Below are 57671 nucleotides of genomic sequence, written 5' to 3' on the forward strand. Positions count from 1 at the left end.
GCCGCACGCCGAGAATGGCCCGCCTCGACAAACCGCACAACACGTTCACGCAAATCGAGCGAATAGGGCTTGGGCATAGCAAATCACCTCCACAAGGAAGTGAATCACAAACCTTACATCAGCGGAATCCTTCGCGATTCAATCTGATGGTCCGACGCTCTAAGCCTGCGTGAGCGGGTATTGCTCCCTCAGCGTCTTCAGCACCAGTTCGCCGGGCATCGGCGCGCCGAACATGAAGCTCTGGACATACTCGCAGCCCATCTGGCGCAGCTCCAGCGCGTCGCTCTCGTCGGAGATGCCTTCGGCGACGACCGACAGGCCAAGCTCGTGGGCCATGTTGACCATGGACTTGAGCAGCACCGCACGTTTCGGCGTTGCGTCGTCGACGAAGCTCTTGTCGATCTTGATCGTGTCGAAGGGGAAGCGCGTCAGGTAGGAGAGCGATGAATAGCCGGTGCCGAAATCGTCGAGCGACAGTCCGATGCCGAGTTGCTTGAGCTTGGTCAGCACATGCGCGGTCTGCTCGGGATTGTCCATCACCAGCGATTCGGTGAGTTCGAGCCGGAAGCAGCGCGGCTTCAAGTTGGCCCGCGCAATGACGGAGCGCACGTCGCTGACCAGGTCGCGGCGGATGAGCTGCCGGCTGGAGAGGTTGACCGAAACCGACAGCGGCGCGTCGCCGATCTGCTTCTGCCAGGCGGCCAGATCCTCGGCCGCCTGCTGCATGGCGAACAGGCCGAGCTGCACGATCAGGCCGCAATTCTCAGCCACCGGGATGAAGTCTCCCGGCGGGATCATGCCGCGCCGCGGATGATCCCATCTGAGCAGCGCCTCGAAGCCGGCGACGCTGCCATCCTCCAGCCGCACGATCGGCTGGTAGGCGAGCGTGAATTCGCGCCGCTCGATGGCGCGGCGAAGGTCGGATTCGAACTGCAGCCTGTCGGTGCCGACGGTGCGGAAGGCCGGCCGGAACGGCTCGATCCTGTCGCCGCCGAAACGCTTGGCCTGATGCATGGCAAGCTCGGCGTCCTTGACCATGTCCTCCGACGAGGTTTGCGCCGTCGTCCAGGTGATCAGGCCGATCGAGGCAGTGAGCACGATCTCGCGCTTGGCAAAGGTGATCGGATTGTTGATCGCATGCTTGATGGCATCGGCCATGGCGGCGATGCGGGCCGGATCCTGTTCCGACAGCAGCATCAGCGCGAACTGGTCGCCGGCAAAGCGCGACAGCGAATCCTTGGGCTTCAAGAGCCGGTGCAGCCGGCGCGCGATGGTCAGCAGGATGGTGTCGCCGGCCGAAATGCCGAGCCCGTCATTGACCTGCTTGAAACGGTCGATGTCGATGACGAAGACGGTCGGGCGCACCTTGTCCTCGGTGCGGGCGATCGAGATGATCGCCTCCAGCCGGTTCATGAACAGCTCGCGGTTAGGCAGGCCGGTCAGGTTGTCGTGCACGGCGTCGTGCAGCAGCCTTTCCTCGGATTTCTTCTGCTCGGTCACGTCGACCATGGTGCCGACACAGCGGATCACCTCGCCATCCGACCCGATTACGGGGCGGGCGCGCAGCGCGAACCAATGATAATGCCCGTCGGCGCCGCGCAGGCGGAAATTCTGGGCCACGCGGCCGCGGCGGTGCTCCAGCACCACGTCCAGCGTTGTGCGGAAGGTGTCGCGGTCGTCGGCATGCAGCACCGGCAGCCAGTTGCGGGCGGCGCCCGAAAGGCTGTTAGGGGCAAGGCCGAGCTGCAGGCTGATGTCGGGCTTGGTCACCACGCGGTCGCGCAGCACGTCCCAGTCCCAAACGATGTCGCCCGAGCCGGCGACTGCAAGCGCCTGGCGCTCGAGGTCGGAAAACAGGCCCTGGTGCAGCGCGCCGCCGGCAAAAGCGTGCTGCATAACGGTGAAGCCGATCAACAGGATGATCAGGATCAGACCGCCGCCGAGCGCCGGCTGGGCGATGTCGTTGTCCAGCATGCCGGTGATCGCCATCCACGAGCCGCATAGCCAGAGCAGCACCATCACCCAGCTCGGCACCAGCATGATCGCGCGGTCATAGCCGCGAATTCCGAGGAAGATGATGAGGCCGAGGCCGGTGAGCGCGGTGGCGGCAAACGAGATGCGGGCGATGCCGGCGGCGACCGCCGGATCGACGATGGCCACGCCGGCAATCAGCAGCAGCCCGAGGATCCAGACCAGCGCGCCATAGCTGAAATGGCCGTGCCATCGGTTGAGGTTGAGATAGGCGAACAGGAACACCACGAAGGTACCCGCCAGCGCCACCTCGGTACCGGCCCGCCACATCTGCTCGTTGCCGGGCGAGATTTCGATGACCTTGTTGAGGAAGCCGAAATCGACGCAGATATAGGCGAGCACCGCCCAGGCAAGCGCGGCGGTGGCCGGGAACATCGAGGTTCCCTTGACGACGAACAGGATGGTCAGGAACAGCGCCAAGAGGCCGGCGATGCCGATGACGATGCCGCGGAACAGCGTGTAGGAATTGACCGAGTCCTTGTAGGATTCCGGGTCCCACAGATAGACCTGCGGCAGCTTGGGTGAGGCGAGCTCGGCGATGAAGGTGACGACCGTTCCGGGGTTGAGCGTCACTCGGAACACATCGGCGTCGGGGCTGGTCTGGCGGTCGAGCGCGAAGCCTTCGCTGGGCGTGATCGCCGCGATGCGCGTCGAGCCGAGATCGGGCCAGAAAATACCGGAATTCACCAGGCGGAAATGCGGCGCGACGATCAGCCTATCGAGCTGCTGGTCGGTGGTGTTGGCGAGCGCGAACACCGCCCAGTCGCCGGTCGAGCGCGCGTCATTGGCCTCAACCTCGATGCGCCGCACGATGCCGTCGGGGCCGGGCGCGGTCGAGACCTGGAAATTCTCGCCCTGGTTCCGGTAGATCTCGACTGCGCCCGAAAGGTCGAGCGCCTTGTCGTCGCGGGCAATCTTGATCGGCTCGACGGCCAATGCCGGCGCAACCGCTGAAAGCGTGACGAAGAGCGCCAGGATGAGGGCGAACAGCGACGCGATTCGCGAAAAAGTCGTCACATATCAGCCCTTCGTTCCATCACCCGGCGGATCGTCCGCGATCCGGGCGTAGAGGTAGTGATCCTGCCAGATGCCGTTGATCCGGAGATAGGATCTGAGAAGTCCTTCGCGCCGGAATCCGGCTTTTTCAAGCACGCGGATCGACCGTGCGTTGTCGGGAATACAGGCAGCCTCGATCCGGTGCAACCGCAGCGTATCGAAGGCAAAACGCGACACCACCTTGACCGCGTCGGTCATCAGTCCACGGCCGCCGAAGCGCTCGCCGATCCAGTAGCCGATGTGGCCGCTTTGCGCGACACCGTGGCGGATGTTGCCAAGCGTGATGCCGCCGGCGAGCTTGCCGCTCGACTTCTCGAAGATGAAGAAGGCAATGGCCGTGCCTTGCGCATAGTCCTCGCGGTAGCGCCCGATGCGCAGCCGCCAGGCGGTGCGGTCGAGCTCGTCAGGCTGCCAACGCGGCTCCCATGGCTCCAGAAAGGCGCGGCTTTCGCCGCGCAGCGTCGACCATTCGCGGTAATCGTTGGTCAAAGGCACGCGCAACGTGACTTTTTCGCCCTTCAGTGCCGGCAGGTCGCGGCGAAAGAAAGGAAGCGCGAACACGACTTTGGAACGAAGGTTAGACGGCGAGCCTGCGAGCCGTCGTCTGCGGGCCCGCAAGCGATTCGAGGATCGCCTCGTAGGGCGCCAGCGTCCCCACGGGGCCGACCGCCGTCAGCGTCGGCTTGGTCGAGAACAGCCGCGAGGAGAGATCGGTCAGCCGCTCGACCGTCAGCGCCGCCAGCCGCTCCATCAACTCCTCCTTGGCGATCGGCCGCCCGAACAGCAGCAACTGCCTGGCGATCTGCGAGGCGCGGCTTGCCGGGCTTTCGGCCGACATGATGAGGCCGGCCCGATATTGCGCGCGTGCGCGGTCGAGCTCATCCTGCTGGATGCTTTCCCCGGCCTTCTGCAATTCGTCGATGATGACCGGCACCAGCTTGGCGATATCACTCTGTCCGGTCGCCGCATGCACACCGAAAATGCCGGTGTCGGAAAAGCCCCAGTGGAAGGCATAGACCGAATAGCACAGGCCGCGCTTCTCGCGCACTTCCTGGAACAGCCTCGACGACATGCCGCCGCCGAGGATCATCGACAGCACCTGCGAGGCGTAGAAGTCGCGCACATGGTAGGCGCGGCCCTCGAAGCCGAGCACGATCTGCGCATCCATCAGGTCGCGGTCCTCGCGGAAGTCGCCGCCGACATACTGCGCATATTGCGGGATGTTGCTGGTGGCCTTGGCGCGGAAGCCGCCAAGCTGTCTTTCCACCTCGCGCACGAAATTGTCGTGCTTGATGTCGCCGGCGGCCACGATCACCATGCGCTCGGCGCCATATTGCCGTTCGATGAAATCGTGCAGCTGCCTGGAGGTGAAGGATTTGACCGTCTCCGGCGTGCCGAGGATCGAGCGGCCGATGGTCTGGTGGCGGAAGGCGGTTTCGGTGAAACGGTCGAAGACGATGTCGTCGGGTGTGTCGTGCGCGGCGCCGATCTCCTGCAGGATCACATGCTGCTCGCGCTCCAGTTCCTCCGGATCGAACTCCGATTCCTGCAGGATGTCGGCCAGGATGTCGACCGCGAGCGGCACGTCGGCGGAAAGCACCCTGGCGTAGTAGGAGGTCGTCTCGACGCTGGTGGCGGCGTTGATCTCGCCTCCGACATTCTCGATTTCCGAGGCGATCTCGAAGGCGCTGCGCCGTTTCGTTCCCTTGAAAGCCATGTGCTCGAGCAGATGGGCCATGCCGTGCTCTTCGTCGCGTTCATTGCGTGCGCCCGACTTGACCCAGGCGCCAAGGGCAACGGATTCGAGGCTTGGAAGGGTTTCGGTGGCGACCGTCAGGCCGTTCGACAGACGGCTTACCTCAACACCCATATGGCAACTACTCCCTAACGGGCCGCCCGCGTGTGGCGGCTCACGTATTCTTCCACCATTTTCAGCTCGGATGGAAGTATGGTGTACTTTTCGTCGGCTGTCATCAAGCCGGCGAGCCAGGCAGGCAGCGCTGGCGTAACGCCGCTGGCGGCCTCGACCGCAGCCGGGAATTTGGCCGGATGCGCGGTGCCGAGAACCACCATGGGCACGGCGCCCGACATATGGCCGGCCGCTACGTGCATAGCGGCGGCCGTGTGCGGATCGAGCAGATAGCTGCTCGCTTCAAGCGTCTGGCGGATGGTTGCCGCGACCTCGTCGACGCTGGCGCGGCCGGCGTCGAACTCCGCACGGATCCTCGCCATTTCGCCCGCTTCGACGGTAAAGGCGCCGGACTGCTTCAGCCCGTTCATATAGCGCCTGACCGTCGCGGCATCCCGGCCCGCCGCCTCGAACAGCAGGCGCTCGAAGTTCGAGGACACCTGGATGTCCATCGACGGCGAGGTGGTGGCGAACACGCCCTTGGTGCGGTATTCGCCGCTTGCAAACGTGCGCGCCAATATGTCGTTGTCGTTGGTGGCGATGATCAGCCGCTCGACCGGCAGTCCCATTCGCTTGGCGGCATAACCGGCGAAAATATCGCCGAAATTGCCGGTCGGCACGGTGAATGACACCGGCCGGTCGGGCGCGCCGAGCGCCAGCGCCGAAGAGAAGTAATAGACGATCTGGGCCATGATGCGGGCCCAGTTGATCGAGTTGACGCCCGACAGCGACACCCTGTCGCGGAAGCCGTGGTCGTTGAACATGTCCTTCACCAGGCCCTGGCAATCGTCGAAATTGCCTTCGATCGACAGCGCATGGACGTTCGCCGCGCTCGACGTCGTCATCTGCCGCTGCTGCACCGGCGAGACCTTGCCGTTGGGGAAAAGGATGAAGATATCGGTGCGGTCGCGGCCGGCGAAGGCGTCTATTGCCGCGCCCCCGGTGTCGCCGGAGGTGGCGCCGACGATTGTCGCGCGGTTGCCCCGTTCGACCAGCACATGGTCCATCAGCCGCGCGAGCAGCTGCATCGCCACGTCCTTGAAAGCCAGCGTCGGGCCGTGGAAGAGCTCGAGGATGAAGGTGTTTTTGCCCGTCTGCACCAGCGGGCAGACCGCATCGTGCCGGAAAGTCGCGTAGGCTTCACGCACCAGCCGTTCGAAGACGGGTGCGGCGATCTCGCCGCCGAGGAAGGGTGTCAAGACGCGGACGGCAAGGTCGGGATAGGCGAGGCCGCGCATGGCGCGAATATCGGCGGACGAGAACTGCGGCCATTCGCGCGGCAGGTAAAGCCCGCCGTCGCGCGCCAGTCCGGCCAGCACCGCGTCCGAAAATCCAAGCACGGGCGCATCCCCGCGGGTACTCACATATTGCATCGTCAAGAACCCATTGCTGCCGGCCGCGTCATCCACGGCAAATTGGTTAATTTTCCGAGCCGGCTCAGTCGCATTTTCGCCGCGGCGTTGATATACGTCACCGGCTTTGTGAGAGGGAAGTGCAGTTCATGAGGTTTTATTCGGTCAACCGCCGTGTTGTCGCGGGTCTGGCGCTCACCGGCTTTATGCTTGCCGCCGCAGGCTGCCAATCGAGCGACAATGGCATTTTGAACTTCGGCTTCAGCAAGAAGGACCCGACCGCGCCGCCACCGCCGCAGGACCCCAAGGTGCTTGCCAGCCAGTTGCGCGCCTACTGCCCGAAAGTGACGCTGCGCGACGGCACCGCCTTCTTCAATACCTATGCCAAGGGCGCCGCCGCCAAGACGAAGAAAAAGAAAGTCGATGCCGCGGCGGACGCTGAAGCCGAGGCAGCCGCAGCCGCACAGACCGGACCGAACGGTCAACCCGTCGACCCCAATCGCGATCCCGCCAAGATCATTTACCAGGCCTCGATCACCGACGTGACGCGCGACTGCACTCACGAAAACGGCCAGCTGACGATGAAGATCGCGGTGGCCGGCAAGGTCGTGCCGGGACCGCTGTTCACGCCCGGTACCGTGACGATGCCGATCCGCATCGCGGTCCAACATGGGCCTGACGTGCTCTATTCGCAGCTTCATCAGTATCAGGTGCAGGTCACCGATCCGTCTGCCGCGACGCAGTTCGTCTTCACCGACACCAACGTCGTAGTGCCGGAGCCGACCGCCCGCGACTACCAAGCCTATGCCGGCTATGACGAGAACGCGCCGGCAGCGACGGACAAGTCCAAGGCCAAGAGGAAGAAGCGCGTCGCCGCGGCGGCGACAAACTGATCTGGTTCGCCGCCAATCGCGCTTCCGCGGTTAAGCGTCCTCCGACCACTCCGACAATGCCGCAATCGTGCTGCCGAGTTCCGCCAAACGGCGGATGACGGTTTCGGCGCCCGCTTCGGTCAGCGAGTCGGCATGGCCGGGATAGCTGTGCCCCGCGCCGGTGAAGCCGATGACGCGCATGCCCGCCGTCCTGGCGCCGGTGACGCCGTGCACCGAATCCTCGATGACGAAAGTGTTCTTCGGGTTGGCGCCGAGCTGTTCGGCGGCATAGAGGAACACGTCCGGTGCCGGCTTGGTCTTCTTGCCGGGGATGTCGAGCCCCGAAAAGATGCGGCCGGCGAAGAAGGGCAGCAGGCGCACCTTTTCAAGCATGAACTCGATCCGCTCGGTGCGTGAATTGGAGCAGACGGCGCGCGGCGCGGTGACCGCCGCCACCGCCTCGCGTGCGCCGTCAATGATGCGCACGTCGCTGCGCAGCTTGCGATCGACGAGTTCCTCGGCGCGGTCGATCAGCGAGGCCTGAAAAGGAAGGTGAGATTTCTCCTCGACCCGCATCAGGATGTCCTTGAAGGTCAGTCCGGCATAGGTCTCGGCAAGCTCCTCCGGCGAAATCTCGTATCCGGCCGATGTCAGAAGCTCGGCCTCGACGCGCGCGGCGATGATTTCGGAATCGACGAGCACGCCGTCGCAATCAAAGATGACAAGGTCTGGCTGGGGCATGGCAATCCGAAGCTGGGAGGAAAATGGCCTGACTGGCCCAAGCGGCGCGGCATACACCAATGGGCCGATGTTCGCAAATCAGTGGCGCAGGCTCTCGCCCGACCTTCACCGAATGTTTACGCTGATCGGTAACCATAACGGCCAGTAAATCGTAACGCGTGCTTTGGGTGTTTTGATGTCTGCCGTGCGTCTTCTCGACGAGCTTTCCCACGCTCCCCAGCAGTCCGAATGGCTGGACACGATCCTCAAAGGCGACTGCGTCGCCGCCCTCGACAGGCTGCCCGAAAAGTCGATCGACGTTATCTTCGCCGATCCGCCTTACAACCTGCAACTCGACGGCGACCTGCATCGGCCCGACCAGTCCAAGGTGGACGCCGTCGACGACGACTGGGACCGGTTCGAGAGTTTTGAGGCCTATGACGCCTTCACCCGCGCCTGGCTGCTTGCCGCGCGACGCGTGCTGAAGCCCAATGGCACGATCTGGGTGATTGGCTCCTACCACAACATCTTCCGCGTCGGTGCCAGGATGCAGGATCTCGGCTTCTGGATCCTGAACGACGTCGTCTGGCGCAAGACCAACCCGATGCCGAATTTCCGCGGCCGCCGCTTCCAGAACGCCCATGAGACGATGATCTGGGCCTCGCGCGACCAGAAGTCCAAGGGCTACACCTTCAACTACGAAGCGCTGAAGGCCTCGAATGACGATTTGCAGATGCGCTCGGACTGGCTGTTCCCGATCTGCACCGGCGCCGAGCGCCTGAAAGACGAGAACGGCAACAAGCTGCATCCCACGCAGAAGCCGGAAGCGCTGCTGGCCCGCATCATGATGGCCTCGACCAAGCCGGGCGATGTCGTGCTCGATCCCTTCTTCGGCTCGGGCACCACGGGTGCGGTCGCCAAGCGCCTCGGCCGTCACTTCGTCGGCATCGAGCGCGAGCAATCCTACATCGATGCCGCCAATGAGCGCATCGCCGCCGTGCGCCCGCTGGATGAGGCCGACCTCACCGTGCTGTCCGGCAAGCGCGCCGAGCCGCGCGTCGCCTTCATAAGCCTGATCGACACCGGCCTGGTGGCGCCGGGCGCCACACTTTACGACGCCAAGAAGCGCTGGGCGGCCAAGGTGCGCGCCGACGGCACGCTGGCCATCGGCGACAGCGCCGGCTCGATCCACAAGATCGGCGCCGAGGTGCAGGGTTTGGACGCCTGCAACGGCTGGACCTTCTGGCACTATGAGCGCAGCGGCGGCCTCACCCCGATCGACGAATTGCGCCGCATCGCCCGCCTCGGAATGGAGCGGGCAGGCGGCTGATCCGCTTGAATCGAAAGCTCAACCGATTGCCGCAAGTGATTCAGTTCAGGCCGCAATCCCGAGCCGTTCAAGATCCGCTTGAAGCGCCTTGGCATCGGTGAACAGCACCGCCTGCCAGCCGGCGGCCTTGGCGCCGTCGACATTCTTCTGGCTGTCGTCGATGAAGAGTGTGGCGGCCGGCTCCAGGTCGAAGGATGCGACGTGACGGTCGTAGATGGCTTGGTCCGGCTTGATCAGGCCGATCTCGCCCGAGACCGTGACGCCGCGCGGCCGATTGAGAAAGTCGAAGCGCCGGCGGGCTTCGGCGAATGTGTCGGCGGCGAAATTGGTCAGCATGGTCACATCGCGGCCCCTGTCGATAAGGCCGACCATGATGGCGACGCTGTCATCATAGGCATGCGGCACCATCTCGTGCCAGCAGCGGCGGAAGTTGCGGATGTTCTCGGCATGATCGGGGTGTTCGGCGATCAGCAGCGCCTCGGCGTCTTGCCAGGTGCGGCCGCGATCCTGCTCGATGTTCCAGGCGCTGGTGCAGACATTGTCGAAGAACCATTTCCGCTCCTCGGCATCCGGGATCAGCCGGCTGAACGGAAGGTCCGGATCGTAGTGGATCAGCACCTTGCCGATATCGAACACGATGTGGCGGATGTCAGTCATTGCGGTCCTTTCAACGCGGGCGCAGCGGGGCTTGCTTTTTGGTTGCGCCCGGTATCGCTGCCTCGATTACCTTTTTCATGACGGTGGGCAGCGCTTCCCCGGGAATTTCGTGGGCTAGCGACCAGAAATGCCCGTTGGGCGCATCACCCCTGATGTGGGCATGGAAGACGTCGAGTTCGAGCGCGAAATGGGTGAAGACATGGCCGATCCGCCCGGCGCGCCGCCAGTCGGCCGAAATGGGCGCTGCGTCCGCCGTCGTAGCGCCGTCGGCCCGCGCCGTCCACGCCGTGGTCGGCACCTCGGTCATGCCGCCGAGCAGCCCCTTGTCCGGCCGTTTGCGCAGCAGGATGGCGCCGTCATCGCGCTGGGCGACAAAGGCAGCACCGCGCCTGAGCGGCTTGTCGCCCTTGGGCAGGCGGACTGGAAAGCGCTCCGGATCGCCTGACAGGATCGCGCTGCAATCCTCGCGCAGCGGGCACAGCATGCAGCGCGGCCGCCGCGGCGTGCAGATCGTTGCGCCGAGATCCATCATCGCCTGGGCGAAATCGCCGGGCCTTGCACCTGGCACGAGCTTCTCGACCAGCGCTCGGATTTCCGGCTTGGCCTCGCTGAGCGGCGTCTCCACCGAATAGAGCCGCGAGATGACACGCTCGACATTGCCGTCGACGACGGCGGCAGGCCGGTCGAAGGCGATCGCCGCGATGGCGGCCGCCGTGTAGGCGCCGATGCCCGGCAATTCCTTCAATCCCGCCTCGGTGTCGGGAAAGCGGCCGCCCCGCTGCGCCACGAGATCGGCGCAGGCTTTGAGATTGCGTGCCCTCGAGTAATAGCCGAGCCCGGCCCAGGCCTTCATGACGTCCTCGGCCGGCGCTGCCGCCAGCGCCTCGACGGTCGGCCATTTCTCGACAAACGTCCGGAAATAGGCTTTCACCGCCTCGACCGTGGTCTGCTGCAGCATGACCTCGGAGAGCCAGACGCGATAAGGGTCGGGTTTTGTCCCACGCGAGAACGCACTCGGCGTCACGCGCCAGGGCAGGTTGCGGTGATGCGCGTCGTACCAGGCAAGCAGGCGGACGGCGATGCTGCTATCTCCGGATACGCACTTCTCGGCTGCGGCCTTGCGGGTCTGGTCTTGCGGTGCCATTGATCGGGTGAGTTAGGATCGGAGAACGCACATGGCAGGGAAAAGGCCCTTCGGCAATCCCGTTCCGGTGAGCGATCTCGCGACCGAGATCCTCGATCCTGTCCTGAAGAAGCGCGCCGGCATCTCGATCGGACTGGTGCAGTCCTGGGAAGAGATCGCCGGGCCGCGCCTGGCCAGCCACTCGCGCCCGGAAAAGATCCAGTGGCCGCGCCGCCTGCATGAGGACGATCCGTTCGAGCCGGCGGTGCTGATCATTGCCTGCGAAGGCATGGCGGCGCTGCATCTTCAGCATGAGGCGGGCGAGGTCATCAACCGCGTCAACGCCTTCCTGGGTTTCAACGCCATAGGCCGCATCAAGATCCTGCAGAAGCCGGTCCTTTCGGCGAAAGCGCGGCCGAAACCACAACCGAGGCCGCTCAGCGAGGCCGAGAAATCGAAGCTGGCGCGAACGGTCGGCAAGATCGAGGATGATGGCTTGCGCGCTTCGCTCGAGCGGCTCGGCGCGACCATCCTCGGACAAAAAAAGCCCTGAGCATGTCTCCCGAAAGTTCCGGCGGTTTCGGGAAAAGTCGTGGAGCGCGCTGCAAAATTGTCGTCAATATCGCATATTCGTGATCGCGCCCGAAAAATTTGGCGATTGGATTGGGGATGCCGATGCCTTAATTCGCGCCAACTCTCGCCTTTTCTAGCCCTTGCATTGCAAAATCCAACCGATATCAGGTGATTCGCATGAACCGCTCTTTGTCTCGCAGAAACCTTCTGACCACGCTGGCCGCCGTTCCGGCAGTGGCGCTGCTTGCCGCGTGCAGCGACTCGGGTGAAGAGGCAAAGGCGGCCGATGTGAAGCCCGCCAATCCGTCGACGCCAGCCAAGCCTGCCACGCCCGCGGCCGCTCAGGTGCCGGAAGCGCAGGGCACCGTCGACATGGCGGAACTGCTCAAGCCCGGCGCTTTGCCCGACAAGCAGCTCGGCAAGGACGACGCCAAGGTCACCATCGTCGAATATGCCTCGATGACCTGCCCGCATTGCGCGCATTTCAACGACACAACCTTCCCTGAGCTGAAGTCGAAATACATCGACACGGGCAAGGTGCGCTATATCCTGCGCGAATTCCCCTTCGACCCGAGCGCCGAGGCCGGCTTCATGCTGGCGCGCTGCGCCAAGGACAACTATTTCGCCATGGTGGACGTGTTGTTCAAGCAGCAGCCGAGCTGGGTCGGCGTCAGCAACACCAAGGAAGCGCTGCTGCAGATTTCCAAGCTCGCCGGTTTTACACAGGAGTCATTTGAGGCCTGCTTGACGGACCAGAAGCTTCTGGACGATGTGAGAGCAGTCCAGAAACGCGGAGCGGACGAGTTCAAGGTCGACTCGACGCCGACCTTCTTCATCAACGGAAAGACCTACAAAGGGGCGATGTCGATTGAGGAAATGTCGGCCATCATCGACCCTCTGCTCTGACGTCCAGGCCGCGCCGAAGCTGCTTGGCTTCGGCATATTGGTCTTTGCGGAGCGGCGCGAATGAAGTTTTCGCGCCTTCGCCTCCTCGGTTTCAAGTCCTTCGTCGAGCCCGGCGAGTTCGTCATCGAACGCGGGCTGACCGGCATTGTCGGGCCGAACGGCTGCGGCAAGTCCAACCTTGTCGAGGCGCTGCGCTGGGTGATGGGCGAAAGCTCCTACAAGAACATGCGCGCGTCCGGCATGGACGACGTGATCTTTTCCGGCTCCGGCGCGCGGCCGGCGCGCAACACCGCCGAAGTCACGCTCTTCCTCGACAATTCGGACCGCACGGCACCCGCCGCCTTCAACGACGCCGATGAATTGCAGGTGTCGCGCCGCATCGAGCGCGAGGCGGGCTCGCTCTATCGCATCAACGGCAAGGAAGCGCGCGCCAAGGACGTGCAGCTGCTCTTCGCCGACCAGTCGACCGGCGCTCGCTCGCCCTCCATGGTCGGCCAGGGCCGCATCGGCGAGCTGATCCAGGCAAAGCCCCAGGCGCGCCGGGCGCTGCTCGAAGAAGCCGCCGGTATCTCCGGCTTGCACACGCGCCGGCACGAGGCGGAGCTTCGGCTGAAGGCGGCCGAACAAAACCTCGAACGGCTTGACGATGTCGTCGGCGAGTTGGAAAGCCAGATCGACAGCCTGAAGCGCCAGGCGCGCCAGGCCTCGCGCTTCAAGAACCTGTCGGCCGACATCCGCAAGGCCGAGGCGACGCTTCTGCATCTGCGCTGGACGCTGGCCAAAACCCAGGAAGGCGAAGCGCGTTCGGCGCTTGCCGTTGCCACCACGCTGGTCGGTGACCGCGCCGCAGCCCAGATGGCCGCTGCGAGGGAGCAGGGCATCGCCGCTCACCGCCTGCCCGATCTGCGCGACGCGGAAGCGGCCGCGGCGGCGGCCTTTCAGCGCCTGTCGATCGCCAAGACGCAGATCGAAGAAGAGGCCGGCCGCATCCGCTCGCGCCAGGCGGAGCTGGAGCGGCGCCTGCAACAGCTCGATGCAGACATCGCCCGCGAGGAGCGGATGGTGCGCGACAATGCCGACATTCTCGAGCGTCTCCGCGCCGAGGAAGCCGAGCTCAATTCGGACAATGCAGGTGCTGCCGAGCGCGAAGCCACCACCCGCGCCGCCTTCGAGCAGGCCGGCGCGACGCTCTCGCAGAGCGAAGCCAGGCTTGCCGCGCTGACGGCCGAACGCGCCGAGGCGGCCGCCTCGCGCCACCAGATCGAGCGCACTTTGCGTGAGACCGCCGAGCGCCGCGACCGCTTCGCTCGCCAGCTTGCCGAGGTCGATCGCGAGCTCTCCGATATTGTCACGCGCATTTCCGGCCTGCCCGATCCCGCCGAGAAGCGGCTGCTGGTCGAGGACGCGCTTGCCCGGCTGGAAGAGAGCGAGTTAGGCGCCATCGCCGCCGAGCAGGCGGTCGCCGAAGCGCGCGCCGCCGAAAGTGCTGCCCGTCCGCCTCTGCAGGATGCCAAGGCCGAATTGCAGCGCATCGAGACGGAAGCGCGCACGCTGGCCAAGATACTCAACGCCGCGAGCGGCGATCTCTTTCCTTCGGTGCTGGAGCAGATCAGCGTCGAGCGCGGCTACGAGACGGCACTTGGCGCCGCGCTCGGCGAGGACCTCGACGTGCCGCTCGACCGCAGCGCCCCGGTGCATTGGGGCGAGAGCGCGGTTCAACCGGGTGACGCGGCACTGCCCGAAGGCGTGAGGAGCCTGGCGCGTGTGGTCCGCGCGCCGGCACAGCTTGCCCGCCGCCTGGCGCAGATCGGCATCGTCGACGCCGCCGATGGCCGTCGCCTTCAGGCGCAGCTCGCGCCCGGCCAGCGGCTGGTCAGCCGCGACGGCGCGCTCTGGCGCTGGGACGGCTTGACGGCCAGCGCCGATGCGCCAACCGCTGCCGCGCAGCGGTTGGCGCAGAAGAACCGCCTGGCGGAGCTCGATGCCGAGGCCGTGCAGGCGACCCGCGTCGTGCGCGAGGCCGAGGAGGCGCTGGCGCGCGCCGAGCAGGCGATGCGCCAGGCGAGCGAGGCCGAGCGCAACGCGCGTCAGGCCGGCCGCGATGCCCAGCACGCACTGGACGCCGCCCGTAACGCGCTGGCCGAGGCCGAGAAGGCCGGCGGCGAGCTGGCGAGCCGCCGTGCTGCCTTGGATGACGCCCGCGCGCGCATCGTCGACAGCCATGAAGAGACGCAAGCCGCTTTCCTCGAAGCCGAGGAGATGCTCAGGGACGCGCCCGATCTCGGCGACCTGCAGCTCCAGCTCGAGCAGGCCTCCGCCAGTGTAGCTCGCGACCGCGCCACGCTTGCCGATACGCGCGCCGTGCATGACGGCCTACGGCGCGAGGCCGAAGCGCGCATGCGCCGGCTCGACGCGATCGGCACCGAGCGCAAGAACTGGCTGGAGCGGGCCGAAAACGCCTCGACGCAGATCGCCGCGCTTGGCGAGCGCAAGGCTGAGGCCGAAGCTGAGCGCGAGCGGCTGGCCGACGCGCCCGACGAGATCGACGCCAAGCGCCGTGCGCTGTTGAGTCAGCTTTCCGAGGCCGAGGCGCTGCGCCAGGCCGCCGGCGATCGCCTGCAGGAAGCGGAGACCAAGCAAGCCGAGCTCGACAAGGCGGCGACCGCGGCGATCCAGTCGCTTGCCGAAGCGCGCGAGACCCGCGTCCGCGCCGAGGAGCGGCTGACCGCGGCCGACGAACGCCGCGCCGAGGTCGAGGCTCGCATCCAGGAAGCGTTGAACACGCCGCCGCATCTCGTCATCAAGCATACCGGGCTAGAGACCGACGACCCGATGCCGGACATGGCCGAGGTCGAGCGCCAGCTCGACCGGCTGAAGATCGAGCGCGAGCGGCTAGGGGCCGTCAATCTGCGCGCCGAGGAAGAACAGCGGGAGCTGTCGGACCGCCTGGAAATCATCGTTTCCGAGCGCGAGGACATCATCGAGGCGATCAGAAAACTGCGCCAGGCGATCCAGAGCCTCAACCGCGAGGGCCGCGAACGCCTGCTGTCGGCCTTTGAGGTGGTCAACGGCCACTTTCAGCGCCTGTTCTCGCATCTTTTCGGCGGCGGCACGGCCGAATTGCAGCTGATCGAGTCCGAAGATCCGCTGGAAGCCGGCCTCGAAATCCTCGCACGCCCGCCGGGCAAGAAGCCGCAGACCATGACGCTGCTCTCCGGCGGCGAGCAGGCGCTCACCGCCATGTCGCTGATTTTTGCCGTCTTCCTTACCAATCCGGCGCCGATCTGCGTGCTCGACGAGGTCGACGCCCCGCTCGACGACCACAATGTCGAGCGCTTCTGCAATCTGATGGACGAGATGTCGAAGACCACCGACACGCGCTTCGTCATCATCACCCACAACCCGATCACCATGGCGCGCATGGACCGGCTGTTCGGCGTCACCATGGCCGAGCAGGGCGTCAGCCAGCTGGTCTCGGTCGACCTGCAGGCGGCTGAGGCGATGCGCGAGGCGAGTTGAGGGCGGCTTGGCGTCCGGAACCGACTGAGTTACCTCTCCGGTGCCGTGGCTGGCGCCGTGTAACGCCGGCGCACGGCCTCCAGCACGCGCTTGCGGCTGTCCTCGGGCGATAGACGCCTGTCCTTCTCGGCCTCTGCCGTCTCGCGGGCGAGTTCCTTGTCCCTGATCTGTTGGCGGAACCATTTGGAATAGTCGCCGGCGCGCAGGTGATATTCCCAGGTCTTGTCGTCGATGCCTTCTGCCATTTGGGCGAAAATAATCAGGTTGTGGGCTCTGAGGTTCATCGCCTTTTCCGGCCCCGTGAAATAGAAACTGCCGGCCTCGTCGAGCTCGCCTTCGGCATATTTGCGGCTGTGCCGCTTCAGCGATTGGTGGGGTTCGATCGCCTTGACCGTGAACGGCTTCTTGCCGTCCTGCGGCCGCCACAGCAGAACCCGGTCACCCTTCGGCGAAGGAATGCTCTTGGGCGCCTCCAGCCCGGCCTCCTTGCAGAAGGTCTTGATCACGCTCTTCGCCTTCGGACCGAGCGCGATGACCGCCGTCACCAGGCGCAGGACCCCGGTCGAAATCGCTTCCGGATGCACGGTGATCAGCACCGTGCCCGGCAGCTCGAGCGACAGCACCGCGCGCGTGTCCTCGCGGCGCCGGGGCAGAAGGTGATGCGCCTCGTCGATGATCAGCCAATGCGGCCTTGCCGTGCGGTAGCGGACGCTGCCGAGGCCTGGCAGCAATTCGGCAAAGAAGTCGGGCCGCTCGTCGACCTTCAGCGCCAGCCCGTTGACCACGATATTGGTGCTAGGCTTTTCGATCAGCTCCAGCAATTGCTCCTTGCTGGGTGTAGTCGAGCCATCACCTAGCGGAACGGCGCCCTCCAGTCCGTCATAGTCGCCCTCGGGATCGAAAATGCAGAACTGCAATCCCTGTTCGGCAAGCCGCTCGGTGAGCGCTGTGGCCAATGTCGACTTGCCGATACCGGAGCTTCCGGCGATCAGAACGGTCTCGACGGGCGACAGATAGACCTTCTTGCCGTTGGCAGTTCCCAGCAGGACGCCGCGCAAGCGCTTGCGAGCTATCAGATGATCCTGCTTTATCAGCTTGCCGATCAGTTCTTCGACACCCTTGCCGCGCGCCTCCCTCGTGACGAGGTCGGCGGTTTCCTTCACGGCGGGCAATGCGTTGGCGACGGCGATGCTGCAACCCGAAGCCCTGAGGAAGGCGTGGTCGTTCTCGGCATCGCCGATGCCCACCACATTATGCGGCGACAATCTGAGGTCCTTGAGCGCAGCCGCCAGTCCGGTGGCCTTGTTGATGCCTGAGGGCAGGATCATCACCGCGCCCTTGTTAAAGATGATCTCCAGCTCAAGGCCGAGCTCCTTGATGACGTCGAGCACGGTGGCCTGGTGCGGCTCCCAGGTGGCAACGATCGAGCGGCCGACCGAGAGCGGCTTGACGCCGCGCTTCTTCAGTCTGTCGACGAAATCGGCGGAAGGCGAGGGCGAGATTGTTTGCTCTTCTTCGCTCGCCGGCGTGTAGATCAGCGCGCCGTTTTCGGCCACCACCTTGTCGAATAGCCCGACCTCCGGAAACACCTCTTTGAGATCGGGCAGTTCGCGGCCGGTGACCAGGATGAGCTTGCGGCCGGACTTCTTCAGCTTCTTCAGCGCCGACAGCGTGCTGGCGGTGACCAGTCCGTCATGCGCCAGCGTGCCGTCGTAGTCGGTGGCCAGTGCCATGAAATACATCGGGTGATCCTCTCCGCTGCCGGTCGCTCGGTCCGTCTGGAACAAACAACGTCTGTCGGCGGAAAAGGTTTAGGCCGGCGCTTTCGCCTGCCTGGCGAGAAACCTGGCGTGGAGAAATGCAACTCATCGGAAAGAGAGAAAGGTTGGCTGGTTCTGGAAAGGCGGGGCGTTTCTGGTCTTTAGGTCTGTTTGGGGTCGGCGCGTTGCTCCTGTGCCCTCTTGCAGATCTCATCCAATTTTTTTCGGACCCGGTCGTTATCGAACAACAGCTTGGCGCGTGAGAATCCTCTGCTACGAAGCTCCCATTCGATGGCAAGCCATCCTTCATAGTCGCCAGATAACGCAAGTTTCCCGGCTTCGCGCCACATAAGCACGTCACGCTCTCGGGACACACCCTTTCTCCGTGCTTTTGCGCGAAGCATATAGGAGGTCGGGCCGATATTGTCGAGGGACCTGCCCCACAGCTCGCCGCGACCAGAGCACGGACTTCCACTTCATATTGAGAGAGCGTGATGTCGAGCTGACGCAAATATCGGTCAGTTCATTGCCGGGCGCTCGACATCCCGGCGTGCGTTCTTGCCCCATAACTCACGGACGAATTTGATCGTCTCGCCAATCGTCCGGATTTCGATGATTTGCAACGATGGAACCCGTGCGCACCGTCTCCGCTCATGGACTGCTCCTGCGAGGCCGGTGGGTTTTGGAGGTGGCAAGGGATCGAAAGCCGCGTTGAGACCACTGAAGAGAATCCGCGCTGAAATCGCCGCGCCACCCAATTCCCGCGAGAGATATATTGTTACATTTTGAGACACTTTTTTTAAATTTTGTGATTTGCTCCATACCGCTAACCTGGGCTCTTTTGGCCGCGAGCCATTCGGGCTTCAGGCATGTTGGGCAGAAAGGGTGGGGGTGTGAAAGGTCGCCAAGAATGGCCGATACGAATACCATTGTCTTGAGCGGTGACTACGGCTACCGCCAATATAAAGCATCCGGTCTCCCCGCCGACACCACTATCGATGCCAGCAAAGCCTCGTGGATTGTCGCCAATCAGGGAAGCTCCACCAACCTCTATCCCTTCGCGGTCGTCAACCCCGGCGACAACCTCGTGGCGTCGGGCGGCACGATCAACGGCACGGTCTCCCAAACCGGCGCCTGGGAGGACGTTTACGTCAACTCCGCCGCAGTCCGCGTGAATTCAGCCCACAACTTTGTCATCGACGACTGGACGATCACCAAGCCCTGGGATGGCATCCGTGTCGGCGGCACTGGCACCTTCCTCATCGAGGATACCTATGTCGGCTACTCACGAGACGACGCGGTCGAGGACGACGACGTCATCGGCGGCACCATCCGGGATTCGCTGTTCGACCACGTGTTTTCCGGAGTGAGCCTTGGCGACGGTGACGTCGATGGGTCTGACAACACGGTCACCATGGATGGCATGCTTCTAGGCATGGGAGAGTATCTTCGCAAAGGCGAGATGACGCACGGTTCGCCGTTCAAACTGGACAAGGGCACAGGCGCTGACGATATCGTTCCTAGCTTGCGCTTCATCGACTGCGTGGTGGCGATCACCGACGTTGACCACAACGGCTTGGAGCGGGTGCAGCGGGCCTGGGACAAGACGGTCGAGTCGCACGGCAATTACTATCTCAACCTCTCCGACACGCCACTGCCGGCGGATTATCCAATGCCGCCCGCCGGCTGGACGGTCCTTCAAGGCCAAGCGGCCCGCGATTACTGGGCCAACGCCAAGGCGGCCTGGCATGCAGCCCATGACGGGACGGACCCGCTGCCGTCATCTCCGACCGTGCCGACCGACCCGCTACCGTCATCTCCGACCCTGCCGACGGACCCGACCCACGGAACGACCGGCAACGATACATTTGTCGGCACTGCCGCGGCCGATACCTTTGATGGCCTGGCTGGCAACGACACATTGCGGGGCAAGGGTGGCAACGACGTGCTGACCGGCGGCGCGGGCCACGACACCTTTGTGTTTGACACCGCCTATGGCGCCGGCAATGTCGACACGCTGACCGACTTCGACGCGGTAAACGACGCGCTCTATCTCGACAACGCCGTCTTCACCCAACTCGGCGCCGGTTCCTCGTCCAGCCCGACGCAGGTGAACTCGTCGTATTTTGAGTTGCGAGAACACGCCACCCATAGCAACGATCACCTGCTCTACAACCGGGCCACGGGCGTCTTGTCCTATGATCCCGACGGCTCGAGATCGGCCCCGCAGGTGGAAATCGCCCACCTGGAGCCCGGAGCGGCACTGACCTATCACGACGTATTCGTCGTTTGATCGTTCATGCGATCGGACCATGGCATGGCGAGGGGCGGGCGCGCCCCCCGCCGTGCCTGGTTCCGACGGTCACCGATCAGAAAGGCGGCGGACGCCGATCAAGTTGCCATAAACGTCGGCCGCATTGATCGCCGCGGATGCGCATGCGCCGGCCTTTGCGGTCGGCGCTGCCATCACCAATTCCAAACCGATCGGGCCGATGGCGGCGACACCATTATCGGCGGCCAGCTTGCTGCGGCGGCGGCGCTATTGTTGGAAAACATGTAGCAACCAGAGTTTCACGCCGCCTCGTTCGCAGACGTCATTTTCACTGCCAGCAAACGATTGGCTGACTAGGGCAATTTCGAGGTTTGGACGATTCAATTCTCTGCTTGAGAATCAGACGCTTAGCGCCATCCTGGATTGGTGGTTCCTGGCGTCCCAGCCGAACTGGATGCCCGGTGGATAACTTCCGGTGAAAGTGAGGCTAGGCTGTCAAAAGGTCGCAAGCGATAGCGCGGCTGCTTGGCATGATATATAAACATTGTCTAAAATGATCGCTTAACCAAAAGAGACGATTTCGGGGATGCCCAGTTACACGAATAGAAGGGTGCTGTCGAAGAGCGTGGTCGAAATGGGCCTGTTCTCCGCGGTGATGAACACCCTGGTGCTAGTTCTGCCTCTCTACATGCTGCAGGTCTATGATCGGGTGTTGCCCGCCGCCAATTTGGACACGCTCACCTACCTAACATTGCTTGCGCTTTCGACGCTCTTGCTCTTCGGCGTGCTCGAAGTCGTGCGGGGTGTATACGCAAGCCGGCTCGCGGCGCGACTGGATGTCTCTTTGGGCACATCGTCTTTTCTCGCTGCAATGAGTGGCCCTCGCGCTGGCCTCGGCGATGTTCAAGCCTTGCGCGACTTGGCCACCGTGCGAGGCTTCATCGCTTCGAGAACGATTTTCTTTCTCTTCGACCTTCCTTTCGGGCCGATCTTCGTAGGCCTGCTCTATTTCATCCATCCGCTGCTCTTCCTCGTGACGGTCGTCGGGGCGGTTCTCATGGTCGCCATCGCCATGCTGAACCAGGTCGCGAGCTCGCGACCTGGCAAGGAGGCGGCGGAGAGTCTCAACGCCTCGATGAATTCAGCGCAGGCTTTCGCCCGAAGCTTCGAAACCGTTCGCGCACTTGGCATGGTGTCCAACGCGATAGAATTCTGGGGCACCCGTTTTTCCGGCTCTCTACACGCCTCGGATGGGCTCGCTCGCATCAATTCGTTTTATGGCGGTGTATCGCGCACCACTCGTTCGACACTGCAGATCGCGATATTGGGAGCCGGCGCTTATCTGGTTCTCCACAACGAGATGACCGCCGGTATGATATTTGCGTCCTCGATGATTTCGGCGCGCGCTCTGCAACCTCTTGATCAGATCATTGGGAGTTGGCGGCAGATCATCGACGCCAATCTTGCCTGGAAGAGGCTTTCGGCTCTCCGGTCCGGGCTCGACAACCAGGAAAACGTAGCATTGCCGGCTCCTGAAGGAGCGCTAAGCGTGGAGCAAATAGTCTATCATCTTCCGGGCGCGGCCGACGGCTCGCTGCCGCTGATCAAGCGCTTGACCTTTGAGGTCGCCGCCGGCGAGACAGTCGCGATCGTAGGGCCGAGCCAGGCTGGAAAATCGACTCTGGCGCGCCTCATCGTCGGTGCGATCGCGCCCCGCTCGGGGGCGATCCGGATCGACGGCGGCGATATTCGGAACTGGGACCCGGAACAACTCGGCCGCCATATTGGTTACCTGCCGCAAGATGTGGAACTCTTCCCGGGAACCATCGCGCAAAATATCGCGCGGTTCGAACCGAATGCGCCCAGCGAGAAGTTGGTTCAAGCAGCCCAGCGGGCCCAAGTGCATGAGCTCATCCTGGGTCAGAGGGATGGCTACTCGACGCTGATCGGCCCGACCGGCGTTCGCCTTTCGGGTGGCGAGCGTCAACGCATCGGGCTTGCTCGGGCCTTCTACGGCGATCCCAAGGTGCTGGTTCTCGACGAGCCCAATGCAAATCTCGATTCCAACGGCGAAGCCGCGCTCGAGCGCGCGATTAGCGGGGCGCGTTCACGAAAAACGACCGTGCTTGTCATAACCCATCGGCCCTCTCTCGCTTCCAAATGCGATCGCGTATTGATGCTACGCAATGGCCAGGTCGAGATCTACGGTTTGACCAAGGGCGTGCTCGATAGACTTGTCGAGCGACGCGCCCAAGCGGGGTGGCCCGCAGCCTCTCAGTCGCGCGAAGGAGTGGTGCCTTTCCCCTCATCTGCTCGAGGCGAGATAAAGGTCGCTAATGACTAGCCAAGCCATCGGCGCCAGGACGTATAGCTGGCAGCGCAACGTCGACACACGCACAGATCGCATCACGCTCGCGGGGTATGCAAGCGTGTCCGCTTTCTTGCTTGGCTTCGTATTCTGGGGCGCAATGGCGCCGATTGCCGGAGCAACGATCGCGCCAGGAGTGATTGCAGCAGCTGGACAGAATGTCATGATCCAGCATCTCGAAGGTGGCGTGGTCAGCAGCGTCAAAGCTCGAGAGGGTGACAGAGTCTTACGAGGGCAGGCGCTGATCGTGCTCGATCCAACGGTGGCGCAGTCGCAGCTCAACCGAGTCCTCAAACAGTGGGTCGCACAAAAGGCTGAGATCGCGCGGCTCGAGGCAGAACGGGATGGCCTGGAGAAAATCGTCCTGCCCCGCGATTTAGGCGCCTACTCAGACGCGTCCGAATTCAGTGACGTCTTTGCAGAGCAAACCAAGGAGTTCCGGGCTCGGCTAGCGCGCTATGGCGCAGATCAGGAGATCCTTAGGGAACGGGTGGCAGCCCTTCAGGAAGCTGTTGCCGGCTTGAAGGCGCAAAAGGATGCTGCGGCAAACCAGCTCGCGATCGTCAATGCCGAGACGGAACGCAAAAAGCACTTGCTCGACAAGGGACTGACAAATCGTTCCGAATACACCGACCTTCTGCGCAGCACCGCCGAGTTGGTAGGTCAGGAGGGATCGCTGGAGGCGCAAATCGCCAGCGCGGCCACCCAGATCGTGGAAGCGCGCCAGCAGATTGAAAGACTAACAACCACCCGGGTCGAGGATGCTGTCACCGAACTGAACAAAGCCCGGGTAGAGGTGGCCGACCTTGAGGAACAAATCAACGCCGCTCGATCGGTCCTGGTGCGAACGACCATTCGTGCTCCGGCGGACGGCATCATCGTCCGCTCTCTGTACAATTCCGAAGGCAGCGTCATTCGTGCTGGCGAGCCTGCGATGGAGCTTCTGCCGACGAAGGAACTTATCGTCGAGGCAAAGATCAAGCCTGAAGACATCGATTCTATCCGAGTCGGCCAAGGCGCGAACATGATGTTCACGGCCCTGAACGCACGGACAACACCAAAAGTGCCGGGAAAGGTCTTCTACATTTCGGCGGACCGGCTGACCACTCCCAGCACTGGACAGCCCTATTACACCGTGCGGCTTAAGATGGCCGACAAGCTGCCACCGCAGGTCAAGCCCGAGCAGATCTACCCAGGCATGCCGGTCGAAACCTTCATTTCAACCGGCGAGCGAACCTTTCTGAGCTATCTGACCAAGCCGCTGGTGGACTCGTTCCAGCGCGCCTTTCGGGAAAGATAGCCCGATCCTGCCTCCTGCGGCCTTCAACCTTACCCGAAGTGGAACTCTTCCGCCGGATTATGCGCAACCGGGTTCGGCCACTCACGGTTCTCGGTTTTCATGGCCAAAACGTCGCACGCTCGTAGCGCTCGAGGCGACGGGCTTTGTGATGGCTGTCTCGCCACGTGATCGAGGGCAAGGGCGATCACTTATTGGGTCTGCGGTCGCCTTCCTCCCTCCTTGCCATGGTGAGCTGGCCTCGAAAGGATAAGCGGGATGATCCCGCCCATCGCGAGAGTGTCGATCTCGAAGTACCGCGGTCCCTTGCACCCGGACGGCATCGAGATGCATCTCGACGACAGCATCTATCTCGGCGACAAGCGGGAGTACCGTCTGCGCCGTGGCGACTTCGTCGCCAAGGCGCACGGCGCGCGGCAACTTGCCTCGGGCAATGTATGGGCGCGGATCCCTGCCGAGAGCGTATGGGTCTTCGCGGCGGCAGCCCCGAAATAGTCATCGGTACCAACGCCGCTTGCTCTCGGGGCGGCCTCGTTTATCATTCGGTCTCGCACAATGACGTCACAGCCTCGCATTGCCCTGATCCATGCCACGCCCATCTCGATGGAGCCGATCAGACGGGCGTTCGAAGCGGGATGGCCTGGCGCCGAAACCGTCAATATCCTCAAGGACAGCCTGGCAGTGGACCGCGCCAAAACCGCTGACCTGACGAGCGACATGGTCCGGCGCGTCGAGGCCTTGGCCAGCTATGCCCGTTCGATCGGAAGCGATGCCGTGCTGTTCACCTGCTCGGCGTTCGGGCAAGCGATTGAACAGGCCGCGGCGAAGCTGGACGTTCCGGTTCTGAAACCGAACGAGGCCATGTTTGAGACGGCGATCCGCCGTGGCGGTCGCACCGCAATGCTCTACACTTTCCCGCCGTCGAGGGAAGGAATGGAGCAGGAGTTCCGGGACGAAGCCGCCCGTATGGGCCAAGCTGCCACCATCACGAGCTATTTCGTGCCGGGCGCGATCGAGGCGGTGCGTGCAGGAGACGTGGAAACCCACAACCGGCTGATCGCGGCTGAAGCCGCCAAGCTGAAGGATTTCGATGCGATCGTCTTGGCACAGTTCTCCATGGCGCGCGCGCGGGATGCGGTCAAAGCGGCGACGAACATCCCCGTATCGACCAGTCCGGATGCGGCCGTCGCGAAGCTGCGCGTCCTTCTTGGCGCGGACCAACCCGCCTGACCAAAAGAAGGTCCCACGGAGCGCTCGACAGCTGCTCCGGTGGCTATTTCCAGATTTCCCGGGCAAGGCGCATGAAGTTGCCGCCTATGACGTCGCGGACCGCTCCTTCCGGCTGACCGCGACGAAGCAGAACCTCGGTCAGCTCTTTCATTTGGGCTGGTGCCGAATAGGTCGTTTCTCCCGCATATTCGCTCTTCGGCCAGAAATGCGGATTGCTGGCGATGATGTCGTCGATGCCTTCGATCTCGACCGGGAAAGCATGATCGAGGCCGATGCCAACATGGCGTGGGCCAGCGAGATCGATCAGATATTCGACATGGTCGGCCAGCCGTTCGGAATCGGTGCGCGCCTCGCCAAGGAAACGACTGAGCCCGACGACGCCGACGATGCCGCCGGTGCGGGCGCAGGCCTTGATCTGCTCGTCCGTGATGTTGCGACCGTGGGCGCAGAGCGCTTTCGGATTGGAGTGCGAGAAGATGACTGGCCGGTCCGTGTACTCCATCACGTCCATGGTGGTGCGATAGCCGGTGTGGCTCACATCCACGAACATGCCGAGGCGGTTCATCTCGTCGATCACCTGCCGACCGAACGCGGTCAGACCCGGGTCTTCGTCATGGCATCCGCCGCCGGCAAGGTTGTTGCGGTTATAGGCGAAAAGCATCTGGCGCACGCCAAGGCCATGGTAGAACTCGACCATCTCAATCCGGCCGTCCAGGGCGTTCATGCCTTCGATGTCAAAGGTGACCGCCAGCTTGCCTTGCGCCTTGGCAGCGAGGATTTCGTCGGCCGACGAGACGAGCACGTAGTGGGCGGGACGCGCCAGGATCCAGTGGCGGAAGCAGCTGAGATTGGTCACCGTCATTTCCCAGGGCAGCAGATCGAACCCGACATCGATGGACAGATAGTCGACACCGGCGTCTCGCCAGATCCGCAGGTTGTTCAAGTCCGCGGCAGGATCCGGCATGAAGCCGGAATGGGCGTCCCAGACGACTTCGCTATCGAGAATGGACCGGGCTCTGGTTTGAAGGTTCATTGCCGTTCGTACCGGAATTTGCACCAGCCCCAATCTCTACCATATTGGCTAGAATGGGGAAGTTGCGTCCGGTACGCAGGGCAGGTGCAAACTGCCTGAAGCTGGATCTGCCGTCACGCGCAACGGAATCCGAATTGGCCTTCGCCAGCATCTTTCTGCCGAATGACTTCCGGCAAAAACGGGTTGCAGATAGGACCGCCGACGATCTTGTCGGCTCACGAATGGCTCAAACAAATCGAAATTCGCCCTCGCGAGCAAGGCGCCCGCAAAACGCGGACGCTCGCAGCCGGCAGCAACCTGTGTCGATCGTCCGTTACTCTTCCGTCTTGCCCTCGAAATCCAGAAGCTTGCCAACAGGCACGTACTTCTGCCCGTCGAACTGATAGAGCTGCAGTGCCTCAATCGGGAAAATATCGGAGCCGGCTTTGGTGTTCAGCTTGATCCCGTCCAGCAACAGTGGATCGTCCCACTTCTGCATGTTGAAGACGGTGTCGAGGAGCTCAGCCCGGGTCGGCTTCTTCATGTGCTCGAGCGCCTTCACAAGAGCATCGCCGGTCGCGTAGCCGACCTGTCCGATCGTGTTGGCGAAGACGAAGTTGACCTTGGCCGCGGCGATATCGTCCAGATACTGGTCGATACCCGCATCACCGGTTTTTTCCGGGCTAACGATCGGTTTCAGGAAATTCGAGGTGATGATGCCCTTGGCGTTCTCGAGCCCCACCGCCTGCAGGATCGGGTAGGCCGAGGAAAGGTTGGTGACGAGCGTCAGCGGCTTCCAGCCGCTCTCGGCCTGGAAGCGGATTGCTTCACCGCCTTGTTGCGGCGCGGCGATGATCACCAGCGTATCGGCGCCGGAAGCCTTGAGCGCTGTCAGTTGCGTTTCGACGGTCGGATCCTGCGAAGTCACCGGTTGCCGATCGACGACCTTGACGCCTGAGCCGTCGATGGCCTGGTCGAAGGCCTTCATGAAGGTTTCGCCGGTCTCGGTGTTGAGATAGAGGAGCGCGACCTTTGCCTCGGGCTTGTTGTCCTTCAGATAAGTGGCGAACGACGCCGCCTCGGTCGAGAAGGCCGGGACGAACCCTATTTCCTCGTGCGGCGCGTTCAGCTTGTGGACGCCTGAATACATGAAGACATTGGGCACTTTGCGTTGTTCGATATAGCGTCCGATGGCGACATTGTTCGGCGTGGCAGCCGTGCCGACAAGGGCGAAGACTTTGTCCTGCTCCACCATCTCGCGCACATTCGCAAGGGTTCGCTGCGGATCGAGCATGTCGTCCTTGATCACGAGCTCGATCTTGCGGGTCTTGCCGTCGGACATCTTGACGCCGCCCTGGGAATTGGCGGCCTCGACCCGGGCGCGGATGCCTTCTGCGACCGCGCCGACGACGGCGACGGGACCGGTGAGCGGACCGGTGATGCCGATCTTGACGGTGCTGTCGGTGATGCCCGGTGCCTCGTCAGCTTTCGCCGGAGCGACACCGACGGCTAGCGCAAGTATTGCCGCCGTCACAAGCATTCTTGGCATGCGTAAACATGGTCTCATAACTTCCTCCCTAATTGGCTGATTGATCCGGCTTTGCCGTTGGCGTTCGACCGCGCCGTCAAGGCAGCGGCAAGTCTCTCCAGCAGACCGGCAACCCCTCCGCGCGCCAGAAGCATGATGCCGATTAGTGCCAGCGCGTAGATGACGTTGCCGAGTGCGAGATTGATGCTGGACGTCCAGGTCGGGACGAAGGTGATGAACAGCCCGCCGATGAAGGCGCCGACAATGCTTGTCGAGCCGCCTACGATGCTCCCGATCACGATGGTGATGGAAAGTGGGGCGAGAAAGGACTGCGGGCTGATGAAGCCATTGAGGATCGCGAAGACGCCGCCGCCAAGTCCGGCGAGCGCAGAGCTGATGGCGAACGCCCACAGCTTGGTCTTGGTCAGGTTGACGCCGAGAGCCTCCGCGATCTGCGGACTGTCCCGTTGCGCCTGGAGCGCGCGGCCGACGTCGCCGAGGAGAACGAGATAGACGATGAATGCCGCGACGCAGGCGCACCCCAGCGACACCAGATAGAGCCAGAGCTCGGAGTAATCGGCCACGAACGCAGGCGGCTCCAGGGAATCGATCGCCAAGCCGGAGACTCCGCCCGTCCAACTGCCGAGCTTCAACAGAAGCTGCGGAAAGGCCGCCGCGACACCAAACGTGATGATCGCAAGTTGCAGCCCCTGCAGACGCAGGGCCGGCAGTCCGACGACGAGACCGGCCAGCGCGGTAAAAACAGCTGCCGCAGGCAGGGTCGCCAACGGGTGGACGCCATAGGTCGCGTTCAAGATGGCGGTGACGTAGGCGCCGATGCCGAACAGCGTCCCCTGGGCGAGGCAGATCTGCCCGGCAAACCCCATAAGCAGGTTGAGGCCAAGAATGGCGACCGCATAGGAGATGGCGATGCTCACCTGCTGCAACTGGAAACCTGACAAAGTGGCCGGCAGCAATGCGGCGACCAGCACAAAACCAGCGGTTGCCGCGACCGTGCGCCGAATGTCGTTGCTCATAGCTTGGTGACCTTCTGTGAGCCGAACAGACCGACCGGCTTGACCAGCAGGACGAAAAGGGTGAGCCCGATCGGGACCGCGATGCGCATGTCCGCACCCAGAAAGCCGATGTAGTTGGCGCCAAGGCTCTCGCTGACGCCCACCAGAAGGCCTCCGGCTATCGCGCCGAGCGGACTGTCCCAGCCGGCAACGGTTGCCGCGGCAAGGCCGTAGAATAGGATCGGGGTCATCATGGTCGGGCTCAAAAACAGCCGTGGCGCGACCAGCACCGCCGCGATCATTCCGATCGCCGCGGCGAAACCCCAGCCGAGCATCAGCATGCGCTCGACGTTGATGCCCACCAGAACGCTGCGAACGCGGTCGAAGGCCGCGGCACGCATGGAGAGCCCAAGCCTTGTGAAGGCGAAGAGGGAGGCGATGGCCGCGGCCAGGACAATGAGGATCAGCAAGGTACCGGCCGACGAAGCCAGCACCTGTACCTCACCGAGGCTGAAGCTGCCTTCGGGAAAAAGGCTGGGGAACGGCTTCTGCTCGGCGCCCCAGAGCCACGTCACCATCGCCTGGAAGAGCACAAACATGCCGAGCGTGACGACCACTGTCGCCTCGACTGGTGCTGCCAGGAGCGGGCGGACGAACACCCGAAACGCCAAGATTCCCAGCACAAAGGAACCGGCCAGGCCGATTGCAATCGAAAGCCACAATGGCAGGCCCCACAGGCATAGCTGCCAGGTGCAGTATGCCGAGAAAGTCGCCATTTCGCCTTGACCGAAATTGACGACGTTGGTGGCGCGAAAGATCAACACCAGTGCAAGGGCAAGAGCCGCATAGATGGCGCCGGTGGCAAGACCGCTGAGGACGATTTGCAGGAAAAGGGTCAAGCCCAGCCTCCCAACTGCAACGCCGAGGCCGTCGACCTGCGCGCCTTCGATCCGAGAGCCTTGGCCAAGGGAACCCTGGCGTTTGAGGACGGGGAAATGGCGGTTACCACCATCAGGAATGGCAGTCCGGCGGTATCGTGAATGTCGATGAAGGAGGCTGCATCGAGGCGGTCGGCCGACGCCCGCCTTGTAAGACGCGAGACCAGCACGAGGGCAATGACCAGCACGGCGTAGACTCCGCCTGGGGCAATGCCGCAAACAATGATCTGGTAAAACGTCGCCACGTTAGTCCCCAAGGTAAGATTTCTGGATATGCTCATCTGCAAGTATCGCGCCGGCTGAGCCGCCGGCCACGATATGCCCGGCCTCGATGACATAGGCGCGGTCGGCGAACTTGAGCGACAGGTCCGCGTTCTGCTCCACGACCAAGAGCGTCAAGCCATCGATGTCGCGGAGTTCCTTGAAGATCGCGAATATTTCGCGCGTGATGACGGGTGCGAGACCCAATGACGGCTCGTCGCATAGCAGCAGTTTTGGCCGCGACATGAGCGCTCGCGCAACCGCGAGCATCTGCTGCTCGCCTCCGCTCAGATTGCCGGCCAGTTGGGAGCGTCGTTCGCGCAATCGCGGAAAGCGATCGTACCACCGCTCCTTGTCCTGTCGGACCTGGCGGGCATCGGAGACGATTGTGGCGCCCAGCGTCAGATTCTCGTCGACCGTGAATTCCGTGAAAGTGCCTCTGCCCTGGGGAATCTGCGCTAAGCCGCGTTGCAGACGCCGTTCCGGCGCCATCTTTTGCAAGTCGCTTCCCATATAGGCGATCTCGCCGGCCGAGCGGATCGTGCCCGAAAGCGCGCGCAGCAAAGTGGTTTTTCCCGCGCCATTGGCGCCGAGCAGGACGACGAATTCGTTCTGCGCGATTGCGAGCGAGCAGTCAAAAAGCGCCCGTACCTTGCCGTAGGAGGCCGAGAGATTGCGGACGTCAAGCAGTCTCACGTGCTCCTCCCGAGATAGGCGCCGATGACGGCTTCATTGGTCCTGATTTCTTCGGGGCGTCCTGACGCCAGATTTCGACCGAGGTGGAACACATGGATCCGGTCGCACAGGCTCATCACCAGACCCATGTGATGCTCGATCAGGAGGATCGAGAGCCTGCGGCTGTGCCGGATCGTATTGACGAGGGTGCCGAATTCGGTGACCTCGCCATGGGTCAGTCCGCCGGCCGGCTCATCCAGCAACAGGAGCTTGGGCTCGGCCGCCAGGGCGCGTGCGATCTCCATCCGCTTTTGCAAGGGATAGGGCAGGGAGTCGGCGCGCACGCTCGATAATGCGGCCATTCCCAATTCATCCAGAATTGATTCAGCCTTGCGGCGGACCGTCTTCTCCTCGGCCCACGCACCGAAGGGATTGAGAAGGGCACGCGCGACTTTTCCACCCATCTTGTGGTGTGCGCCGAGCATGACGTTCTCCAGGACGCTCAGCGAGCCGTATACGCCGACATTTTGGAATGTCCGAGCGATCCCGAGACCGATGATGTCGCGCACCGCCGAATTGGAGATTATCCGACCCGACAGCTCTACGGTGCCGCGTTGAAGGCGTGCAAGGCAGGTGATGGCATTCAGGAAGGTGGTCTTGCCCGCGCCATTCGGGCCGATCAAGCCGCAAATCTCGCCACCGCCGACGTCGAGCGAGACATTGTCGAGCGCCTGCACGCCTCCGAAGCTGACCGATACGCCATCCGCCGCGAGCACAGGCAAATAGGCGTTGATATGTTCCTGCACAGCCACGCACTCCTCCCAGGCGTGTCAGCGGAACCGGCGCTTCCGCGTCTGTCCCACTTTAGATACCATATAGTATTTGAAGTCTGAGTCGTATGTCAACCGACTTCGCCGGTGCACCTGCACTAAGGCGAGGCGGGTTCCGGCCAGCTGCCCAGTCGGATTGACAAGGTTAGTGAGATACGCTTTGGTATTTGAAATCCGACCGGTATCCAGAAGGGGCCGGTCATGGAGAACTCAGACCGGGGAGGACGGTGTGACTTCATCCTGCCGCAAGGTGCCGCGAGCGTGTGCCCGCTATCCTATAGCCAACAACGGGTAATGCGACGTGATTGGCGTTGCCCGATCGCCGCAGGAGGCCGTTATGCTGGCGGTCGCCATTTGCGGCCTTTTGTCGTTCGCCTTGAGCGGCCTGATGCGATGGGGGCGCGTCGATCGCCGTTGGTACGATCTCTTGATCCCGCTCGGCTTCTTCCTGTCCTACTGGTTGACCTACAATCGCCTTCCGTCCTTCCCTCCGGTCGGCGCCGTCAACAAGGTGTTCTACCTGGCGGCGGTTGGATCGATCCTGGGCGTGGCGACGGAATGGACAGGCAGCCGCAGGCTCGGACAGTTGCTGTTGGCGGCAATGCCGGTCGCCTCAGCAGCTTACATCGGCGATACGATTGCCCTGGCGCAGCCTCTCGACCTGGTTGTCGCCGCTCTGGCCGGAGCGGCAGCGCTATATGCACTTCATCGGGAAGCTGACTATCCCGATGAGGGATCAGGCCTGCGCCCTGCGATCATGCTCGCGGTTGCCAGCGCAGGCTTTGCTCCCATTGCCTTCATGGGGGCTTCATCATCCAGCCTGCAACTGTCTCTTGGCGTCGCCTTTGGCATCGCCGGCATCGTGGTTGGGCACCTGTCCCGGCCGAATTACCGCTTCGGATGGGCATCCTTGCTCGGCGGAGCGGCGGGCATGATGGCTGTGGCGCAGACCGTCGCGCTGATCACCCGCAAGATCGACCTTCTCGCCCTTGCGGTGCTCCTGCTGCTTTTCCTGGTCCCTTCGGCCTGCCGCGTGATCCTCGATCGTCTCGATCAGAAAACCCCTGCACTCGCCACGTTCGTCTTCGCAGGGTTCTGCCTGGTGCCGGCCGTCGCGGCCGTCGCAGTCATGCTGGCACGGGAGGGGTTCAGCCTTCCGCTGTGAATTCGCTTTCGTGCATCAACAAAGGAGGATGGAATGAACTACAGACCGAAACTAGCTTTGCTAGCTGCACTCGCAACGGCGCCAATCGGGCCGGCAACCGCACAGCCGATCACGTTCGACATCGATCCGGTTCATTCCGGCATCGTGTTCTTCATCAATCATCTCGGCTTCTCCAACGTCATCGGCGTTGCAAAGGAGTTCTCCGGGGAATTCACCTTCGACAAGGACGCGCCTGAGGCCAGCAAGCTGCAGGCCAAGGTCAAGGTGTCCAGCATCTCCACCAACAATGCCCAGCGCGACAGCGACATCCAGGGCGCCGACTGGTTCAATGCCACCGAGTTTCCGGAGATCACCTTCGTCGGCACCAAATTCACCAAGTCGAGCGACAAGCAGGGCACCATCACGGGCGATCTCACCATCGCCGGTGTGACCAAGCCGGTGACGCTCGACGTGACCTTCAACGGCCAGGGCAAGAACCCGTGGGACGGCAGTCTTGAGGCCGGCTTCAGCGCGACTGCCAAGTTGAAGCGCAGCGACTTCGGCATGACGGCCAATCTTCCCCTGATCGGGGACGAGGTCACGCTGCGCATCGAAACGGAGGGGCGCGGCCGCAGCTGACGGCGGCTTCGCGTTGTCCTGAGCGCGCCGGACGTCCTCGCGGATGTCCGGCGGTGCTGACTGATAGGCTGCGCGTGGCAATCGTGCAGCAACATTCGCCCATGTAGCGGCAACGAGAGACCATGGCGCGCCGACGATCGGCGCGCCATGGTCTGGCTCGGCTCTCGGGAGGTGGCTGCGCGCTTAAGCGATCGACGAGCGATCGTCGGCTTCGAGGTCTTGCCACGAGCCACGCTCGTAGAGCCACCTGGCCGTATTCTTGATGCCGCCAAACGGAAAGACATGCAGCTGCGCGATTGCCGACTCCGGCTTTGCCCGCAGATGGTGCTCGATCGGGCCGACGAAGCTCTCCGGCGAGTGACTGGTGGCAAGGGCGGCAAGCGAGGCGCTGCGCTTTTTCAAGAAATTCAGCGAATTGCCGACGCCGCACAAGGCGGCGTATTTTAGCAAGGTCGTGATCTTGGCAGGACCGGCCACGCCAAGATGGATCGGCAGGTCCACCCCGGAAACCGCCAGGCCGTCCGCCCAGGCGATGAACTTGTCCGCGTCGAAGCCAAATTGGGTGACGACACGCATCTTTGCCCGGGTCCGCTCGGCCCAGGCGCTCTTCATCCGGAGCGCTGCAATCGCCGCCTCGTCGCCAAAGTCGCGACTGCCTTCCGGATGGCCGGCTACACCGACCTCGGTGATGCCGTACTTGTCAACGAAACCAGTCTCGAGCACCTCGAACGAGGAGGAAAATGAACCGGCTGGGGTAGCCACGTCGCCGCCGATGATGAGCAAGTCGCGGACACCCGATTCCTCAGCCAAAGCCTTCACCCGCGTTTCCAGCGCTTGGCGCGTGGTCAGTCGGCGAGCGGCCATATGGGGAACCGCGGTGTAGCCAAGGTCCGCGACACGACGCGCTGCCTTGACCAGGGTCGGCGTGTCCGCCAGGCCGATATCGGTGATGTAGACCCGGACCCCCGACGGGAAAAGGCCCGGCAGGTCAGGGGAGTCGATCACCTGGCTTGGCGCCATCTCGATCGAGGCGTCGATAGAGGAGGGGCGGATAGCAGCTTTTTCCATGCGCGTGGCTCCGTTGTTAGGCGAAGACGACGGTCTTGCGTCCATTGAGCAAGATCCGATCCTGAAGGTGGAAGGCGACCGCGCGGGCCAGCACGCGGCGTTCGATGTCCCGACCCTTGCGAACGAGGTCCTCGGGCGTGTCGGCATGGGTCACATGTTCGACGTCCTGGGCGATGATCGGACCCTCGTCCAAGTCTTCGGTGACGTAGTGCGCCGTTGCTCCGATCATCTTCACGCCGCGCTCATGCGCCTGGTGATAGGGCTTGGCGCCCTTGAACCCCGGCAGGAAAGAATGGTGGATGTTGATGCAGCGGCCGGAGAGATAGGCTGAGAAGTCGTCGGAAAGGATCTGCATATAGCGGGCCAGCACGATAAGCTCGGCGCCGCTATCTTCGATCACGCGCTTGATCTTCGCCTCCTGGGTGGCCTTGGTCTCATGGCTGATCGGGAAGTGGTGGAAGGGAATGGCGTCGTCGGAGGCGAGGTTGAGACCTTCTCGCGGATGGTTGGAGATGATGGCGACAACCTGCATGGGCAACTCGCCCAGTCGTTGGCGGTAAAGCAGGTCTACCAGGCAGTGGTCGAATTTCGAGACAAGCAGCAGAACCTTGCGGGGCAGGTTCTGGGGCCGCAATGTCCATTGCAGGCCGAAGCGGTTGACCTCCTCGGAAAAACGCCCGGCGAGATCATCGAGGGGCGAAGGCAAATCGAACGCTACCCTCATGAAGAACCGATCCGTCTCGGAGTCGTCGAATTGCTGGGCCGCGGTGATGTTGGCGCCATGTGCTGCCAAACGGCTCGCCACGCCGGCGACGATGCCCGGCCGGTTCTTGCATTGGAGCGTAAGCAGATAGGACTTTTCCATACCCGGTCTCCGGGTTGACGGCCGAGCTGAAGGGCAAGGCGGTTTCTCGCGTCGCAAGGCGACACCGGCAGGAGGTCCCGCCAGTCTGTTGTCGTCGGGTGCGGTTGCCGTGAGGGGAGGGCGGCCGTGATGCCGCCCTCGGTTCAGGCGTGCGGCTTAGGCGTTCTTGCGATAGCTGGTGCGTGCGTGCGCGTCGATCGGCGCCGGGTGGACGGTGGCGCGGATCTTGAACTGCACGTGGTCTTCAACCTGCACCTTGGAGGATGGCTTGGGCTCGCCCCAGACCACCACCAGTTCGGTGCCAGGCTCTGCCACTGCCGCATCCACGACCGCGATCGACATCATCGAACGGTAGTTGGCCGAGTATCCGGTATGAAGCGAACGCCCGGCCAAGCTTCCGTTTGGCGCCTCGACCCGGTCGTAGTGATAGGTCGCGTAGTGGGCGATCGGAAGGTTGATGAACTTCGCTCCGACACCTGGCTGGTACATCGAGGCCCACGCCTTGGCGACGTCGTCGCCGTTCCACTGCAGCGTCACCTTGCGGTTGGCCGTGGTCCGGCCGTCGGCGACCTGGGCCTCGAGGGCCTTGCGGCCGATGAAGTCGTGGTCGAATTTGACGATCTTTCCGTAGCCCACGTCGTAGGGCGAGAAGTAATAGTCCTCGATGTTCTCGGAAAAGAAGCTTCCGCCTAGAGACACATTGGCATCGATCTCGTCCGCGCCAAGCCACTTGCGGAAGCCCGCCGTGCTCTTGCCCGAGTAGAACGCCGGCAACGGGCGCGGAAGCCATCCGGACTCGAGCGAGTTGGTCAGGTAAGCCCGGCCGCCGACCTGAATCATGTTGTGCTTTTTGCCCGCCTCGAGCAGAGCGGCCCGAACGACCTCATGATCGGCCCAGGGCCCGACGAACTCGAAGCCTGGTTCGCCCGCCATGCCGTGGCGAAGCGCGCGGACCATCTTGCCGGCGATCGTGAAGCGGGTGCCGTGGAAGAACTTCACATCCGGCGGCTCGCCGCCGATGAGTTCCCGGATCACGTTGAACGCGCCAGGTCCCTGGATCTCGTAGCGGTAGCACAGCGGATTTCCCTTGCGGGCATAGGACGGATTGTCCCGCACGAGCTCGACGTCGTAACCGCCGGTCTCGGCATGATACTGAAGCCAGTTGATCGTCGGCGGAATGCCCACCGCCTGGAATTCGTCTTCCTCATAGCGGAACAGGATGTTGTCGCCGATGAGCTGGCCCTCGTCGTTGACCGCTACATACTGCTTCGCGGCGTTGACGGGAAAGTATTCAACGCTGTTGATCGCCGTGTCGCGGATGAGCTTCAGCGCATCCTTGCCGCGGATGTTCAGGTCGGCGAGATGGTGCGACTGGTCATAGAGCACGGCGTTGCTGCGCCAAGCGAGCTGTTCGTCGCGCCAGTTGGTGAATTCCGGCGTCACCGGCGTGCTGACGATCGGCGGGCTCTGCGATTCCCAGAGCATGGTTTGGGCGCTTCCAGCGTCAGCGATCTTCTGTTCGAGATTAGCAGCCATTTTCAATCCTCCTGTGCAGCTCCTTTCCGGCTAAGCCCTTGCAGGACATCTAACAACCCAATAGGTTCGATACAGGTGATCGAAATTTTGCATAGAGAGTAGGCGCCATGCTGTCGGAGGAACTTGCCCAGATCGACCTGAGTGCTTTGCAGGCATTGGTCATGGTCAACGACTGCCGGTCCTTTTCAGAGGCGTCGGAGCGCCTCGGCGTCAACCAGTCGACGATCAGCTATTCGATCAAGCGGCTTCGAAAGGCCTTCAACGACCCGATGTTCGTTCGCCAGGGCAACTCGATCCTGTCGACCGACAAATGCCGTCAGCTCGCCCAGGAAGCGCGCGATGTCCTCGAGCGCATGCAGGCGTTGTCCTCTCTGCAAGGTTTTGATCCCGCTACGTCCACGGGCAGCGTGACGATCTCCTGTAACCATCACGAGCGTATGTTCCTGATGCCGGCCTTCGTGCGCCAGGTCCAGCAGCAGGCGCCCCAGATCGCAGTCAACATTTTTGAATCCGCGGTGCACGGCAGGCAGCAGCTCAAGGAAAACATCTGCGATATCGTGCTTGGCCCGGTGGCGATTTTCGGCGATATCTACTACCGGCGCAAACTCTTCACCGACCGCTACGCTTGCATCATGGATTCCAGCCATCCGCTTGCGGCCGGCGAACTGACGATGGATCGCTACCGGCAGACGCGGCATATCGCCGTGACCCACAATGGCCAGTGGGAGGCGTTGTACTTCGCGGCGCTTCGGGCAATCGACGTCAGGATTACGCCGAGCGTGATCGTGCCGAGCCACGACAATCTTGAAGCATTGATCCGGGGCACGGAGCTGGTCGCGACCATTCCCTATCGCCTGGCCCGCCGGCTTTCGGACAAGTTGACGTTAAAACCTTTCCCTCTCGAGGTGCTGATCCAGATCGACATGTATTGGACCGAGCGTTCTCACTATTCGGGCCTGCATGCGTGGACGCGCCAGATCCTCGCCGACGTGGCGGCAACGATCTGAGCGGTCCGAAGCCCAGCCGAGGCTGGTGTGGTCTCTGGGATGGTAACCGCCGCGTCAGACAGTGGCGCCGAGCATGATCACGGAGATCGTCGCCGGCTGGTCGCCTGGATTGCGCCATGCGTGACGAGTGCCCTGCTGGACTACGGTGTCGCCGGCATTTAGCTCGACAGTCCTGCCGTCATCGAGTTCCAGGATCAGTCTGCCCTTGACCACCGTGACGTAGTCGACGGTCGGGGTCTGGTGCATGCCAGGGCTGTCCGGCTCCATCCGCTCGGCAATGCCAGGTGACGCCTCGATGAGTTCGGGACCAGCTACCGCGGGGTTCCATTCCGATGACATGTAGACGCTGTCGGGAGGGAAAGTAATGATCCAGAACGATGATCCGCCTGCCGGCATGACCATGGTGCCGGTCGTCTCCATGGGGTCCTTGTTGTCGATGCTCCGCAGCTCTGGCGCCTCCTCGATTTTCCACTGTGGCGACGATACGAAACCTGGCGTGTGGCGCAGGACCATTTCCCCAGGGGAGGGACCGTCACTGACGACCACTGACTTACCGGCGTTGTCCCTGCCAGTGACGACGCGCCGAACCTGCATATCAAACCTCCCAGGTAGATGTTCAAAGTCACAGTGCCGAGATGAGGCAAGCGAGCGCCCAAAAAAGCGGGAATTCCGGTCCCATCTGCTGCCAGCGCCATTTGGCGCCGTTGATCTTCACCACTGCGTAGGCTGCTCCGAGCAGCACGACGATCGCGCAACCGGTTGCTGCTTTCGAATAGACGTTGAAAATCATGCCGAGCGCGGCAAGCACCTCGAGGACGATTGTCAGGACAAGGAATGCCTTGCCAGGCTTCAGACCGGCCTTCTCAAATGTAACCGGCGCCTTTTCGAAGTTCCTGACCTTCCCGATCAGATGCGGCAGGAACCAGACTCCACATAGGATCCTCAGGCAGTCCTGAGGCTGCAACTCGAACGGCATTGTACGTCTCCTCCCCAGCAGCGTGACGGCTGCAGTCGTTGTGAGCGGGCCCGGTTTTGGCCGCCAGCCACCCTGCGAAATCGAGCGTAGGCCCGAGGGCAGCAGCGATGGTTGGTACCGGCACCGCAAATCGGGTCTTGCGTCTCCCAATCCAGATACTGTACGGTATCCACAGTCCAATCGGAATGTCAACTCGATCCGGTTTGGCGGTATTTGAGGAGGAACATCGTGACAGTGATGATGCGCGCCGCACGGTTGCATGCGGTAAACGAACCAATGCGGATCGAGGAGATCGCCAAGCCTCGAGCGTGCGGAACAGATGTCGTGGTCGAGGTCAAAGCCTGCGGTATGGTCCCGAACCTCGCCAACGTGCTGAACAACTGGGAGAACTGGTATCCTCACCAGCCGCTGCCTCCCAAGCCCGCGACGTTTGGCCTTGACCCCGCCGGCATCGTGCACGAAGTGGGCGAGCAGGTCGTTGCCTTGAAGCCCGGAGACCGTGTCTACGTCAATCCGTTGCGTTCGTGCGGTGCCTGCCACGCCTGCGCCAGCGGCAACCAGATGAAGTGCGACTACTTCACCTTCGCCGGATATTTCGGGTTCAATCGCAACAGCCTGGAAATCTACAAGCGCTATCCCGGCGGCGGCTTCGCTCAATTCATGCGCGCGCCCCAGAGCGCCATCGTCAAGATACCCGACAATATGACGTTTCCGCAGGCTGCCCGCATGGGCTATCTCGGCACGTCCTATTCGGCGCTCAAGAAGCTGGGCAACCTTGCGGGCAAGTCGCTGATCATCAACGGCGCGACCGGGACGCTGGGTGTCGGCGCCACCATGTTCGCGCTCGCCATGGGGATATCCACCATCTACGCGGTCGCGCGCGGCAAGCCATTGCTGGAAAAGCTGAAGCGCCTCGCGCCGAACCGGATCGAGATTTTTTCCAGCCTGGACGGCAAGGTCGCGGACTGGGTGCGCTCCAAGCACCACTCCGGCGCGGATCTCATGCTCGACAGCCTTGGCGCGGTGGCCGACGTCAACGCCATGAGGGACGCGATGATGGGCGTCAAACGCGGCGGCACCATCGTCAACATCGGCGGTACGGGCGCCGACATGCTGTTCAACACCAAATGGTGGATGGACAATTCGATGGTGCTCACCGGTTCGGCCTGGCTCAGCACCGCGGAGGGCATCGAGATAGCGGAGCTGGTCCGGTCTGGCGCGGTCGACCTGTCCGTGCTGGAAGCCCGCACCTATCCGCTGGACCAGATCAATGAGGCGATCAACGGCGTAGCCTCGGGCGACGGTGGCTTCACCAACTATGTGCTGGAGCCCTGAGCTGCGGTTGGAGAATGCCATGATAATCGACTGCCACGGTCACTACACCACCGAGCCCCCGGCGCATCATGCCTATCGCAAGGCCCAGGTGGCGTTTGCCGAGGGCCAGCGCGACGCAGGTCCGGTCTATCCCGCCATAAGCGACGAGACGCTTCGCGCGACCGTCGAAGAAAACCAGCTTCGTCTTCAGCAGGAGCGCGGCTCGGACGTGACAATTTTGTCGCCCCGGGCCTCGGGCATGGGTCATCATGTCGGCAGCGCTGCGCTGAATGCCGAATGGTCCCGTGTCTCCAATGATCTCATTGCGCGCATCGTGGACCTGTTCCCGCTGAACTTTGCCGGTGTCTGCCAGCTGCCGCAGTCGATGAGCGGTGACCTCGCTCCTGTGCTGGCTGAACTCGAGCGCTGTGTGGACGAGCTCGGCTTCGTCGGCTGCAATCTCAACCCCGATCCGTCCGGCGGCTTCTGGTCCGCGCCGCCAATCTATGACCGCTACTGGTATCCGCTCTTCGAGAGGATGGTCGAGCTCCAGGTGCCGGCCATGATCCATGTCTCGGGCGCGTGCTCGGACTGCCTGCACACCACCGGTGCGCACTACATCAATGCCGACACCACGGTGTTCATGCAGTTGATCCAGGGCGACCTGTTTCGCGCTTTCCCAGACCTCAAGCTAATCATTCCCCACGGCGGCGGCGCGGTTCCCTATCACTGGGGCCGCTATCGCGGGCTGGCAATCATGATGGAAAAGCCGGATCTCGCCACGCACCTGATGCGCAACGTCTATTTCGACACCTGCGTCTACCACCAGGCGGGGATCGACACGCTGTTTCGCGTGATCGGTCCGGACCACATCCTCTTCGGCTCGGAACTGCTGGGCGCGGTCAAGGCGGTTGACCCGCTGACCGGCTTCAACTTCGACGACACGCGCCGTTACATCGATGCTTTGGGCCTCGACGAAGCCGACCGCGCGGCGGTGTTCGAGGGCAATGCGCGCAAAGTCTACCCGCGGCTGGACGAGAGGCTCAAGCAACAGGGTCGCTAGCGAGGTCCGGCCGGCACGAATCTCTGGAGATATCAATGGCAAAAGTCGTGACAAACACCGAACGTACGCCGATCGAAGTGTGCGACGCACTGGGCGCGCTGGGGGTGGCAACCGTTCACGAGGCCCAGGGACGCAAGGGGCTGCTGGCCTCGCGGCTGCGTCCCATCTATGACGGCGCCAGGATCGGCGGCAATGCGCTTACCTGCGAGGTGGCGCCGGGCGACAACTGGACCATTCATGTTGCATTGGAGCAGGCGCGGCCGGGCGATGTGCTCGTCGTGACTCCGATCTCTCCATGCGAAGACGGATTTTTCGGCGACCTTCTGGCTGAATCGGCGATGGCGCTCGGCATCCGAGGCCTCGTGATCGATGCCGGCGTGCGCGATGTGGCTGCTTTGCGAGCGATGAAGTTCCCGGTCTGGTCGAAGGCGATCTTCGCTCAGGGAACGGTAAAGGAGACGCCGTGCGATTGCCAGGTTCCGATCATCTGCGCCGGTGCCCGCATCTGCCCTGGCGACGTGATCGTCGCCGATGATGATGGCGTCTGCGTGGTGCCCCGTGCCAATGCCGAGTTGGTTGCGAGAACGGCACGAGAGCGGGAGGCGGCCGAGGAAGACAAACGTCGCCTCTACGCTGCAGGCAAGCTCAGCCTGGACGTCAACTCAATGCGCGAACGGCTGCGCTTGAAGGGACTTGTCTACGAATAGGCACCCGACGTCCACGAAGGAGAATCGGTCGGCCTTCCAACGTGGCGTGGCATGGTTCGCGTCAGGACGCTGCAGTCCGCTTGCGCACGGCCTTTCCGTTCTTGTGCCTAAAAAGATGAGCCTCGTGCATCGACGTCAGCGCGACCCGCACCATTTCGCCGGGCGCCCTGTCGTCCATAAAACTCGACATGCCGCCATAGACGAGTTCGAGGACGATACCGCCGACATAGAGTGGCCGGGGTTCCGCATCCCCATACGGAAACAGCTTCTCCGACAACAGCCTGCCCAGCCCTTCCCACTGGTCCCTGAACAGGCGCAGGTGCCGATCCTCCAGCGTGTTGTCGCGGCGCGCGATGCGCAGCAGGTCGATGGCCAGCGTTCCCCAGCGCTTGTCCTTGGCGCGTTGGTTGGCCCATTCGCAAATGGATTCGATGACATCCTTCGGCTCGTCAACGCTGCGAAGCCTTTCGGTCAGTTCGACCACATCTCCGCCGGCGTTGCGCTCCAGCAGTTGCAGGAAGATGTCTTCCTTGTTCGTGAAATTGGAGTAGAAGGCCCCCTTCGAGAAGCCGGCCTCCTCTGCGATCCGCTCGATCGATGCGCCGGAATAGCCGTCTCGGGCCACCATCTCGCTGGCCGAAGCCAAAAGCTTTTCGCGCGTCAAGGCTTGGCTTTGTTCACGGGTCAGTCGCGCCATCTTTGATCATCCAATGAACGTATCGGGATACCTAGCGTATCTGAGCAAGCAACTTAGGGTCGTCGACCTCCAAGGGCAAGCGAAGGTGAGGGGTCAGTTGCGGGATTGCTTTGGTGCACGGCAGGATGGGTTCAGCCGACAGTGGTGCAAGCGGCGTCGAGGTAAGAAGCATCGAAGGCGTGCAGCGCTTGGCTCCGAAGGACCTCATCGAGCAAATGCGCGCGGATCATCAGGTCGATCGTCGTGCGCAACGCGTTTGCCGGCACGGCCAGCTTGTCCGGCCACATGCCCATGTCACGCATGTATCCTAGAGCACGATTGGCCAGGGTGGAGCTTTCCGGCGTGGTGATGCGTTGGAAGATCGGCAATGTTACGTCCTGCCGCGCCGGTTCATTGGTGATCGCATGGGCCTCAATCAGGGCGTTGATGAAGCGTATGACCACATCTCGATTGGCTTGCAGCCACGATGATCGGCCGATGACCGCGGTGAAGAGGATCTCGGGTATGAACTCATTGACCTCGCCGATCAGCTTGTAGCCTTGGTCCTCGGCCAGGAAGTTCCACGGCGCGGGCTGGGGAGCACAGTCGACTTGCCCGGCCTGCAGCGCCTCCCACCGTTTGGTATGAATACCCGCAAGCACGAATTCGTAGTCGGCGGGGTAGTGCAGTCCTTGGGAAGCCAGCACAATCTGCGTGTAGATCGCAGTACCCTCGGTGAGCGAGGACGTGCCGATCCTCTTTCCTCGAAGGTCCGCCAGGGTGGCGATTTCTGGCCGCGCCACGAGAGACATCGGCAGCCGCACTGCATTGGCCGCAACAATGCGCAGTTCTCCACCGTTCACGAAGTCCGCGACTGCTCCTTCTGGCGGCGTAATCGCAAGGTCGGCCTCACCCTCAAGGACAGCTCCCGTTGCCTTGTCGACGCTGCCGAAGCGCTTGTATTCGATGGCAATGCCGTGCTTGCCGAATAATCCCAACGCGTCTGCAAGGAAGACCGGAAGCCAATTGAACCCCTGCGCTCCGCCCGCGAGGCGAAGCTGGGCAGGCGTGGAAGGATCAGCTGTCGTGTTTTCGGCCATTGGCTCCTCCCGCCGTATTCAGCACTGGGCGTTTAAATACTATAGGTATTGGAATTCCAATCGGTATGTCAATCGGCCACGCTTTTTTCCTCGCAGCCCGGCTGACTGAGCTACCGTGAACAATTGCTCCGCGTGCTCTCGATCGCGAAAAGCGGCCAACAGGGGCTACGGCCCTTGGCACCATACCGCACATGCTATCGTGAATTCGAAGCGGTCCTAAACGGCGCCGCTTCTCTTAAGTCCAGTTCCGGACGCCAGATTCTTGCTGCCGGTCCACGCATCCAAGGCCCTAGCCGAGTGCCCTAGACGAAGACCTGATCGATTTAGCTAAATCATTGAATAAAAGATAAAAATGGTTGGCTGGGGCGCCAGGATTCGAACCTGGGAATGTCGGTACCAAAAACCGATGCCTTACCACTTGGCGACGCCCCAGCAGCCGGGCGGTGCCCGCTGCGCGCGGCCTTATAGGACGAGCCGGTCGAAAGCTCAATGCTTGGACCGCTGACATCCAAAGTAATCTTGCCGCATGTCTGCGCCGGCGGATTGCCGCCGCGTTCGGGCGTAATCTGGAGGGGAGATCGATCCGGCGACCGGAATTGCGGGCTATTCGCCCCACACGGCCAACTCGTTGCCGGCCGGGTCGGTGAAGTGGAACCGCCTGCCGCCCGGGAAGGAAAAGATCGGCCTGATGATGCTGCCTCCGGCATTCTCAACGGCCTCCAGCGTCTCCTCCAGGTTTTCGGAATAGAGCACGGGCAGCGGTCTGGCGGGCGCTTCGCCCGCATCGGCCTGGAAGCCGCCGTCGAGCCCCTCGGCAAAAGCGGAGTAAGTTGGCCCGTAATCGGTGAAAGACCAGGAAAACGCCGCGCTGTAGAAGGATTTGACGCTGTCCAGCGTGCCGCCGGTGGCCGGAAGTTCCAGATAGTCGAGTTTTCCCTCGAGTTTCATCGCGCTACTCCACTTTGTTCTTGTTGTGTTCTATCTCGCGCAACTCACACCGGCAAGTCTTTTTGACGCAGCTTTTGCTTAATCGATTGTAGTCGCGGCGCTTGCTTTGCCGGCGCTTGCCTTTCGCAATGCAGCATCTTATCGCTCGGATCGGAAGGGCGGGGACCGGGGCCTTGGCCCGGGTGTTGTCTATCTTCCAAGGGACCTGGAGGGCATGCATGACCAAGTGGGTTTACACCTTCGGCGACGGTGCCGCTGAAGGCCGAGCCGGTGATCGCAACCTGCTCGGCGGCAAGGGCGCCAACCTTGCCGAGATGTGCAGCCTCGGCCTGCCGGTGCCGCCGGGCTTCACCATCACCACTGAAGTCTGCAATGCCTATTACGCCAACGGCCGCACCTATCCGACATCGCTTGAAGCGGATGTCCTGGCGGCGCTCAACCATATCGGCAGGCTCACCGGCCGCAATTTCGGCGATCCGTCGAAGCTGCTTCTGGTCTCGGTGCGCTCCGGCGCCCGCGCTTCGATGCCAGGCATGATGGATACCGTGCTCAATCTCGGCCTCAACGACGAGACGGTGGAGGCGCTTGCCGCCGATTCCGGCGATGCCCGCTTTGCCTATGACAGTTACCGCCGCTTCATCCAGATGTATTCCGACGTCGTCATGGGCCTCGATCACGAGGTTTTCGAGGAAATTCTCGAGGACCAGAAGGCGAGCCTCGGCCATGAGCTCGACACCGAACTGACGGCCATCGAATGGCAGGGTGTGATCGCGCTCTACAAGGCCAAGGTCGAGGAGGAGCTCGGCAAGCCGTTCCCGCAGGACCCGCGCGAGCAGCTTTGGGGCGCCATCGGCGCCGTGTTTTCGAGCTGGATGAACAACCGCGCCATCACCTACCGTCGCCTGCACGACATCCCGGAAAGCTGGGGCACGGCGGTCAACGTCCAGGCCATGGTGTTCGGCAATATGGGCGACACCTCCGCCACCGGCGTTGCCTTCACCCGCAATCCCTCGACCGGCGAAAAGCAGCTCTATGGCGAATTCCTGGTCAATGCGCAGGGCGAGGACGTGGTGGCCGGCATCCGCACGCCGCAGAACATCACCGAGGCCGCGCGCATCGCTGCGGTCTCCGACAAGCCCTCGCTGCAGAAACTGATGCCGGAAGCTTTCCAGGCCTTCGTCGATATTTCCGACCGGCTGGAGAAGCATTACCGCGACATGCAGGACCTCGAATTCACCATCGAGCGCGGCAAATTGTGGATGCTGCAGACCCGCTCCGGCAAGCGCACCGCCAAGGCGGCGCTCAGGATTGCCGTCGAGATGGCCAAAGACGGGCTGATCACGAAAGAGGAGGCGGTCGCCCGCATCGATCCGGCCTCGCTCGACCAGCTCCTGCATCCGACCATCGATCCCAAGGCGGCGCGCGACGTCATCGGCGTCGGCCTGCCGGCCTCGCCGGGTGCGGCCACCGGCGAGATCGTCTTCTCCTCCGGTGAGGCCGAGGATGCCAAGGCGCAAGGCCGCAAGGTCATTCTCGTGCGCGTCGAGACCAGCCCGGAGGACATCCACGGCATGCATGCCGCCGAAGGCATCCTCACCACGCGCGGCGGCATGACCAGTCATGCCGCCGTGGTGGCGCGCGGCATGGGCAAGCCCTGTGTGTCGGGTGCCGGCTCGCTGCGAGTCGACTACAAGGCCGGCACGCTGATCTCGATGGGCCAGACCTTCCGCAAGGGTGACATCATCACCATCGACGGCGGCAACGGCCAGGTGCTGAAGGGCGCCGTCGCCATGCTGCAGCCGGAGCTGTCCGGTGACTTCGCCGCCATCATGGAATGGGCCGATGCCGCGCGCCGCATGAAGGTGCGCACCAATGCCGAGACGCCGCTCGACGCGCGCATGGCGCGCTCCTTCGGCGCCGAAGGCATTGGCCTTTGCCGCACCGAGCACATGTTCTTCGAAGGTGACCGCATTATCGCCATGCGCGAGATGATCCTGGCCGACACCGAGAAGGACAGGCGCTCGGCGCTCGACAAGCTTCTGCCGATGCAGCGTTCGGATTTCCTCGAGCTGTTCGAGATCATGGCGGGCTTGCCGGTGACGATCCGCCTGCTGGACCCGCCGTTGCACGAATTCCTGCCCAAGACCGACGCCGAGCTCGCCGAGGTCGCGACCGCCATGAATGTGCCGGCGGACAAGCTCAGGCAGCGTACCGAGGCGCTGCATGAGTTCAATCCGATGCTCGGGCATCGCGGCTGCCGTCTGGCGGTCTCCTATCCCGAGATCGCCGAGATGCAGGCACGCGCCATTTTCGAGGCGGCGGTTCAGGCCGGCCACAGGGCCGGCGCGCTGGTGGTGCCCGAAATCATGGTGCCGCTGGTCGGCCTCGTGAAGGAGCTGCAATACGTCAAGGCGCGCATCGATGCCGTCGCGCAAAGCGTCATGCAGGAGACCGGCACCAAGATCGACTACCTTACCGGCACCATGATCGAGCTGCCGCGCGCAGCCATCCGCGCCCATGTCATTGCCGAAGCGGCCGAGTTCTTCTCCTTCGGCACCAACGATCTGACCCAGACGACTTTCGGCATCTCGCGCGACGATGCGGCCTCCTTCCTTGAAACCTACCGGCAGAAAGGTATCATCGAACAGGATCCGTTCGTTTCGCTGGACATCGACGGTGTCGGCGAACTGGTGCGGATTGCGGCGGAAAAGGGCAAGGGAACACGACCCGACATCAAGCTCGGCATTTGCGGCGAGCATGGCGGCGACCCGGCCTCGATCCGCTTCTGCGAAGAGGTCGGCCTCGACTATGTGTCATGCTCGCCTTACCGTGTACCGATTGCCCGGCTGGCTGCGGCCCAGGCGGCCGTGGAGGCCGCGAAGGGAAGAGCCAAGCGCGCCTGAACGGCGCGCTCCATCTTACGATTTCGTATGGAAACTCACGCGAACGTGCGCGCGCTGGTTCTCAATCTCGACATCGTTCCTGGGCAGTTTCTGGTTCCGAATTACTCGGGGCGTGAAACAGATGTTGCAGATTTCCCCCACCTTTTTCCGATCGATCCTGATCATGCAGACCAAGTTCATAGGCGACATCGTGCTTGCCTCTGCCTTGGCGAAGAACCTTCAGCTCGAATATCCAGGTGTGAAGGTCGTGTTCCTGTGCGATGCCAGGTTTGCTGGATTTCTAACAGCGCATGGCATCGCAGCGGAGGTCGTTTCGTTCAGCCGTGCCGGCATGCGCGGCACGCCGCTCCAGCGCGGGCGCGAGCTTGTCCGGGTCGTGCGAACTTTGAGGCGGCACCGCTTCGACATGGTCATCGACATCACCGATTCCAAGACTTCGCGGCTGGTGTCCGGATTGGTCCGTGCCCCGATTCGTGTCGGCCACTATCCGACGGAGCGACCTCTGCGCTGGCTTGAGCGCCAGCCTGCCAATGTCAGGATGAAGCCGTACGGATTCGGCGAAAAACATTATCTCTTCCGCTATTTGTCGCCGCTCGAGGTGCTCGGCGTCGACCTGCGCGTCAGGGCACCGGCTATCCGCCCGCTGCCCTTCGAAACGACGCAAGCGCTCGCCTTGCTGAGCAAACATCATTTGCGGCCAAATGCCTTCGTGGCGGTGCATGCGGGGGCGAGCTTCATCGGGCGTCGCTGGCAGCCGGAGCGCTTTGCGGCCGCGATCGAACGGATATCGTCCGAAACTGGCCTGGACGCTGTGCTGATCGGCGGCCCTGATGAGCACGAGGCGGCGGACAAGATCGTGGCGGCAGCGAAAACGCCGGTCGTCAATCTGGTCGGCACGCTCTCGCTCGAAACGTTGCTGGCGCTGCTCAAGGAGGCCAGGTTATTCCTCGGCAATGAGAGTGGCCCGATGCATATGGCGGCCGCAGCCGGCACTCCGGTCGTTGGTCTGTTCGGCCGGACCAATCCGGTTCGATGGGGCCCGGTCGGGGTCCCCAGCATCTCGTTGCGCCCCTCCATGCCCTGCGATTGCGTCGGCGGCGACCTGTGCCGTCGGACCGATTCGAGCAAGGCATGCTGTGTCTGGCGCCTTGAAGTGGATTCCGTGGTCGAGGCGGTGCGCGAACTTTTGGCGCGTACCGACGTGGCGCTTGAGCAGGCGGTCTAGCTCAAGTCTGCTAACGGCGTGTTGAGCTTTTACAGCTACTCTCCATGCAAATTGTCGCGCGGTGGCTTTTCGGATGCGAACCGTTCCGATTTTCGCCTAGATGCGCGTCTTGTTGACGCCATCTTGCGGTTGAGCGGCTTGACGGGCCGGGCATGGGAATGACGGGTTTGCTTCAAAAATCTCTTTGCGCGATCGCGCTATCGCTTGTCGTGGTCTCGGCTGGCAATGCCGGGACGCTGGTCGAACCGACGTTGCATCTGACGCCGCAAGCGGCGGTGGCCGTGTCGCGCTCACGCTGGACGCCTGCGGCGGGAAGACCGATACGCGCATTCTTTCGGCCCTGGTAGAAAACAAAATTCCCGCGACTATCTTCGTCACCGGCATCTGGCTGAAGCGCAACGCCGCCGCTGTCGGGATCATGCGCGCGCATCCTGATCTGTTCGAACTGGAAAACCACGGTGGCCGCCACATCCCGGCGGTCGACACGCCCCGCAAGATCTACGGCATCAGCAGTGCCGGCAGTCCTGATGCCGTTCAGGCCGAGGTCGAGTCGGGTGCCGCGGCGCTTGCGAGCGCCGGCGGCCCGCCGCCGAAATGGTTTCGCGGCGCCACCGCCGAATACAGCCCGTCGGCGATCGCCATGATCCGCAAGCTGGGCTTCAAGGTCGCGGGCTTTTCCGTCAATGGCGACGGCGGCTCACTGCTCGGCGCCAAGGAAACCGCCCGGCGCATCGCCGCTGCCAAGGATGGCGACGTCATCATCGCTCACATCAACCAACCGACCCATGCCGCGGGCGAGGGTGTCGTCCAGGGCCTGCTCGCCCTGAAGCAGAAGGGCCTGACCTTCGTTCGGCTGGACGACGCCGACGACGTCGGCAACGACGGCACCACGGATTGATCCGTGGCGGAGGTTGATGACGACGGCTGGGAGGCTCAGCGACCTCGGAGATCCGCGATGCTTTCCGCCGCAGTCTATCACTCCGGCTTAGTCTCGACCGTCACCTTGCTCGTATAGAACGCGCCGTGATCGCGGATCTCGACCACTTCGTCGAAAGGCTGCTCATAGGCCCACATCGCGTCCCTGCCGCTGTCGCCGGCCGGCAGCACGCTCCAATAGCTCGCGTTGCCCTTGTAGGGACAATGCGTCGAATGCTCGGTCCTGGCGAGCTTGCTGAGATCGATATCGTCGAAGGGAATATAGAAAACCGCCGGGTAGGGCGGTTCCGACAAGAGCCTGGCCCGGGTAGACCGGGCGATGACGACGTCGCCGGCGCTGACCGTGACGGTGCCGCGATAAGGCTCGATCGTTATCACCTTGTCGGGATTGCGCTGAAAGCCGGGGGCGGGGTTGGCACGCTTGTCCAAGACGGGTCTCATCGGCAGTTTGAGGAAGGTGCGTGGCGGTTTTTCCGTTCGGAACCGCTTCTCGTCCGTCAAAGGTGGATCGGCCCGACGCCTCGCGCAAGGCGGCGCGATGACGCGTCGCGTGCAGCGAAATAATGTTCTAACCGCCGACAGTCAGGCGGCGGCCTTGAATGCGTCCATGAGGCCGGCATAGGCGGCAGCGATGCCGGCGACCGGATTGCTGCTTCTCGCCGCTGTCTCGACCTTCAGCGCGCCGCCGGCGGTCGGCAGCGTGAGCAGCAGGAACTGGCGGTTACCGCCGTCGCCGACGCTTGCGGCGGCGACATACTGGCCTTCTCCATCATTCTCGACGCACATCTTGAACAGCAGCGTTCCGCCGACGGCCTCCAGCGCGCCGCCGACGACTTCGGCAAATTCATCGTCGGAAACGGTTTTGGAGTCCGGCGTCAGATCGTCCAGACTTTCGGCAAGCGTGCTTTCGAGGGCTTTTTCATCGAGCTGCACGTCCATGCGAATCTCTCCATTCGCCAATCTCACCCAGCCCATTAATGAATCTTAACGGCGACGATGGCCGGATTATGGCGGGTTTCAGGGGTCCTCCGCCCATCCGACCGCCTTGGACTTATGGTGGCTGGACAATCCGCCGGATCATTCCACAATGCGTGAAACATGACGCGGAAGCGCGAAAAAAAGGGAAGGAGCCGAGATGCTCGGACTGATGCAGGAATGGCCGCTGCTCTGCCATAAGCTGATCGATCACGCCGAACGCCAGCACGGCGGGCGCGAGATCGTGTCGCGTTCGATCGAAGGCCCGATCGTGCGCACCACCTTTGCCGACATCCGTCATCGGGCGCTCAAAGCGGCGCAGCGGCTGGAGCTTGACGGCTTCGGGCTCGGCGACCGCATCGCAACGCTTGCCTGGAACACCGCCCGCCACATCGAGGCCTGGTATGGCATCATGGGGATCGGCGCGATCTACCACACGCTCAATCCGCGCCTGTTTCCCGAACAGATCGCTTGGATCATGAACGACGCCGAGGACAAGGCGATCTTCGTCGACCTGACCTTCGTGCCGCTGCTGGAAAAGATCGCCAGCCAGATCAGGTCGCTCAGGCAGGTGATCGTGCTGACCGACCAGGCCCATATGCCGCAAACCCCGTTGCCGAACGCTGTTGCCTATGAGGAATGGCTTGCCGAGGCCGACGGCGCCTTCGCCTGGAAGACATTCGACGAGAACACGGCTGCTGGGATGTGCTACACGTCGGGCACGACCGGCGATCCGAAGGGCGTCGTCTACAGCCATCGCTCGAACGTGCTGCACGCCATGATGGCCGCCATGCCCGATGCCATGGGCGTTTCGACGCGCGACGTCGTCCTGCCCGTGGTGCCGATGTTCCATGCCAATGCCTGGGGACTCGGTCAGGCCGCGCCGATGATCGGGGCCAAGCTGGTGATGCCAGGTTGCAAGATGGATGGCGCCTCGATCTACGAATTGCTCGACACCGAAAAGGTAACTTTCAGCGCCGCTGTGCCGACGGTATGGATGATGCTGCTGCAATATCTCGAGGAGACCGGCAAAAAGCTGCCTTATCTCCACAAGGTCGTCATCGGCGGTTCCTCCTGCCCGCGCGCCATCACCGCCAAGTTCCAGGACAAATACGCGGTTGAGGTGGTGCATGCCTGGGGCATGACCGAAATGTCGCCACTCGGCACGTTGTGCACCATGAAGCCGGAATATGAAGGGCTGACCGGCGATGCCAGGCTCGATATCCAGGGCAAGCAGGGCCACCCGCCCTTCGGCGTTGAAATGAAGGTGACAGACGACGAGAACAACGCGCTGCCCTGGGACGGCAAGACCTTCGGGCGACTGAAAGTTCGCGGCCCGGCGGTCGCGCGCGCCTATTACGGCGGCGTCGGCGCCGAGCAGTTCGACGCCGACGGCTGGTTCGACACCGGCGACGTCGCCCATATCGACGCCAGCGGCTATATGCAGATCACCGACCGCGCCAAGGATGTCATCAAATCGGGCGGCGAGTGGATCTCCACCATTGATCTGGAGAACCTGGCCGTCGGGCATTCCGATGTGGCGGAGGCGGCGGCCATCGGCGTGCCGCACTCCAAATGGGGCGAGCGCCCTCTGCTGGTGGTCGTGTGCAAGCCGGGCAAGGAGCCGAGCAAGAGCGATATCCTGACCTTCATGAGCGGCAAGGTGGCCAAGTGGTGGATGCCCGACGACGTCGCCTTCGTCGGTGAGATTCCCCACACGGCGACGGGCAAGATCCAGAAGACCACCTTGCGCCAGCAGTTCAAGGAGTATCGGCTGCCGACGGATTGAGGATTGTTAAATCTTTCGGCTTCAAGGCTGGCGCAAAAACCTCTAAGTCTCGATGCGGACTGGGGTAATGCGGCATACGATGGCTACAATTCCTGAACGGCAGACGTCGAGGGCGGCCGGCTGGTCGCGGCGGATCGGGGCATTCTCGCTCGTCCTTTTGCTGACCGTCGTTGCCGGCTACCGCCTCGACCTTGTCGACACCCCGCCTTTCCTATGGGTGCTGGCGCTCGTTGCGCTGCTTGCGGCGCTCGCGCTGCTGCTCGCCGGGCTTGCACTGTCGAGGCTGTGGAATTTCGGCGACCGCGGCGGCCGCGATCTCAGCGTCGGCGCCCTGCTGGCAGTGCTGGTGCTTGCGCCTTTCGGTGTCGCCGCCTACTGGGCGACCATCTATCCGCCGCTGCGCGACATTTCGACCGACGTCGACGACCCGCCGGCGCTCGACACCAGCGACCGGACAAGCGACATGAACGCGCTGTCGCCGCCGACGCCCGGCGAGCAGAGCCTGCAGGCGGAAGCATATCCGCTGGTTAGCGGGCGCAGCTACAACCTGCCCTTCGAAACCGTGGTCGATGCTGTCGAGACCGTGCTCGACCGGCGGGACTGGCAACTGACCGCGCCCTATCCCGACATCAACGGCCAGAGCGAGGCGACGATCACCGCGGTCGCGAGAGGCTTCGTGCTCGGTCTGCCGGCAGATGTGGCCATCCGCGTCGCCGACGACGGCGATTCGGTCGTCGTCGACATGCGTTCGGCCTCGCGCTACGGGCGTCATGACTTGGGCGACAATGCCGCCCGTATCACCGATTTCCTCGCCGAACTCGATCAGGAGGTCGCCGGCCAGGTCGGCGCGGCGCCGGCCGAGTGAGTTAACCGGCAGGCCTGAAAATCCCGTCGATCGCCGGGTCGCCTTCGCTGGCGACGAGACCGCGGGCCACCAGGTCCTCGAGATGCGCGAGAACCGAAAGGCCGGCTGCGCCGTGCAGCCGCGGGTCGGTGTCGCGATAGATCGCCGCGACCATCTCCTTGATGGTTCGGTCGCCGCTCAGGATGCGTTCCAGGATCGCCTGCTCGCGTATCTTGCGATGCGACTTCAGCCCGCGCATGAAGCTGCGCGGCGCGGTCACCGGTCCGCCATGGCCGGGCAACAGCAGGCGGTCGTCGCGCTCGATCAGCCGGTCGAGCGATTTCATATAGTCGGCCATCGCCCCGTCGGGCGGCGCCACGATGGATGTGGCCCAGGCCATGACATGGTCGGCCGAAAACAGGATGCCTGTCCCCTCCAGCGCAAAGGCCGCGTGGTTGGCGGTATGCCCTGGCGTCAGCACGGTGCGGATCGCCCAGCCGTCGCCACGGGTAAGGCTGCCGTCCGCCAGCGCAATGTCGGGCACGAAGCCCAAATCGGCGCTGGCATCCAGCGGATTGATCTCGCCGATGCGCAGCCGCCGCGCCGGCCGATGCGGGCCCTCGGCGAGCACGGGAGCGCCCGTGCGTTCTTTCAGCCGCGCCGCGAGCGGCGAATGATCGCGGTGGGTATGACTGACGAAGATATGGCTGACGGGCCTGCCGTCGATCGCCGTGAGCAGTGTTTCGAGATGCACATCGTCGTCCGGCCCTGGATCGATCACTGCCAGCGTGTCGCGGCCGACGAGGTAGCTGTTGGTGCCGTGGAAGGTGAACGGGCTCGGATTCCTGGCTGTGACGCGCTGGACGTCCGGCGCGACCGTGACCGCCTGGCCATAGGCAGGATCGAAGCGTGCGTCGAATTCAAGTGTCATGCCGGGTCCTGCTGCTCGCGGCAAAATGATTGCCGCATCCTGCCGAAGCCAATATAGGAAAATCAATGCATGTCGCCCAAAACTGCGCAGCAGTCTTGGGAGAACGACACGCATCAGGACGAAATCTTGAAGCGCGCCGCCTGAACTCGTTTCTCCGCGACGCGCCTCAAACACAGCAAATCAGCCACGATGGGGAAGACCATGGCAACTGCAACCACGATACGCCCGCTCGTTTCTCTCGCTCTGCCCGACCAGGGCGCGGCCCGGCTTGCCAGCCAGCTCTTTCTGGCGCTTGCAGGAACCCTCCTGCTCACCCTGTCGGCGAAGACGAAAGTGGTGTTGGGTCCGGTCGACATCTCGCTGCAGACGCTTGCGGTGCTGCTGATCGCCTCGGCCTTCGGCATGCGTCTTGCCGTCGCGACGCTCCTTCTCTACCTCGCCGAGGGCGCTTTTGGTTTGCCGGTGTTCCAGGGCACGCCGGAAAAGGGCCTCGGCATCGCTTATATGCTGGGCTCCACCGGCGGCTACCTTGCCGGCTTCGTGGTGATGGCGGCGATCGCCGGCTGGGCCGCCGACCGCGGCTGGGACCGCCACCCCTTCAAGCTGTTCGGCGCCATGCTTGCCGCCGAGATCGTCATGATGGCGATGGGCTTTGCCTGGCTGGCGGCGCTCATCGGACCGGAAAAGTCCTGGCAGTTCGGCGTCGCGCCGTTTATCGCCGGCGACCTGATCAAGGTGGCGCTGGCCGCGAGCCTCGTGCCGGCGGTCTGGGCGCTGCTGCCGAAGCAGTCCTGAAAATTCCGTTCCAACAGATCAACCATAAGCCGGCGCTCACGCGCCGGCTTTTTATTTCGACGGTGTTGAGGCTTCGCTCTCTGGCATCTGGTGTAAATGGCGAAGCCCGCTGTGTGTAGGTTCAGCCAGAGATTGACAAGCCACTTCGCGAAACATAAGCACGAGCAGCTTGCGGGGCCGGGGGGCTCGGCAATTCAAGGAGACCTTCTTGAAAGGCGCTATCCTTGCAGAAGGCAGAAGAGCGTTCCTCTGTCCAATAATGTTAGAAGTATCTAATATTAAATGGAAATATACGGCAGGCCGCTCAGGTGACCTGATCTGTAGAGATGCGTTATCTGATGCTCCGCATCTGCCGTAATGCTCGGCCGGCCCGCGCGAAAACGATGTCAGTTTGCCTAACTTGCACCAAGCCAAATTTCTTCGGAAAGGGTCGCAAAGGGTGACTGTGAAGTTTGGTACCAGTGGACTGCGCGGCCTAGTCAGCGAGCTTCGAGGTACGCCGGCATTTAGCTACACCGTCGCTTTCCTGCGCATGCTCCAGAATCGGAACTTGTTGAACGAAGGCTCGGAGGTTTTTGTCGGACGTGACCTACGCGCCTCCAGTCCCCAGATCGCGCAACTTGTTCATTCAGCGATCGCCGCGTCCGGACTTGTGCCGGTCGATTGTGGAGCATTACCCACGCCCGCGCTTGCGCTTTACGCTACCGGCGAGAACGCTCCAGCAATAATGGTCACTGGCAGTCACATTCCCGACGACAGAAATGGGCTCAAATTTTACCGGGCGGACGGGGAGATCGATAAGCGCGATGAACGCGACATCGTCGAAATCCACGCAGCCATCGGGGATCCCGTTCCGCTCCTGTCGCGAGTTGATCCTGTGCGGGTGGGCGCCGAGCCGTTCCAGGGCTACATGGACCGCTTCCTGGATTTCTTTGAACAAGGCAGCCTTTCTGGCCTGCGCGTCGGCGTCTACCAGCACTCGTCCGTGGCAAGAGACGTCGTCGTCGATATTCTTCGCGGACTGGGGGCTGAAACGGTACCTCTGGGTAGGGCCGAACATTTCATTCCGGTCGATACAGAGGCGCTCAGGCAGGAAGATGTGGCGCTTCTCAAGGATTGGGCGGCAGCGGAACCGTTCGACGCGATCGTGTCTACCGATGGCGATGGCGATAGGCCGCTCGTTGCGGACGCCAGCGGTACTTTCGTGCGCGGCGATCTGGTAGGTGCAATCACGGCAAATGTCCTGGGTGCCGACTGTGTTGTCACACCGGTCAGTTCCAATTCCGGTCTGGAGCGCTGCGGTCATTTCGCAAGGGTGGTCCGCACACGCGTGGGCTCGCCCTATGTCATCGAAGGTATCGGCACTGCTCTCGCCCAAGGCGCAAGATGTGTCGTGGGCTTCGAGGCGAATGGCGGGGTTCTCCTGGGTTCGTCCGTCGAGCGAGGTGGGCGCATCCTCCCGGCTTTGCAGACGCGGGATTCGGTATTGCCAATTGTCTGCACGCTTGCAGTGATCGCAAAGAATGGTCGCCCACTCGCCGAGATAGCGGCCGACTTTCGCTTTCTTGCCGCCGCAAGCGGTCGGCTCGAGGGGGTGCCGAGCGAGAATAGCGCCTCCTTTCTTGGCAAGTTGGCGGCTGACGCAGCCTATGCCGACAACATCTTCGCGGATCTCGGGGGCATCGGGAATATTGACAACCATGACGGCGTGCGTATCACCGTCCCTAACGGAGAAGTTGTGCACTTCCGTGCGTCAGGTAACGCGCCCGAATTGCGCTGCTACGTCGAGGCAAAAGCGGAATCCCGCGCAGACGAATTGCTCGGTTGGAGTCTCGCTCTGGCCGGGGCTCAGATCTTAGAGAGTTGAAGTTGACCAATATCGTCCCTGTCATCATAAGCGGCGGCGTCGGTTCTCGGCTCTGGCCGATTTCCCGCGCATTGCATCCGAAGCCCTTCATCCCGCTGCCGGAGGGCGGGACGTTGATTCGAAAGACCTACGCGCGCGCCGTGGAGCTCGAAGGCATCGATCATGTCGTGACGGTCACCAACCGCGACCTGCTGTTTCTTACCGCCGATGAATATGCGGAGGTGGCGGCTCCAGGCGTGAAGAACACATTCCTGCTGGAGCCGTTCGGCCGCGACACGGCGGCCGCAGTTGCGCTCGCGGCAGTGCACGTCGCGCATGAGAACCCGGACGCCGTCCTAGTCGTGCTCCCTGCTGATCATCTGATACTGGATCAGGCCGGCTTCCGCGCGAGTGTCGCGAGAGCGGCGGCGCTTGCGGCCTCAGGTCAGATTGTCACATTCGGCGTGAAGCCCGACCGCCCCGAAACGGGCTTTGGCTACGTCGAGGCCGAGGGGGATAGAGTTCTTCGGTTCGTGGAAAAACCGAATGCGGCCACCGCGGCCCAATTTATCGCTACCGGCCGTTTCTTCTGGAACTCAGGGATGTTCTGTTTCACGGCCCGCTCGATGCTGGAAGCCATGCGGGACCTGTGCCCGGACATCTTGGCCAGTGCGCGCACAGCCCTCGAGAAAGGCAGGACAGCGGATGGCACGGACCGGCTCACCGTCGAGGTGGATAGGGACAGCTTCGCGGCTGTTCCCGCTGTTTCTATCGACTACGCCGTGATGGAGAAGGCAAGGAACGTGGGTTTCGTGCCCTGCGGTTTCGATTGGTCGGACATCGGCTCATGGTCCGTGCTGTCGGAACTTGTTTCGGCCGACGACAAGGGCAACCGCGCCACCGGCGAAACAATTCTGCACGACGCGGCGAACTGCTACGTGCATAGCGAAGATCGGCTGGTCGGTCTTGTCGGCGTTTCGGATCTCTTGATCGTGGACACGCCGGACGCGCTTCTGGTCGCGCGCAAGGACAAAGCACAGGAAGTGAAGGACCTCTATAACCGCCTCAAGGCGGAGGGGCACGAGACGGCAACACTGCACCGCACGGTGCATCGCCCGTGGGGCACCTATACCGTGCTGGAGGAAGGGC

49 protein-coding genes, 1 tRNA gene and 1 pseudogene (1 of these 51 running past the window's edge) are annotated in these 57671 nt (G+C 62.8%); 24 read left to right on the plus strand and 27 right to left on the minus strand.

The features are described 5' to 3' along the window. Positions 1-159: 159 nt before the first annotated feature. The 4 genes from P9254_RS26680 to thrC are packed head-to-tail and all read right to left on the minus strand — an operon-like array spanning position 160 to position 6369. Positions 160-3048 (minus strand): EAL domain-containing protein, encoded by a 2889-nt coding sequence (locus tag P9254_RS26680; RefSeq protein ID WP_095830423.1) that lies wholly within the window; start codon positions 3046-3048, stop codon positions 160-162. 3 nt (positions 3049-3051) lie between these two features. After that, positions 3052-3648 carry a GNAT family N-acetyltransferase gene (locus P9254_RS26685; RefSeq protein WP_066997979.1) on the minus strand — a complete coding sequence of 199 codons (597 nt, stop codon included), beginning with the start codon at positions 3646-3648 and terminating at the stop codon, positions 3052-3054. 16 nt (positions 3649-3664) lie between these two features. Then, entirely contained in the window at positions 3665-4957 is a 1293-nt protein-coding gene (locus tag P9254_RS26690) for a M16 family metallopeptidase (RefSeq protein ID WP_066997977.1), read from the minus strand. 14 nt (positions 4958-4971) lie between these two features. Further along, the gene (thrC, locus tag P9254_RS26695; RefSeq protein ID WP_278057419.1) at positions 4972-6369 is read right to left on the minus strand and encodes a threonine synthase; all 1398 of its coding nucleotides are present in this window, start codon (positions 6367-6369) and stop codon (positions 4972-4974) included. Between the two features lie 128 nt (positions 6370-6497). Here thrC and P9254_RS26700 point away from each other — a divergent pair, with 128 nt between their 5' ends. Next, positions 6498-7241, plus strand: a complete 744-nt coding sequence (locus P9254_RS26700; RefSeq protein WP_066997974.1) for a hypothetical protein — start codon at positions 6498-6500, stop codon at positions 7239-7241. Between the two features lie 30 nt (positions 7242-7271). Here the strand turns inward: P9254_RS26700 and P9254_RS26705 are convergent, their stop codons facing one another. Next, positions 7272-7961, minus strand: coding sequence for an HAD family hydrolase (locus P9254_RS26705; RefSeq protein ID WP_127323564.1), 690 nt, complete (start codon positions 7959-7961; stop codon positions 7272-7274). 175 nt (positions 7962-8136) lie between these two features. Here P9254_RS26705 and P9254_RS26710 point away from each other — a divergent pair, with 175 nt between their 5' ends. Then, positions 8137-9270, plus strand: a complete 1134-nt coding sequence (locus P9254_RS26710) for a site-specific DNA-methyltransferase (RefSeq protein WP_095800288.1) — start codon at positions 8137-8139, stop codon at positions 9268-9270. Positions 9271-9315: 45 nt separating this feature from the next. On the opposite strand, the gene P9254_RS26715 is transcribed toward P9254_RS26710, so the two are convergent. Further along, the gene (locus P9254_RS26715; protein WP_095800287.1) at positions 9316-9927 is read right to left on the minus strand and encodes an HAD family hydrolase; all 612 of its coding nucleotides are present in this window, start codon (positions 9925-9927) and stop codon (positions 9316-9318) included. 10 nt (positions 9928-9937) lie between these two features. Further along, entirely contained in the window at positions 9938-11071 is a 1134-nt protein-coding gene (mutY, locus tag P9254_RS26720) for an A/G-specific adenine glycosylase (RefSeq protein WP_127246399.1), read from the minus strand. 31 nt (positions 11072-11102) lie between these two features. Between mutY and P9254_RS26725 the strand changes: the two genes are divergently transcribed. The 3 genes from P9254_RS26725 to smc all read left to right on the plus strand — a co-directional run bounded on the left by P9254_RS26725 (position 11103) and on the right by smc (position 16048). Further along, positions 11103-11603, plus strand: coding sequence for a DUF721 domain-containing protein (locus P9254_RS26725; protein ID WP_067327870.1), 501 nt, complete (start codon positions 11103-11105; stop codon positions 11601-11603). Between the two features lie 197 nt (positions 11604-11800). After that, positions 11801-12529 (plus strand): DsbA family protein, encoded by a 729-nt coding sequence (locus P9254_RS26730; RefSeq protein WP_067327871.1) that lies wholly within the window; start codon positions 11801-11803, stop codon positions 12527-12529. 60 nt (positions 12530-12589) lie between these two features. Beyond that, a complete protein-coding gene (smc, locus tag P9254_RS26735; protein WP_278057423.1) occupies positions 12590-16048 on the plus strand; it encodes a chromosome segregation protein SMC in 3459 nt (1152 codons plus the stop codon). A 29-nt stretch (positions 16049-16077) separates the two neighbouring features. Here the strand turns inward: smc and P9254_RS26740 are convergent, their stop codons facing one another. Continuing rightward, the gene (locus tag P9254_RS26740; protein ID WP_278057425.1) at positions 16078-17790 is read right to left on the minus strand and encodes an HAD family hydrolase; all 1713 of its coding nucleotides are present in this window, start codon (positions 17788-17790) and stop codon (positions 16078-16080) included. Between the two features lie 928 nt (positions 17791-18718). Here P9254_RS26740 and P9254_RS26745 point away from each other — a divergent pair. From P9254_RS26745 to P9254_RS26765, 5 genes are all read left to right on the plus strand, one after another. Further along, positions 18719-20101: a calcium-binding protein gene (locus P9254_RS26745; RefSeq protein ID WP_095823789.1), complete on the plus strand. Its 1383-nt coding sequence runs from the start codon at positions 18719-18721 to the stop codon at positions 20099-20101. A 589-nt stretch (positions 20102-20690) separates the two neighbouring features. Further along, positions 20691-22424, plus strand: coding sequence for a type I secretion system permease/ATPase (locus P9254_RS26750; protein ID WP_278057428.1), 1734 nt, complete (start codon positions 20691-20693; stop codon positions 22422-22424). Then, entirely contained in the window at positions 22417-23748 is a 1332-nt protein-coding gene (locus tag P9254_RS26755; RefSeq protein ID WP_278057430.1) for an HlyD family type I secretion periplasmic adaptor subunit, read from the plus strand. The genes P9254_RS26750 and P9254_RS26755 overlap by 8 nt, the downstream gene beginning before the upstream one ends. Positions 23749-24003: 255 nt before the next feature. Next, positions 24004-24240, plus strand: coding sequence for a hypothetical protein (locus P9254_RS26760; protein ID WP_067327877.1), 237 nt, complete (start codon positions 24004-24006; stop codon positions 24238-24240). Between the two features lie 108 nt (positions 24241-24348). Further along, a complete protein-coding gene (locus P9254_RS26765) occupies positions 24349-24975 on the plus strand; it encodes an arylsulfatase (protein WP_336619675.1) in 627 nt (208 codons plus the stop codon). A gap of 43 nt (positions 24976-25018) precedes the next feature. Here the strand turns inward: P9254_RS26765 and P9254_RS26770 are convergent, their stop codons facing one another. The 7 genes from P9254_RS26770 to P9254_RS26800 all read right to left on the minus strand — a co-directional run bounded on the left by P9254_RS26770 (position 25019) and on the right by P9254_RS26800 (position 31217). Continuing rightward, positions 25019-26008 (minus strand): dipeptidase, encoded by a 990-nt coding sequence (locus P9254_RS26770; protein WP_127239392.1) that lies wholly within the window; start codon positions 26006-26008, stop codon positions 25019-25021. 313 nt (positions 26009-26321) lie between these two features. Continuing rightward, entirely contained in the window at positions 26322-27536 is a 1215-nt protein-coding gene (locus P9254_RS26775; protein ID WP_245322294.1) for an ABC transporter substrate-binding protein, read from the minus strand. Between the two features lie 14 nt (positions 27537-27550). After that, a complete protein-coding gene (locus P9254_RS26780) occupies positions 27551-28552 on the minus strand; it encodes a branched-chain amino acid ABC transporter permease (RefSeq protein ID WP_278057435.1) in 1002 nt (333 codons plus the stop codon). Next, positions 28549-29430, minus strand: a complete 882-nt coding sequence (locus tag P9254_RS26785) for a branched-chain amino acid ABC transporter permease (RefSeq protein ID WP_278057437.1) — start codon at positions 29428-29430, stop codon at positions 28549-28551. The genes P9254_RS26780 and P9254_RS26785 overlap by 4 nt, the downstream gene beginning before the upstream one ends. Beyond that, the gene (locus tag P9254_RS26790; protein WP_067327883.1) at positions 29427-29714 is read right to left on the minus strand and encodes a hypothetical protein; all 288 of its coding nucleotides are present in this window, start codon (positions 29712-29714) and stop codon (positions 29427-29429) included. Before P9254_RS26790 ends, P9254_RS26785 begins: the two co-directional genes overlap by 4 nt. A gap of 1 nt (position 29715) precedes the next feature. Then, positions 29716-30426 (minus strand): ABC transporter ATP-binding protein, encoded by a 711-nt coding sequence (locus tag P9254_RS26795; protein ID WP_066997920.1) that lies wholly within the window; start codon positions 30424-30426, stop codon positions 29716-29718. Further along, on the minus strand, positions 30423-31217 hold the full coding sequence (locus tag P9254_RS26800) for an ABC transporter ATP-binding protein (protein WP_067327884.1): 795 nt from the start codon (positions 31215-31217) through the stop codon (positions 30423-30425). The genes P9254_RS26795 and P9254_RS26800 overlap by 4 nt, the downstream gene beginning before the upstream one ends. A 355-nt stretch (positions 31218-31572) precedes the next feature. Between P9254_RS26800 and P9254_RS26805 the strand changes: the two genes are divergently transcribed. Together P9254_RS26805 and P9254_RS26810 are read left to right on the plus strand one after the other, a co-directional pair. Next, positions 31573-32400, plus strand: coding sequence for a hypothetical protein (locus P9254_RS26805; protein WP_278057441.1), 828 nt, complete (start codon positions 31573-31575; stop codon positions 32398-32400). A gap of 33 nt (positions 32401-32433) precedes the next feature. Beyond that, on the plus strand, positions 32434-33018 hold the full coding sequence (locus tag P9254_RS26810) for a YceI family protein (RefSeq protein WP_278057442.1): 585 nt from the start codon (positions 32434-32436) through the stop codon (positions 33016-33018). Between the two features lie 183 nt (positions 33019-33201). On the opposite strand, the gene P9254_RS26815 is transcribed toward P9254_RS26810, so the two are convergent. The 3 genes from P9254_RS26815 to P9254_RS26825 all read right to left on the minus strand — a co-directional run bounded on the left by P9254_RS26815 (position 33202) and on the right by P9254_RS26825 (position 36487). Then, positions 33202-34086 carry a methylenetetrahydrofolate reductase gene (locus P9254_RS26815; RefSeq protein WP_278057445.1) on the minus strand — a complete coding sequence of 295 codons (885 nt, stop codon included), beginning with the start codon at positions 34084-34086 and terminating at the stop codon, positions 33202-33204. Positions 34087-34102: 16 nt separating this feature from the next. Continuing rightward, the gene (gene purU, locus P9254_RS26820; RefSeq protein WP_278057447.1) at positions 34103-34951 is read right to left on the minus strand and encodes a formyltetrahydrofolate deformylase; all 849 of its coding nucleotides are present in this window, start codon (positions 34949-34951) and stop codon (positions 34103-34105) included. A gap of 156 nt (positions 34952-35107) precedes the next feature. After that, entirely contained in the window at positions 35108-36487 is a 1380-nt protein-coding gene (locus P9254_RS26825; protein WP_127239384.1) for an aminomethyltransferase family protein, read from the minus strand. A gap of 107 nt (positions 36488-36594) precedes the next feature. Between P9254_RS26825 and P9254_RS26830 the strand changes: the two genes are divergently transcribed. Beyond that, positions 36595-37494, plus strand: a complete 900-nt coding sequence (locus tag P9254_RS26830) for a LysR family transcriptional regulator (protein ID WP_278056108.1) — start codon at positions 36595-36597, stop codon at positions 37492-37494. 54 nt (positions 37495-37548) lie between these two features. On the opposite strand, the gene P9254_RS26835 is transcribed toward P9254_RS26830, so the two are convergent. Together P9254_RS26835 and P9254_RS26840 are read right to left on the minus strand one after the other, a co-directional pair. Further along, positions 37549-38088, minus strand: a complete 540-nt coding sequence (locus P9254_RS26835) for a cupin domain-containing protein (protein WP_278056109.1) — start codon at positions 38086-38088, stop codon at positions 37549-37551. A 28-nt stretch (positions 38089-38116) separates the two neighbouring features. Beyond that, positions 38117-38470 (minus strand): DoxX family protein, encoded by a 354-nt coding sequence (locus P9254_RS26840; RefSeq protein WP_278056111.1) that lies wholly within the window; start codon positions 38468-38470, stop codon positions 38117-38119. Positions 38471-38707: 237 nt separating this feature from the next. Here P9254_RS26840 and P9254_RS26845 point away from each other — a divergent pair, with 237 nt between their 5' ends. From P9254_RS26845 to P9254_RS26855, 3 genes are read left to right on the plus strand one after another with little or no spacing between them, the layout of a single operon-like run. Beyond that, positions 38708-39805: an alcohol dehydrogenase catalytic domain-containing protein gene (locus P9254_RS26845; RefSeq protein WP_164746630.1), complete on the plus strand. Its 1098-nt coding sequence runs from the start codon at positions 38708-38710 to the stop codon at positions 39803-39805. Between the two features lie 19 nt (positions 39806-39824). Next, entirely contained in the window at positions 39825-40847 is a 1023-nt protein-coding gene (locus P9254_RS26850) for an amidohydrolase family protein (protein WP_278056112.1), read from the plus strand. Positions 40848-40882: 35 nt separating this feature from the next. Next, positions 40883-41554 carry a 4-carboxy-4-hydroxy-2-oxoadipate aldolase/oxaloacetate decarboxylase gene (locus P9254_RS26855; RefSeq protein ID WP_067327894.1) on the plus strand — a complete coding sequence of 224 codons (672 nt, stop codon included), beginning with the start codon at positions 40883-40885 and terminating at the stop codon, positions 41552-41554. A 61-nt stretch (positions 41555-41615) separates the two neighbouring features. Here the strand turns inward: P9254_RS26855 and P9254_RS26860 are convergent, their stop codons facing one another. From P9254_RS26860 to P9254_RS26875, 4 genes are all read right to left on the minus strand, one after another. Further along, positions 41616-42251, minus strand: coding sequence for a TetR/AcrR family transcriptional regulator (locus tag P9254_RS26860; RefSeq protein WP_066997878.1), 636 nt, complete (start codon positions 42249-42251; stop codon positions 41616-41618). A 131-nt stretch (positions 42252-42382) separates the two neighbouring features. Next, the gene (locus P9254_RS26865; RefSeq protein ID WP_278056114.1) at positions 42383-43330 is read right to left on the minus strand and encodes an ABC transporter substrate-binding protein; all 948 of its coding nucleotides are present in this window, start codon (positions 43328-43330) and stop codon (positions 42383-42385) included. Between the two features lie 357 nt (positions 43331-43687). Next, positions 43688-43762 (minus strand) — tRNA-Gln (locus P9254_RS26870). Between the two features lie 171 nt (positions 43763-43933). Next, the gene (locus tag P9254_RS26875) at positions 43934-44278 is read right to left on the minus strand and encodes a VOC family protein (RefSeq protein WP_127216923.1); all 345 of its coding nucleotides are present in this window, start codon (positions 44276-44278) and stop codon (positions 43934-43936) included. Between the two features lie 218 nt (positions 44279-44496). On the opposite strand from P9254_RS26875, the gene ppdK reads away from it, so the two are divergent. From ppdK to P9254_RS26890, 3 genes and pseudogenes are all read left to right on the plus strand, one after another. Further along, positions 44497-47181: a pyruvate, phosphate dikinase gene (ppdK, locus tag P9254_RS26880; RefSeq protein ID WP_278056115.1), complete on the plus strand. Its 2685-nt coding sequence runs from the start codon at positions 44497-44499 to the stop codon at positions 47179-47181. Continuing rightward, positions 47117-48406 carry a glycosyltransferase family 9 protein gene (locus P9254_RS26885; protein ID WP_278056116.1) on the plus strand — a complete coding sequence of 430 codons (1290 nt, stop codon included), beginning with the start codon at positions 47117-47119 and terminating at the stop codon, positions 48404-48406. The genes ppdK and P9254_RS26885 overlap by 65 nt, the downstream gene beginning before the upstream one ends. A gap of 152 nt (positions 48407-48558) precedes the next feature. Further along, positions 48559-49304: pseudogene (locus tag P9254_RS26890) on the plus strand (polysaccharide deacetylase family protein). 77 nt (positions 49305-49381) lie between these two features. Here the strand turns inward: P9254_RS26890 and P9254_RS26895 are convergent. Then, complete coding sequence (locus P9254_RS26895; protein ID WP_095800264.1) at positions 49382-49771, minus strand: DUF427 domain-containing protein; 390 nt, start codon at positions 49769-49771, stop codon at positions 49382-49384. A gap of 153 nt (positions 49772-49924) precedes the next feature. After that, positions 49925-50281 (minus strand): hypothetical protein, encoded by a 357-nt coding sequence (locus P9254_RS26900; RefSeq protein WP_095813733.1) that lies wholly within the window; start codon positions 50279-50281, stop codon positions 49925-49927. 196 nt (positions 50282-50477) lie between these two features. Here P9254_RS26900 and P9254_RS26905 point away from each other — a divergent pair, with 196 nt between their 5' ends. Both P9254_RS26905 and P9254_RS26910 read left to right on the plus strand, forming a co-directional pair. Continuing rightward, entirely contained in the window at positions 50478-52106 is a 1629-nt protein-coding gene (locus tag P9254_RS26905) for a fatty-acid--CoA ligase (protein ID WP_278056118.1), read from the plus strand. Between the two features lie 79 nt (positions 52107-52185). Then, complete coding sequence (locus P9254_RS26910) at positions 52186-52971, plus strand: DUF1499 domain-containing protein (protein ID WP_278056119.1); 786 nt, start codon at positions 52186-52188, stop codon at positions 52969-52971. Between the two features lies 1 nt (position 52972). Here P9254_RS26910 and P9254_RS26915 read toward each other — a convergent pair whose 3' ends face one another. Next, a complete protein-coding gene (locus P9254_RS26915; protein ID WP_278056121.1) occupies positions 52973-53881 on the minus strand; it encodes an MBL fold metallo-hydrolase in 909 nt (302 codons plus the stop codon). A 201-nt stretch (positions 53882-54082) separates the two neighbouring features. Here P9254_RS26915 and P9254_RS26920 point away from each other — a divergent pair, with 201 nt between their 5' ends. The 3 genes from P9254_RS26920 to P9254_RS26930 all read left to right on the plus strand — a co-directional run. Next, positions 54083-54676: a biotin transporter BioY gene (locus P9254_RS26920; RefSeq protein WP_278056123.1), complete on the plus strand. Its 594-nt coding sequence runs from the start codon at positions 54083-54085 to the stop codon at positions 54674-54676. A gap of 439 nt (positions 54677-55115) precedes the next feature. Beyond that, a complete protein-coding gene (locus P9254_RS26925; RefSeq protein WP_127240124.1) occupies positions 55116-56543 on the plus strand; it encodes a phosphomannomutase in 1428 nt (475 codons plus the stop codon). Positions 56544-56545: 2 nt separating this feature from the next. Beyond that, a protein-coding gene (locus P9254_RS26930; RefSeq protein ID WP_278056125.1) for a mannose-1-phosphate guanylyltransferase/mannose-6-phosphate isomerase crosses the window boundary here: on the plus strand, positions 56546-57671 show its 5' portion. It continues 290 nt past the right edge of the window; only the first 1126 of its 1416 coding nucleotides appear in the window; its start codon is at positions 56546-56548; the stop codon falls past the right edge of the window.

Source organism: Mesorhizobium sp. WSM4983 (genome assembly GCF_029625765.1).
Classification (GTDB): Bacteria; Pseudomonadota; Alphaproteobacteria; order Rhizobiales; family Rhizobiaceae; genus Mesorhizobium.

Bases quoted from the DNA above. Each gene is read 5' to 3' on its own strand.
- P9254_RS26855 (WP_067327894.1), top strand. From the start codon at position 40,883: ATGGCAAAAGTCGTGACAAACACCGAACGTACGCCGATCGAAGTGTGC.
- P9254_RS26830 (WP_278056108.1), top strand. From the start codon at position 36,595: ATGCTGTCGGAGGAACTTGCCCAGATCGACCTGAGTGCTTTGCAGGCA.
- ppdK (WP_278056115.1), top strand. From the start codon at position 44,497: ATGACCAAGTGGGTTTACACCTTCGGCGACGGTGCCGCTGAAGGCCGA.
- P9254_RS26900 (WP_095813733.1), bottom strand. From the start codon at position 50,281: ATGGACGTGCAGCTCGATGAAAAAGCCCTCGAAAGCACGCTTGCCGAA.
- P9254_RS26850 (WP_278056112.1), top strand. From the start codon at position 39,825: ATGATAATCGACTGCCACGGTCACTACACCACCGAGCCCCCGGCGCAT.
- P9254_RS26840 (WP_278056111.1), bottom strand. From the start codon at position 38,470: ATGCCGTTCGAGTTGCAGCCTCAGGACTGCCTGAGGATCCTATGTGGA.
- mutY (WP_127246399.1), bottom strand. From the start codon at position 11,071: ATGGCACCGCAAGACCAGACCCGCAAGGCCGCAGCCGAGAAGTGCGTA.
- P9254_RS26920 (WP_278056123.1), top strand. From the start codon at position 54,083: ATGGCAACTGCAACCACGATACGCCCGCTCGTTTCTCTCGCTCTGCCC.
- P9254_RS26690 (WP_066997977.1), bottom strand. From the start codon at position 4,957: ATGGGTGTTGAGGTAAGCCGTCTGTCGAACGGCCTGACGGTCGCCACC.
- smc (WP_278057423.1), top strand. From the start codon at position 12,590: ATGAAGTTTTCGCGCCTTCGCCTCCTCGGTTTCAAGTCCTTCGTCGAG.
- P9254_RS26770 (WP_127239392.1), bottom strand. From the start codon at position 26,008: ATGAACCTTCAAACCAGAGCCCGGTCCATTCTCGATAGCGAAGTCGTC.
- P9254_RS26860 (WP_066997878.1), bottom strand. From the start codon at position 42,251: ATGGCGCGACTGACCCGTGAACAAAGCCAAGCCTTGACGCGCGAAAAG.
- P9254_RS26825 (WP_127239384.1), bottom strand. From the start codon at position 36,487: ATGGCTGCTAATCTCGAACAGAAGATCGCTGACGCTGGAAGCGCCCAA.
- P9254_RS26765 (WP_336619675.1), top strand. From the start codon at position 24,349: ATGGAGCCGATCAGACGGGCGTTCGAAGCGGGATGGCCTGGCGCCGAA.
- P9254_RS26730 (WP_067327871.1), top strand. From the start codon at position 11,801: ATGAACCGCTCTTTGTCTCGCAGAAACCTTCTGACCACGCTGGCCGCC.
- P9254_RS26905 (WP_278056118.1), top strand. From the start codon at position 50,478: ATGCTCGGACTGATGCAGGAATGGCCGCTGCTCTGCCATAAGCTGATC.
- P9254_RS26755 (WP_278057430.1), top strand. From the start codon at position 22,417: ATGACTAGCCAAGCCATCGGCGCCAGGACGTATAGCTGGCAGCGCAAC.
- thrC (WP_278057419.1), bottom strand. From the start codon at position 6,369: ATGCAATATGTGAGTACCCGCGGGGATGCGCCCGTGCTTGGATTTTCG.
- P9254_RS26780 (WP_278057435.1), bottom strand. From the start codon at position 28,552: ATGAGCAACGACATTCGGCGCACGGTCGCGGCAACCGCTGGTTTTGTG.
- P9254_RS26845 (WP_164746630.1), top strand. From the start codon at position 38,708: ATGATGCGCGCCGCACGGTTGCATGCGGTAAACGAACCAATGCGGATC.
- P9254_RS26875 (WP_127216923.1), bottom strand. From the start codon at position 44,278: ATGAAACTCGAGGGAAAACTCGACTATCTGGAACTTCCGGCCACCGGC.
- purU (WP_278057447.1), bottom strand. From the start codon at position 34,951: ATGGAAAAGTCCTATCTGCTTACGCTCCAATGCAAGAACCGGCCGGGC.
- P9254_RS26710 (WP_095800288.1), top strand. From the start codon at position 8,137: ATGTCTGCCGTGCGTCTTCTCGACGAGCTTTCCCACGCTCCCCAGCAG.
- P9254_RS26915 (WP_278056121.1), bottom strand. From the start codon at position 53,881: ATGACACTTGAATTCGACGCACGCTTCGATCCTGCCTATGGCCAGGCG.
- P9254_RS26745 (WP_095823789.1), top strand. From the start codon at position 18,719: ATGGCCGATACGAATACCATTGTCTTGAGCGGTGACTACGGCTACCGC.
- P9254_RS26700 (WP_066997974.1), top strand. From the start codon at position 6,498: ATGAGGTTTTATTCGGTCAACCGCCGTGTTGTCGCGGGTCTGGCGCTC.
- P9254_RS26910 (WP_278056119.1), top strand. From the start codon at position 52,186: ATGGCTACAATTCCTGAACGGCAGACGTCGAGGGCGGCCGGCTGGTCG.
- P9254_RS26810 (WP_278057442.1), top strand. From the start codon at position 32,434: ATGAACTACAGACCGAAACTAGCTTTGCTAGCTGCACTCGCAACGGCG.
- P9254_RS26865 (WP_278056114.1), bottom strand. From the start codon at position 43,330: ATGGCCGAAAACACGACAGCTGATCCTTCCACGCCTGCCCAGCTTCGC.
- P9254_RS26815 (WP_278057445.1), bottom strand. From the start codon at position 34,086: ATGGAAAAAGCTGCTATCCGCCCCTCCTCTATCGACGCCTCGATCGAG.
- P9254_RS26715 (WP_095800287.1), bottom strand. From the start codon at position 9,927: ATGACTGACATCCGCCACATCGTGTTCGATATCGGCAAGGTGCTGATC.
- P9254_RS26740 (WP_278057425.1), bottom strand. From the start codon at position 17,790: ATGTATTTCATGGCACTGGCCACCGACTACGACGGCACGCTGGCGCAT.
- P9254_RS26835 (WP_278056109.1), bottom strand. From the start codon at position 38,088: ATGCAGGTTCGGCGCGTCGTCACTGGCAGGGACAACGCCGGTAAGTCA.
- P9254_RS26805 (WP_278057441.1), top strand. From the start codon at position 31,573: ATGCTGGCGGTCGCCATTTGCGGCCTTTTGTCGTTCGCCTTGAGCGGC.
- P9254_RS26775 (WP_245322294.1), bottom strand. From the start codon at position 27,536: ATGCCAAGAATGCTTGTGACGGCGGCAATACTTGCGCTAGCCGTCGGT.
- P9254_RS26760 (WP_067327877.1), top strand. From the start codon at position 24,004: ATGATCCCGCCCATCGCGAGAGTGTCGATCTCGAAGTACCGCGGTCCC.
- P9254_RS26725 (WP_067327870.1), top strand. From the start codon at position 11,103: ATGGCAGGGAAAAGGCCCTTCGGCAATCCCGTTCCGGTGAGCGATCTC.
- P9254_RS26705 (WP_127323564.1), bottom strand. From the start codon at position 7,961: ATGCCCCAGCCAGACCTTGTCATCTTTGATTGCGACGGCGTGCTCGTC.